At 70.9% G+C, this 57671-nt stretch carries 48 protein-coding genes (2 of these 48 only partly in view); 30 read left to right on the plus strand and 18 right to left on the minus strand.

Features of this window, described 5'->3' with window-relative positions:
* From GA0111570_RS06405 to GA0111570_RS06445, 8 genes are all read left to right on the plus strand, one after another.
* On the plus strand, positions 1-368 hold the 3' end of the coding sequence (locus GA0111570_RS06405) for an MFS transporter (protein WP_092608015.1). 949 nt of this gene lie to the left of the window's left edge; 368 of the gene's 1317 nt are visible here — the last part of the coding sequence; its start codon lies off the left edge, out of view; its stop codon occupies positions 366-368.
* An 84-nt stretch (positions 369-452) separates the two neighbouring features.
* On the plus strand, positions 453-1637 hold the full coding sequence (rhaI, locus tag GA0111570_RS06410) for an L-rhamnose isomerase (protein ID WP_092608017.1): 1185 nt from the start codon (positions 453-455) through the stop codon (positions 1635-1637).
* Between the two features lie 108 nt (positions 1638-1745).
* Entirely contained in the window at positions 1746-3251 is a 1506-nt protein-coding gene (locus GA0111570_RS06415; protein ID WP_092608020.1) for a rhamnulokinase, read from the plus strand.
* Positions 3248-4141, plus strand: a complete 894-nt coding sequence (locus GA0111570_RS06420; RefSeq protein WP_245703040.1) for a class II aldolase/adducin family protein — start codon at positions 3248-3250, stop codon at positions 4139-4141. Before GA0111570_RS06415 ends, GA0111570_RS06420 begins: the two co-directional genes overlap by 4 nt.
* Positions 4142-4302: 161 nt before the next feature.
* Positions 4303-5337, plus strand: coding sequence for a LacI family DNA-binding transcriptional regulator (locus GA0111570_RS06425; protein ID WP_092608023.1), 1035 nt, complete (start codon positions 4303-4305; stop codon positions 5335-5337).
* A 71-nt stretch (positions 5338-5408) separates the two neighbouring features.
* Complete coding sequence (locus tag GA0111570_RS06430; protein ID WP_092608026.1) at positions 5409-6443, plus strand: lactonase family protein; 1035 nt, start codon at positions 5409-5411, stop codon at positions 6441-6443.
* 309 nt (positions 6444-6752) lie between these two features.
* Positions 6753-9953, plus strand: coding sequence for a DEAD/DEAH box helicase (locus tag GA0111570_RS06440; RefSeq protein WP_092608029.1), 3201 nt, complete (start codon positions 6753-6755; stop codon positions 9951-9953).
* Between the two features lie 41 nt (positions 9954-9994).
* Positions 9995-10501 (plus strand): hypothetical protein, encoded by a 507-nt coding sequence (locus GA0111570_RS06445; RefSeq protein ID WP_092608032.1) that lies wholly within the window; start codon positions 9995-9997, stop codon positions 10499-10501.
* Between the two features lie 145 nt (positions 10502-10646).
* Here the strand turns inward: GA0111570_RS06445 and GA0111570_RS06450 are convergent, their stop codons facing one another.
* From GA0111570_RS06450 to GA0111570_RS06465, 5 genes are all read right to left on the minus strand, one after another.
* A complete protein-coding gene (locus GA0111570_RS06450; RefSeq protein WP_092608035.1) occupies positions 10647-10985 on the minus strand; it encodes a hypothetical protein in 339 nt (112 codons plus the stop codon).
* A gap of 134 nt (positions 10986-11119) precedes the next feature.
* On the minus strand, positions 11120-11323 hold the full coding sequence (locus GA0111570_RS17300; RefSeq protein WP_139283163.1) for a hypothetical protein: 204 nt from the start codon (positions 11321-11323) through the stop codon (positions 11120-11122).
* A 59-nt stretch (positions 11324-11382) separates the two neighbouring features.
* Entirely contained in the window at positions 11383-11865 is a 483-nt protein-coding gene (locus tag GA0111570_RS06455) for a hypothetical protein (RefSeq protein ID WP_092608038.1), read from the minus strand.
* Positions 11862-14348, minus strand: coding sequence for a molybdopterin oxidoreductase family protein (locus tag GA0111570_RS06460; protein WP_092608041.1), 2487 nt, complete (start codon positions 14346-14348; stop codon positions 11862-11864). The genes GA0111570_RS06455 and GA0111570_RS06460 overlap by 4 nt, the downstream gene beginning before the upstream one ends.
* A 153-nt stretch (positions 14349-14501) precedes the next feature.
* Positions 14502-14927, minus strand: coding sequence for an SPW repeat domain-containing protein (locus GA0111570_RS06465; RefSeq protein ID WP_139283164.1), 426 nt, complete (start codon positions 14925-14927; stop codon positions 14502-14504).
* A 218-nt stretch (positions 14928-15145) separates the two neighbouring features.
* Between GA0111570_RS06465 and GA0111570_RS06470 the strand changes: the two genes are divergently transcribed.
* From GA0111570_RS06470 to GA0111570_RS06500, 7 genes are all read left to right on the plus strand, one after another.
* Complete coding sequence (locus GA0111570_RS06470; protein ID WP_092608047.1) at positions 15146-15526, plus strand: thioredoxin family protein; 381 nt, start codon at positions 15146-15148, stop codon at positions 15524-15526.
* Positions 15523-15960 (plus strand): rhodanese-like domain-containing protein, encoded by a 438-nt coding sequence (locus tag GA0111570_RS06475; protein WP_092608050.1) that lies wholly within the window; start codon positions 15523-15525, stop codon positions 15958-15960. The genes GA0111570_RS06470 and GA0111570_RS06475 overlap by 4 nt, the downstream gene beginning before the upstream one ends.
* A 344-nt stretch (positions 15961-16304) precedes the next feature.
* Positions 16305-19415: a DUF6603 domain-containing protein gene (locus GA0111570_RS06480; RefSeq protein ID WP_092608055.1), complete on the plus strand. Its 3111-nt coding sequence runs from the start codon at positions 16305-16307 to the stop codon at positions 19413-19415.
* Between the two features lie 4 nt (positions 19416-19419).
* Positions 19420-23058, plus strand: coding sequence for a hypothetical protein (locus tag GA0111570_RS06485; protein ID WP_092608058.1), 3639 nt, complete (start codon positions 19420-19422; stop codon positions 23056-23058).
* Positions 23059-23061: 3 nt separating this feature from the next.
* Positions 23062-27600, plus strand: a complete 4539-nt coding sequence (locus tag GA0111570_RS06490; protein ID WP_092608061.1) for a hypothetical protein — start codon at positions 23062-23064, stop codon at positions 27598-27600.
* On the plus strand, positions 27600-29423 hold the full coding sequence (locus GA0111570_RS06495) for a hypothetical protein (protein ID WP_092608064.1): 1824 nt from the start codon (positions 27600-27602) through the stop codon (positions 29421-29423). Before GA0111570_RS06490 ends, GA0111570_RS06495 begins: the two co-directional genes overlap by 1 nt.
* Before the next feature lie 65 nt (positions 29424-29488).
* Complete coding sequence (locus GA0111570_RS06500; protein WP_092608067.1) at positions 29489-31099, plus strand: phytoene desaturase family protein; 1611 nt, start codon at positions 29489-29491, stop codon at positions 31097-31099.
* A 36-nt stretch (positions 31100-31135) separates the two neighbouring features.
* On the opposite strand, the gene GA0111570_RS06505 is transcribed toward GA0111570_RS06500, so the two are convergent.
* Together GA0111570_RS06505 and GA0111570_RS06510 are read right to left on the minus strand one after the other, a co-directional pair.
* Positions 31136-31720, minus strand: a complete 585-nt coding sequence (locus GA0111570_RS06505; protein WP_092608070.1) for a TetR/AcrR family transcriptional regulator — start codon at positions 31718-31720, stop codon at positions 31136-31138.
* 204 nt (positions 31721-31924) lie between these two features.
* A complete protein-coding gene (locus GA0111570_RS06510) occupies positions 31925-32311 on the minus strand; it encodes an SPW repeat domain-containing protein (RefSeq protein WP_092608082.1) in 387 nt (128 codons plus the stop codon).
* Positions 32312-32558: 247 nt separating this feature from the next.
* Between GA0111570_RS06510 and GA0111570_RS06515 the strand changes: the two genes are divergently transcribed.
* From GA0111570_RS06515 to rbsD, 6 genes are all read left to right on the plus strand, one after another.
* A complete protein-coding gene (locus tag GA0111570_RS06515) occupies positions 32559-33587 on the plus strand; it encodes a LacI family DNA-binding transcriptional regulator (protein ID WP_092608085.1) in 1029 nt (342 codons plus the stop codon).
* A gap of 39 nt (positions 33588-33626) precedes the next feature.
* Positions 33627-35204, plus strand: a complete 1578-nt coding sequence (locus tag GA0111570_RS06520; RefSeq protein ID WP_092608088.1) for a sugar ABC transporter ATP-binding protein — start codon at positions 33627-33629, stop codon at positions 35202-35204.
* Positions 35201-36178, plus strand: a complete 978-nt coding sequence (locus GA0111570_RS06525) for an ABC transporter permease (RefSeq protein ID WP_092608091.1) — start codon at positions 35201-35203, stop codon at positions 36176-36178. Before GA0111570_RS06520 ends, GA0111570_RS06525 begins: the two co-directional genes overlap by 4 nt.
* A gap of 111 nt (positions 36179-36289) precedes the next feature.
* The gene (locus GA0111570_RS06530) at positions 36290-37249 is read left to right on the plus strand and encodes a D-ribose ABC transporter substrate-binding protein (protein WP_092608094.1); all 960 of its coding nucleotides are present in this window, start codon (positions 36290-36292) and stop codon (positions 37247-37249) included.
* Complete coding sequence (locus GA0111570_RS06535) at positions 37246-38175, plus strand: ribokinase (RefSeq protein WP_217634049.1); 930 nt, start codon at positions 37246-37248, stop codon at positions 38173-38175. Before GA0111570_RS06530 ends, GA0111570_RS06535 begins: the two co-directional genes overlap by 4 nt.
* A gap of 107 nt (positions 38176-38282) precedes the next feature.
* On the plus strand, positions 38283-38678 hold the full coding sequence (rbsD, locus tag GA0111570_RS06540) for a D-ribose pyranase (protein ID WP_092608097.1): 396 nt from the start codon (positions 38283-38285) through the stop codon (positions 38676-38678).
* A 30-nt stretch (positions 38679-38708) separates the two neighbouring features.
* On the opposite strand, the gene GA0111570_RS06545 is transcribed toward rbsD, so the two are convergent.
* Positions 38709-39347, minus strand: coding sequence for a response regulator (locus tag GA0111570_RS06545; protein ID WP_092608100.1), 639 nt, complete (start codon positions 39345-39347; stop codon positions 38709-38711).
* Positions 39299-40573, minus strand: a complete 1275-nt coding sequence (locus GA0111570_RS17305; RefSeq protein WP_175557356.1) for a sensor histidine kinase — start codon at positions 40571-40573, stop codon at positions 39299-39301. The genes GA0111570_RS06545 and GA0111570_RS17305 overlap by 49 nt, the downstream gene beginning before the upstream one ends.
* 124 nt (positions 40574-40697) lie before the next feature.
* On the opposite strand from GA0111570_RS17305, the gene GA0111570_RS06555 reads away from it, so the two are divergent.
* The gene (locus GA0111570_RS06555) at positions 40698-41780 is read left to right on the plus strand and encodes an acyl-CoA desaturase (protein WP_175557357.1); all 1083 of its coding nucleotides are present in this window, start codon (positions 40698-40700) and stop codon (positions 41778-41780) included.
* A 160-nt stretch (positions 41781-41940) separates the two neighbouring features.
* Here GA0111570_RS06555 and GA0111570_RS06560 read toward each other — a convergent pair whose 3' ends face one another.
* Both GA0111570_RS06560 and GA0111570_RS06565 read right to left on the minus strand, forming a co-directional pair.
* The gene (locus tag GA0111570_RS06560; protein ID WP_092608105.1) at positions 41941-42456 is read right to left on the minus strand and encodes a type II 3-dehydroquinate dehydratase; all 516 of its coding nucleotides are present in this window, start codon (positions 42454-42456) and stop codon (positions 41941-41943) included.
* On the minus strand, positions 42453-43034 hold the full coding sequence (locus tag GA0111570_RS06565; protein ID WP_175557358.1) for a type II 3-dehydroquinate dehydratase: 582 nt from the start codon (positions 43032-43034) through the stop codon (positions 42453-42455). Before GA0111570_RS06565 ends, GA0111570_RS06560 begins: the two co-directional genes overlap by 4 nt.
* A gap of 242 nt (positions 43035-43276) precedes the next feature.
* Here GA0111570_RS06565 and GA0111570_RS06570 point away from each other — a divergent pair, with 242 nt between their 5' ends.
* Both GA0111570_RS06570 and GA0111570_RS06575 read left to right on the plus strand, forming a co-directional pair.
* A complete protein-coding gene (locus GA0111570_RS06570; RefSeq protein WP_217634050.1) occupies positions 43277-45214 on the plus strand; it encodes a glycoside hydrolase family 15 protein in 1938 nt (645 codons plus the stop codon).
* 72 nt (positions 45215-45286) lie between these two features.
* Positions 45287-46126 carry an alpha/beta fold hydrolase gene (locus GA0111570_RS06575; RefSeq protein WP_092608114.1) on the plus strand — a complete coding sequence of 280 codons (840 nt, stop codon included), beginning with the start codon at positions 45287-45289 and terminating at the stop codon, positions 46124-46126.
* Positions 46127-46224: 98 nt separating this feature from the next.
* On the opposite strand, the gene GA0111570_RS06580 is transcribed toward GA0111570_RS06575, so the two are convergent.
* A complete protein-coding gene (locus GA0111570_RS06580) occupies positions 46225-46677 on the minus strand; it encodes a hotdog fold thioesterase (protein ID WP_092608117.1) in 453 nt (150 codons plus the stop codon).
* Positions 46678-46811: 134 nt separating this feature from the next.
* Between GA0111570_RS06580 and GA0111570_RS06585 the strand changes: the two genes are divergently transcribed.
* Complete coding sequence (locus tag GA0111570_RS06585) at positions 46812-47324, plus strand: hypothetical protein (RefSeq protein ID WP_175557359.1); 513 nt, start codon at positions 46812-46814, stop codon at positions 47322-47324.
* A 30-nt stretch (positions 47325-47354) separates the two neighbouring features.
* Here GA0111570_RS06585 and GA0111570_RS06590 read toward each other — a convergent pair whose 3' ends face one another.
* Positions 47355-47828 carry a GNAT family N-acetyltransferase gene (locus tag GA0111570_RS06590; protein WP_175557360.1) on the minus strand — a complete coding sequence of 158 codons (474 nt, stop codon included), beginning with the start codon at positions 47826-47828 and terminating at the stop codon, positions 47355-47357.
* A gap of 147 nt (positions 47829-47975) precedes the next feature.
* Here GA0111570_RS06590 and GA0111570_RS06595 point away from each other — a divergent pair, with 147 nt between their 5' ends.
* Positions 47976-48272, plus strand: a complete 297-nt coding sequence (locus tag GA0111570_RS06595; protein WP_092608123.1) for a hypothetical protein — start codon at positions 47976-47978, stop codon at positions 48270-48272.
* A 10-nt stretch (positions 48273-48282) separates the two neighbouring features.
* Here the strand turns inward: GA0111570_RS06595 and GA0111570_RS06600 are convergent, their stop codons facing one another.
* The 5 genes from GA0111570_RS06600 to GA0111570_RS06620 form a co-directional block, all read right to left on the minus strand.
* A complete protein-coding gene (locus GA0111570_RS06600; protein ID WP_175557361.1) occupies positions 48283-49509 on the minus strand; it encodes a multidrug effflux MFS transporter in 1227 nt (408 codons plus the stop codon).
* Positions 49506-50813, minus strand: a complete 1308-nt coding sequence (locus tag GA0111570_RS06605; RefSeq protein WP_092608129.1) for a TRAP transporter large permease — start codon at positions 50811-50813, stop codon at positions 49506-49508. The genes GA0111570_RS06600 and GA0111570_RS06605 overlap by 4 nt, the downstream gene beginning before the upstream one ends.
* Position 50814: 1 nt before the next feature.
* Positions 50815-51438 carry a TRAP transporter small permease gene (locus tag GA0111570_RS06610; RefSeq protein WP_139283166.1) on the minus strand — a complete coding sequence of 208 codons (624 nt, stop codon included), beginning with the start codon at positions 51436-51438 and terminating at the stop codon, positions 50815-50817.
* Between the two features lies 1 nt (position 51439).
* Positions 51440-52510 carry a TRAP transporter substrate-binding protein DctP gene (dctP, locus tag GA0111570_RS06615; RefSeq protein WP_092608135.1) on the minus strand — a complete coding sequence of 357 codons (1071 nt, stop codon included), beginning with the start codon at positions 52508-52510 and terminating at the stop codon, positions 51440-51442.
* A gap of 185 nt (positions 52511-52695) precedes the next feature.
* Positions 52696-54165 carry a PAS domain-containing sensor histidine kinase gene (locus GA0111570_RS06620; protein WP_175557362.1) on the minus strand — a complete coding sequence of 490 codons (1470 nt, stop codon included), beginning with the start codon at positions 54163-54165 and terminating at the stop codon, positions 52696-52698.
* Between the two features lie 162 nt (positions 54166-54327).
* Here GA0111570_RS06620 and GA0111570_RS06625 point away from each other — a divergent pair, with 162 nt between their 5' ends.
* The 4 genes in view from GA0111570_RS06625 to GA0111570_RS06640 are tightly spaced (at most 38 nt apart) and all read left to right on the plus strand, a layout consistent with a single transcriptional unit that may run on beyond the window.
* Positions 54328-55491, plus strand: a complete 1164-nt coding sequence (locus GA0111570_RS06625; protein WP_092608138.1) for an acyl-CoA dehydrogenase family protein — start codon at positions 54328-54330, stop codon at positions 55489-55491.
* Positions 55492-55529: 38 nt separating this feature from the next.
* Complete coding sequence (locus GA0111570_RS06630; protein WP_092608141.1) at positions 55530-55898, plus strand: hypothetical protein; 369 nt, start codon at positions 55530-55532, stop codon at positions 55896-55898.
* 3 nt (positions 55899-55901) lie between these two features.
* Positions 55902-56408, plus strand: coding sequence for a nuclear transport factor 2 family protein (locus tag GA0111570_RS06635; protein WP_092608144.1), 507 nt, complete (start codon positions 55902-55904; stop codon positions 56406-56408).
* 31 nt (positions 56409-56439) lie between these two features.
* Positions 56440-57671: the 5' portion of an aromatic ring-hydroxylating oxygenase subunit alpha gene (locus tag GA0111570_RS06640; RefSeq protein ID WP_092608147.1), read on the plus strand. Its footprint extends 49 nt past the window's final position; 1232 of the gene's 1281 nt are visible here — the first part of the coding sequence; it begins with the start codon at positions 56440-56442; the stop codon falls past the right edge of the window.

Here is a 57671-nt window from a genome sequence, read left to right on the forward strand (position 1 = left end):
TGATCGCCTTCGCGATCCTGTGGGGCGCATCCTCCGGCTTGGGGGCCCAGGCTTTCTACGCGGTGTGGACTTCCGAGCTCTTCGCCACCCAGTACCGCGCCGGCGCGCAGGGCGTCCTGTTCTTCGCCGTCCGATTCATCACCGGCCTGCTGAGCTACGCGTTCCCGACCATCCTGGCCACCCGCGGGGTCCCCTTCGTCGGCAAGTTGCTCATCGTCTTCCTCAGCGCTGCCCTGCTGATCGGTGGGATCTGGGCGCCGCGGACCCAGGGCAAGACCCTCAGCGAGATCGAGCTCGACCGCTACGGCATCGACCTGGACGGCGAGGGACCCGACGCCCCGAGCCTTGCCCCCTCCACCACCTACTGAGCCCCCAGCTCTCCCCCACACACCGAGCACCTGCTCGACCCAGCCATACCGAGCATCTGCTCGACACCCGAAAGGTCTCATCCGATGTCCACCCCCACCCTCTCCTCCCTCACCCATGAGGCCCGCCGCCTCCTCGAGCACCAGAACATCGAGCTCCCCTCCTGGGCGTTCGGCAACTCCGGCACCCGCTTCAAGGTCTTCACCACCCCCGGCACCCCCCGCAACGCGTACGAGAAGCTGGAGGACGCCGCCCAGGTCCACAAGTTCACCGGCGCCGCCGGCAAGGTCTCCCTGCACATCCCCTGGGACGAGGTCGAGGACTACTCCGACCTCCGCCGCCACGCTGAGAACCTCGGCATCGAGATCGGCGCGATCAACTCCAACGTCTTCCAGGACGACGACTACAAGTTCGGCTCGCTCTGCAACCCCGACCCGAAGATCCGGACCAAGGCCGTCGACACGCACAAGCGCTGCATCGACGTGATGTCCGCGACCGGGTCGACCGACCTGAAGATCTGGCTCGCCGACGGCACGAACTACCCCGGCCAGGACTCCATCCGCGAGCGCCAGGACCGCCTCGCCGAGTCGCTGCGAAGGATCTACGACGCGCTCGGCCCCGACCAGCGGCTGATTCTGGAGTACAAGTTCTTCGAGCCGGCGACGTACCACACCGACGTCCCGGACTGGGGCACCAGCCTGCTGCACTGCCTCGACCTCGGCGAGAAGGCCTCCGTCGTCCTCGACACCGGCCACCACGCGCCCGGCACCAACATCGAGTTCATCGTCGCCCAGTTGCTGCGCGTCGGCCGGCTCGGCGCCTTCGACTTCAACTCCCGCTTCTACGCCGACGACGACCTGATCGTGGGAGCGGCCGATCCGTTCCAGCTCTTCCGGATCATGAACGAGATCGTCGCCGGCGGTGCCCTCGACCCGGAGTCCGGGGTGGCCTTCGTCCTCGACCAGTGCCACAACCTCGAGGCCAAGATCCCCGGCGAGATCCGCTCGATCACCAACGTCCAGGAGGCCACCGCCAAGGCCCTGCTGATCGACCGCCTGGCGCTCGCCGAGGCCCAGCGCAGCTGCGACGTGCTGTCTGCCAACGCGATCCTGATGGACGCCTACAACACCGACGTACGCCCCCTGCTCGCCGAACTGCGCGAGAGCAAGGGCTTGGCGGCCGACCCGATGGCCGCCTTCCTGGCCTCCGGCCACCTCGAGCAGATCGTCGCCGAGCGGGTCGGCGGCCAGCAGGCCAGCTGGGCCGCCTGACCATCCACGACCAGGGTGCGGGGTCTGCGCCATCGGACCGGGCCCCGCATCCCTACCCACCGCACGAACATCCCCCGCACGAACATCCCCAGCACGAAGGAGTGTGAGATGACCACCGTCGCCGCCGTCGACCTGGGCGCCACCAGCGGGCGCGTCCTCGCCGGGACCCTGGCGAACGACACCCTGCACGTCGAAGAGGTCAACCGGTTCCCCAACGGGGCCATCAGCACCCGCAACCGCCGCGGAGCTGACCTGCAGTGGGACGTGCTGGCCCTGTGGCAGCACGTCCAGGACGGACTGCGGGCCGCCGGACGAAGCGGCCCGGTCGAGGCCGTCGGCATCGACACCTGGGGTGTCGACTACGGACTGCTCGACCCGGAGGGTCGGTTGCTCGCCAACCCGGCCAGCTACCGCTCGGAACGTACGAACGGCCTCCCCGAACGCTTCTTCCGCCACCTCCCGGCCGCCGACCTGTACGCGATCAACGGCCTGCAGGTGCAGCAGTTCAACACGATCTTCCAGCTCCTCGCCGACCGCGACGCGTTCCTTCACCACCCGGCCGCCGCCTCGCTGGCCGACCGGCTGCTGCTGGTCCCCGACCTGCTCGGCTACTGGCTGACCGGCCGCGAGGTCGCCGAGATCACCAACGCCTCCACCACCGGGCTGCTGGACGTCGGGACGCGGCGCTGGTCCACGACCCTGCTGGACCTGGTCCGTGACCGTTGCGGGCTGGACCTGGCCGGGCTGCTGCCGGAACTGGTGGAGCCGGGCACCGTCCTGGGTACGATCGAGGTCCCCCAGCTGGAGCTGTGCACCTCCGCCGGCGCCCCGACCCCGCTGGTCAGCGTCGGAAGCCACGACACCGCCTCCGCGGTGCTGGCGACTCCGGCCGTCGACGAGCACTTCGCCTTCATCTCCTGCGGCACCTGGTCCCTGGTCGGCGTCGAACTCGACGCCCCGGTCCGCACGCCCGAGAGCCTGGCCGCGAACTTCACCAACGAACTGGGGGTCGACGGGACCGTCCGCTACCTCAAGAACGTGATGGGGCTGTGGGTGATGACCGAGTGCCTCAACCACTGGCGGTACGAGGGCCTGCCCGACCTCGGCTGGGACCAGCTGCTGGCTGAGGCCGCCGCCGCACCGGCCCTGCGAAGTCTGGTCGACATGAACGATCCCCGGCTACTCGCCCCGGGCGACATGCCGCGCCGCCTCGCTCACCTGTGCCGGGAGGCCGGCGAACCGGAGCCCCGTACGCGGGGTGAGTTCCTGCGCTGCATCATCGACTCCCTGGCGCTCGCCTACCGGCGCGCCGTGGAGGATGCGTGCCGGCTCTCAGGGCACGAGGTCCGGACCGTACACATGGTCGGCGGCGGCAGCCAGAACGCGCTGCTCTGCCAGCTCACCGCCGACGCGACCGGGCTGCCGGTCGACGCGGGCCCCGTGGAGGGCACCGGGATCGGCAACCTGATGGTCCAGCTCCGCGCCATCGGCGCCGCCCCCCAGGACCTCCCCGGACTGCGCCGGATCATCCGCGCCTCCTTCCCGACCACTCGCTACCTGCCCTGCAGCGGCCCGTCCTGGGACGCCGCCGAGGCACGGGTGCCCCGCCCATGACCACAGCCGAATCCCCCAAGACCGACCTCACCACCACCCCACACGAACAGGACCCCGACATGACCACCATCACCCTGACCAAGCCCGCCACCGTGGAGGAGATCCTCACCAGCATGGGAGCGGCCGGGCTGCGGATCGACCACCTGGGCGCCTGCGAGGCCGGCGCCGGCAACATCTCGGTCTGCACCGACGCCACCCTCGACCTCACCGCCCACTTCCCGCACACCGAGGAGATCGACCTCCCGTGGGTGGTGCCGAGCCTGGGCGGACGTACGGTCTTCGTCACCGGCTCCGGCTGCCGGCTACGTGACGTCGCGGCCGCGCCCACCGCGAACGTCGCCGCCGTCAGCATCCACGAGGGCGGCCGCACCGGCACCCTGCACTTCGCCGACGACCGCGCGTACGCCCGGCCCACCTCGGAGTTCAACAGCCACCTCGCCGTCCACGAGGACCAGGTCGTCCGGCGCGGTGTCACCTACCAGGCAGTGGTCCACGCCCAGCCGCCGTACCTGGTCAGCCTGTCCCACGTACGCGACATCCGGACCACCCGCGACTTCAACCGCGCCATCCTGCGCTGGGAGCCCGAGACCATCGTGCAGCTGCCCGACGGCATCGGCGTCCTGGACTTCATGGTCCCCGGCAGCCAGGAGCTGATGGAGAACAACGTCGCCGGACTGCGCGAGCACCAGATCGTGCTCTGGTCCAAGCACGGCATCATGGTCCGCTCCGACGACTCGCCGCTCGCCGCGATCGACAAGGTCGAGTACGCCGAGGCCGGTGCGATGTACGAGTACCGCAACCTCGCTGCCGGCGGGGTCGGCGAGGGCCTCAGCGACGAGGAACTGCACCGCGTCGTGGTCGCCTTCGAGGTCCCCACCACGCTGTTCTGAAAACCGCTGCCCTGGGCTGCCTGCTCCGAACCACGCTGCCCTGGCGAACCAGCAGCGGCGGCGGGTCCCCTGACGTCGTACGGGCTAAGCTCGAACAAGCCCGATACGTGCGTCCGGGGGCCCGCGACGCCTGTCCAGAGAGTCCAGAGCGGAGGTCACGCGTGAGCGCTCGCCCCACCATCCGGGACGTCGCCCGTGCCGCCGGCGTCTCCGTGGGCACCGTGTCGAACGCCCTCAACCGCCCGGACGTCGTCTCCGCCGACACGCTCGGCCGGATCGAGCAGGCCATCGAGGACCTGGGCTTCGTCCGCAATGCCAGTGCGAGCCAGTTGCGAACCGGATCCTCCCCCACCGTCGGCGTGGTCGTCACCGAGATCTCGAACCCCTTCTTCGTCGAGGCCTCCACCGCCATGGAGCGGCGCATCCGCGACGAGAAGTGCCTGATGATGCTCGCCAGCAGCCACGGCAACGCGGCCACCGAGGCCCGGCTGCTGCGGCACTTCCAGGAGCAGAACGTCCGAGGGGTGCTCCTCACCCCCTCCGACGACGACCTGTCGGCGGCCGAGACGCTGGTCGCCGCCGGGATCCCGGTGGTGCTGTTCGACGTCCACGGCACCTCGGAGAAGGTGTCCTCGGTCGCCGCCGATGACGTCAGTGGCGCGGATGCGGCCGTGGGCCATCTCCTCGACCTCGGCCACCGGCGGATCGCCTTCCTCGACGGCCCGATCGAGGTCCACCAGGCGCGCGACCGCCTGGCCGGGGCACGACTGGCGTACGAACGACGTGGCCTGTCGCCTGAGGAAGCGGGCCTGCGGGTGGTGCACCTCCCACAGTTCGACGCCGAGGCGGGTGCCGCCGGTACGGCGCGCCTGCTGCGCTCCGAGGACGAGCCCTGCACGGCGATCTTCTGCGCCAACGACCTGATGGCCCTCGGCGTCTACCGGGTGCTGCGCCAGCACGACATCAGCGTGCCCGAGCAGATGTCGGTCGTCGGCTACGACGACATCACCCTCGCCGCCCAGTTGAGCGTGCCGCTGACCACCGTGCGCCAGCCGATGGTGCGGATCGGCTTCACCGCGGCCGACCTGCTGTTCCGCCACGAGGAGCGCGCCGCGCACCTGCTGTTCAAGCCGGAGTTGATCATCCGGGACAGCACCGCGGCCCCGGTCGCCGGGCGCACCCCGAAGGACCGCTGAACGTCGGTCGTACGCGCTGGAGCGGGATCGCCCTCCTCCCAAACGTCAGGACCCCGGGCTAGGCTCGGCCCATGAGTCACGGCGCGCTTGTCCTTGTCACCAATCCCGGTGAGTCAGCTATCGCCACCTACGGTCTCGAGGGCGCGACCCTGGAGCCCCTCGCCGTCACCGGGGGGCTTCCCGGTACCGGCACGTTCGCCATCGACGAGCAGCGCGACCTCGTGTATGCCGGGGTGAAGGGCGAGCCAGCAGGCATCCAGACGCTGGCGCTCGATCGGGCCTCCGGCGTGCTCACGCCGCTGAGCCGGCTCGACGTGGAGTCGTCCATGACCTACCTCGCCCTGGCGGCGCGCGGACGCCTGCTGCTGGGTGCCTCGTACGGAGGCGGCTTCGGCGCGGTCTGGCCGGTCGACGAGACGGGGCGCCTCGGCGACCCGGTCGCGCGGATCGCGTTCCCCAACCTGCACTGCGTCGTGGCGACCGACCGGCACGCGTACTTCGTGTCCCTTGGCGCCGACCTGATCGCGCAGTACGCCCTGGCGGACGACGGCACGCTGACCCCGCTCGACCCACCGACCGTCGCCGCGCCGGCCGGCTCGGGGCCACGCCACCTCGTGCTCTCACCGGACGGCAGCAACGCCTACCTGCTCACCGAGTTCTCCGGCGAGGCGATCCACTTCACCCGCGATGTGGCATCGGGCGTCCTCACCCGTGCGGAGTCGGTCCCCGGCTACGACACCACCCGCGGACTCGGCCACAGCGTCTTCGGCGCCGATCCCCTCGAGCACCACTACATCTGGGGCGCCGACCTGCACCTCACGCCGGACGGCCGTCGGCTGGTGTGCTCCGAGCGGACGGAATCAACCCTCACCACCCTCGACGTGGCCGGAGACGGCACACTCCTCGACCAACTGGCCGTCAACGAGACCGAGCGCCAGCCGCGGGGCTTCGCCCTCTCCGCCGATGGAGGGCTCGTCATCGCCGTAGGTGAGAGGTCCACCCGCATCGCCCTGTCGCGCCTCGAGGAGGACGGGTCGCTCACACCACTGACCTCGTCATCGACGGGCACAGGCGCGAACTGGGTGCGGGTGATCCCGCGGGATTGATCCCCTGACGCGGGACCCCAGCCCGCGTCGAGGTGCACCACGACTACTTCCGGCCCGAGGTCCCGCCCGGCTCTCCCCGGAGTTCTCGTACGACACCAGCTGCCGCATGGGGCACGGCTGCCACACGGTGGACCAAGTGATCTCCTACTTCGGGAACGCCGATCGCATCCACTTCGCCGTACGGCAACTGCTGTGGACCTCAAGCACTTCTACCTTCCCGGGATCCTGCTCACCGCCTGACGTGGCCTCGTCGTGCGCGTCACCGGCACCCGGCTGGCGCTGTCAGTCCCCCGACGTACAGTCGACACCATGGTCAGGCGGCTGTATCCGGCGTGGGTAGCGGAGCTGGGCGACGCGACGCTGGTGAAACGGTTCGGCGCGGCGACGGTGGATCGCGCCCGCGGCTACGCCCGCCAGGACCGGATCGAGGAGTGGCAGCTCGATCCCCAGGGGATCGATATCGCTGCGACGGTGCTGGGCAGCGGGGGCCGGTACTACCGATGCTGGGTCGGGGTGGTGGACCCCGACCGCCCGGACGTGATCGTGGCCCAGTGCTCCTGCCCCGTCGGGATCGACTGCAAGCACGCGGTCGCCACCCTGCTGCACGTACGCGACCAGCTCGCCCTGCAGAGCCGACCGGCCTGGCAGCAGGTGTTCGACGCCGTCGTCGAGCAGGGCCGCCAGCGCGCCGACGGACCCCGGACGCCACTCGCCCTGGAGGTGATCTGGAAGGCCCCAACCCTTGCCGTCCGGCCGCTGAAGCGCGGCGCGTCCGGCCGATGGGTGAAGACCGGGGCGGCCTGGGCCGACCTCCGCAACTCCTTCTCCCGGACGTTCGACGAGGACCAGCGCCGGGCCCTGCTGACGCTGGAGGACGTCGCCACCGGCGGCTGGAACTCGTACGTCCACGCCCAGCAGCGGCTGATCATGAACGAGCTCCCACCGGACGCGTGGCGCCACCTGCGCTACGCCCGCGAGGCCGGCGTGGCGTTCGTGTCCGGTGACGGAGGGCCCGTCCGGCTCCTGGACCGACCGGCGGTCCTCTCCCTCGACGTCCATGCGGCCAAAGGTGGCGGTGTGGTGGCCGAGGCCGTGGTCCGGGCCGGCGAATCGGTCCTCCCCTCCCCCGTACCCGTCGGTGTGCCGGCGCACGGCGTGGTGGCCGAGACCCCCGAGGGCCTCCTGATCGGGCCGTTCGAGGCGCCCCTGACCGAGGCCCAGCGCCGCCTCCTGGTCCAGCATCGGCAGCTGAAGGTCCCGGCCAGGGACATGGCCGGCTTCACCGCCACCACGTACGTGGCACTGCAGTCCGTGATGACGGTCCGGCCGGACGAGGACCTCGACCTGCCCACCCTGTCCGGGCCGACCCTGCTGCTGACCGTACGGCCCGAGGAGGCGACCCGCCTCGTGCTGACCTGGGGCTGGCGCTACAGCCACGGCTCGCGCACGGTCGAGGCGGGCCTCGCACCCTCCCCCGATGACCCGCCGCGGGACCGGACCGCCGAGGCCGACCTGGTCGCCACCCTGCCCCGGGGGCCATGGTCGCCGCCGGTGCACCCGGCCGACCCGTCCACCGGCGATGAAGGGACCATCGTGCTGACGGGGCGGGACGCGATCGGGTTCGCCAGCGAGGTGCTGCCGCTGCTGCAGGCCCGGGACGATGTCGAGGTGGTGGTCGAGGGCACCCTGCTCGACTACCGGCAGGCCGACGACGAGCCGGACATCCGGATGCGCGTGACCGACCCGGAGGGCCCGACCGACTGGTTCGACCTGGCCGTCGAGGTCCGGGTCGACGGGCAGCAGGTGCCCTTCCACGACCTGTTCCGGGCCCTCAACCTCGGCGAGGACCACCTCGTCCTGGCCGACGGGGTGTGGTTCCGGCTCGACCGGCCGGAGTTCGACCGGCTGCGGGCGCTGATCGACGAGGCCCGGATGCTGCAGGAGCCCGGCCGTCGCCGCGAGGGCCTGGCCCTGCGTCCCGAACACGCCGGCCTCTGGGAGGATCTGGTCGCCCTCGGCGTGGTCCAGGAGCAGTCCGCCGCCTGGGCCGAGGCCACCCGGGCCCTGCTCGACATGACCTCGTTGCCGGCCGCGCCGGTCCCGGACGGTCTGGACGCGACCCTGCGGAGCTACCAGGAGACCGGCTTCCGCTGGCTCGCCTTCCTGTGGCGGGCCCGGCTCGGCGGCATCCTGGCCGACGACATGGGCCTGGGCAAGACCGTCCAGGCGCTGGCGGCGATCCAGTCCATCCGCGAGGCGGGCGACCTGGACGCCCCGGCGCTGGTGGTCGCACCGACCAGCGTCCTGGGGACCTGGGCCGCCGAGGCCGCCCGGTTCGCGCCCGGCCTGCGCGTACGGGTCCTGGGGGAGACGATCAAGCGCCGCTGCACCACCGTCGCCGCCGAGGCGGCCGACGCCGACCTGGTCATCACCTCGTACGCGGTCGTGCGGCTGGACCGGGACAGCTTCACCGAGGTCGGGTGGTCCGCCGTCCTGCTGGATGAGGCGCACACCGTCAAGAACCCCCGCTCCCACACGTACGCCGCCATCCGCGCACTGCGGGCCCGGGCCAAGTTCGCGCTGACCGGCACCCCGCTGGAGAACAACCTGATGGACCTGTGGGCGCTGCTGTCGATCGTCGCGCCCGGCCTGTTCGCGGACCCGAAGGTGTTCACCGAGCTCTATCGCCGGCCGATCGAGGCGGGTGACGGCGAGACCCTGGCGCGGCTGCAGCGCCGGATCCGCCCGGTGATGCTGCGACGGACGAAGGAGAAGGTCGCCGCCGAGCTCCCGGCCAAGCAGGAACAGGTCATCCACGTCGACCTGACCCCGGCACATCGGCGGATCTACGACCGCCAGCTCGCCCGCGAGCGGCAGAAGGTGCTGCAACTGGTCGAGGACGTCGACAAGAACCGCTTCATGATCCTGCGCTCGCTCACGATCCTGCGCCAGCTCGCCCTCGCTCCCGCCCTGGTCGACCCGGACCACAAGGACACCGCGTCCAGCAAGATCGACGTGCTGGTCGAGATGCTGACCGAACTGGCCTCCGAGGGCCACCGCGCCCTGGTGTTCAGCCAGTTCACGACGTTCCTCGGCATGGTCCGGGACCGGCTCGCGGCCGAACAGATCGGCACCTCCTACCTGGACGGCAGCACCCGCGACCGGGCCGGGGTGATCGACTCGTTCCGGACCGGCGACGACCCGGTGTTCCTGATCAGCCTGAAGGCCGGTGGCTTCGGGCTGACGCTCACCGAGGCGGACTACGTCTTCATCCTGGACCCCTGGTGGAACCCTGCAGCCGAGATCCAGGCCGTGGACCGTACGCACCGGATCGGGCAGGACAAGCCCGTGAACGTCTACCGGCTCGTCGCCGACAACACCATCGAGGACAAGGTCGTCGCCCTCCAGGACGGCAAGCGCGACCTGTTCGACCGGGTCGTCGACGGTCAGGGCGACTTCGCCGCACCCCTCACCGGGGAGGACATCCGGGGGCTGCTGGACCTCGCGTAGCGCGAGCTCCGTGTCGACCTCACGCGTGGCAGACTCCGCGCATGGCACAAGGGGGATTCCGGTCAGCCCTGGTCGACCACCGACGCTGGTGGATCTACGTCCTGGCCGGATCCTTGTTCGGCGTCGTCGATTTCTACTTCCAGCACATCCAGTGGCCGACGGCCTTCCTGCAGATCGCCCTCATCTTCGGAATCTGGCTCGTGCCGCTTGCTCCGGTCGCGCTCCACGAGGCGAGACTGTCGCGTGCGCTGGGGCGGCCGGCCCTGGCCGGCGTCCTGACGTGGAGCGCGGCCATAGTCGCGTACTACGTCTATCTGTTCCTGCAACTCGTGTTGATCATGCATCCGACGAGACCGGAGATGCACATCAGCAGCCTGGGGAAGGACCCGTACTTCCTCGACAACGTCGCCAGCGTCCTGGTCCGCGACGTCCTTCTCTACGGAATAGTCCCGTGGATCGGGGTGGCGATCATCGGTGGTGGGATTCTTGGCCGCCTGGTCGCCGTCTCGTATCACCGAACGCGACGGAGGGTCAGGCTCCAGTCCTGACGCTCCTCCCCTGCACCTCCATTTCTTGATCCTGTACCGCAGACAGTTCAGGATCAAGAAGTCGAGCCGCGCGCCCGGGGCCAACTGACACAACGGCGGCGGCCCCCGCGGATCGCGAAGGGCCGCCGCCCGGACTACCCGCGGCTCAGTAGCCGCCGCGCAGCCCGTACATCAGGCCGCCGCCCAGCGTGAACATGAGGATCACCATGATGGCCAGCAGCACCAGCCCGATGATCAGGTAGATCGCCGAGACCCGGGCCAGGAAGCCGATCGCCCGGTCGGTCCGCTCACTGAAGATCAGGCGGTTCGGTACCAGGCCCGGCTCGGCGTACGACATCGCCATGGGCTGGGGGTCGTAGTACGGGGTGCCGGCGACTGGCGGGGTCTGCCCGGTCGGGGTCTGCTCGGGCGGGGTCTGCCCGGTCGGGGTCTGCCCGGGCGGGGTCTGCTCGGGCGGGGTCTGCTCGCGGGGCGTCTCGGTCATGCTGGTTCCCTTCACGGTTCGGTGGTCGTCAAGGGAACGAGGCGTACGAACACCGTGCACGCCGATCCCCCAGCGGCCAACCTAGCCAGTCGCCGGGCCAGTTCGGGGACCGCAGGCCCTGCCGGTCGGCCCGCTCAGACCGGCGCCACCTGCAACGGCACCGTGCTCTCGCCCTCGCTGAACGTGATCCGCAGCACCAGCCCGGTCACCGCGGTGATGATCGCCGCGATCGCGGTCAGGATGCCGGGCAACGTGGTCCACCAACTGGCCTGCTTCTCGTCGCCGCCCATGTCGATCCCCCGGTGACACGTACGTGGCGCGTCCTCGCGATGCGTCACCTGACAACAGGGTGCACCACGCCGACCGAGGAGGAAAGGTCGTGGCCCGGCCCCACCCCTCAGCTGATCAGGATCTGGGTGGAGGACTCCTTGATCATCGAGTTGGCCCAGCGCGACTGCCGCAGCGTCTCCGGGTGACAGCGCTCGGTGACCGCGAGCAGGTCCTGGTGCCTGATCCCCTGGGCGGCCTGCCCGATCATCTCCCAGTCCGCCGACACGCCGGTCGCCTGCATCAGGATGTGCCGCAGGTCCCGCAGCAACAACAGGCCGGCCGACGCGTCCCGCCCCAGCATCTGCCCGCCCTTCTCCCGGATCTTCTCCATCAGCGTGAGCTCGGAGGCGACATCCGGGTCCAGGTGCTCGCCGTAGTTCCCTGCGATCCGGGCGATCTCGACCACGTGCTTGCGGGACCAGGCAGCCAGGTCGTTGGCCACGTAGAAGATCTCGTGGTCGGCCTTGTGCCGCTCGCCTGCCTGCATCAGGTCGTGCGTCAGGTCGGTCTCCGACCGGTGCAGTTCGCGCAGTGCCAGCCCGATCTTCATCGCTCCTCCTCCGTGCCACGTACGCCAGCCAGGTCGCCTTCGCCGGTCGGACCACGCGTGTCGGCCAGGTCCCCAGGTACGTCCTCGTCCACCTGTGCGCTCGGCAACCCCCGGGTCCGTACGCCGATGTCGCCGACCGGGGCCGACGCGGTCGTCGTGGGTGCCGGCGAGGGCCGGACGGAGCCGTCGATCCGCTGTACCCGGGCGGCCGCGGTCTTGAAGATCGGCTGCTTGGAGGCGGGGTCCCAGTCGGTCAGGGTCAGCTCGTTGGCCGCCCGCCCGGGCCCGCCGGGCTCCGGCTCGTGGCCGCCGCCGGTGTCCCAGTACCCGTAGTGGAAGGGCAGGAACACCACCCCGCGCCGGATCTCGGTGATCCGCGCCTGGCCCCGGACCGACCCCCGCGGGGTGGTGACCTCCACCAGGTCGCCCTCGCTGATCCCGAGCCAGTCCGCGTCGTGCACCGAGACCTCGACCCAGACCTCGGGCGCGGCGGCCTCCAGCTCCGGGGCCCGCCCGGTCTTCGTGCGGGTGTGGAACTGGTAGAGCGTACGGCCGGTGATCAGCTGCAGCGGGTACTGGTGGCTGGGCATCTCGTGCGGAGGCAGGTAGCCGGCGGCCTTCAGCACCGCCTTGCCGTCGGGGTTCATCGCCTTGTACTCGGTCGCCTCCACCGGCGCGCCGGTGACCAGGTCACGGCCGTAGCTCTCGCAGTAGTCGGGCCTGCTCCAGAAGGCCCCGTCGACGTAGATCCGCTCACTGCCCTCGGGATTCTCCTCGTTGCAGGGCCACTGGATCCCGGTGCCCTGGCGCAGCTTGTCGTACGTGAGGCCGGTGTAGTCGCAGGGCCGTCCCCGGGTGCACTCCTTCCACGCCTCGAACGCGGACTCCGGGTCGTGCCACTTCACCAGCGGCTGGCCGTCCTTGTCGCGCAGGTCGGGCCGGGCCTCCCCCGGCGGCTCGACCGCCTTCTCCGACAGGTGCACGGTCCGGTCGACGTTGGTGAACGTGCCGGTCTTCTCCCCCCAGGTCGCGGCGGGCAGCACCACGTCGGCCAGCTGGGCGGTCTCGGACAGGAAGATGTCCTGCACCACCAGGAACAGCCGGTCCTGCGAGAGGAGCGAGCGGATCCGTGCCAGCTCGGGCAGCGAGACCGCCGGGTTGGTGCCGCTGACCCACAGCAGCCGGATCGAGCCCTCCTCCACGTACCGGATGATCTTCATCGCGTGGGTCGGCGGGGAGTAGTGCGGGATCCGGGAGGGCTCGATGTTCCAGACCCGGGCCAGGTCGGCGATGTGCTCCTTGTTGGACCAGTTGCGGAACGCCGGCAGGTCGCCGTCGCCGCCGCACTCGCGGGTGTTCTGCGCGGTCGGCTGGCCGTTCATCTGCAGGATCCCGCAGCCGGGCCTGCCGAGCATGCCCCGGATGATGTGGATGTTGTTCACCTGCACCGCGGCCGCCGTGGCCTGGTGGGACTGGTAGAAGCCCTGCAGCACCGTGGACAGCAGCCGCTGCGCCCCGCCGATCACCCGGGCGGCCTCGCGGATCTGCTCGGCCGGCACGTCACAGATCTCGGCGGCGACCTCCGGCGGGTAGTCCTGCACCCGCTTCGCCAGCTCGTCGAACCCGACCGAGTGGGCGTCGATGTACTCGTGGTCGACCTGGTCGTTGGCGATGATCTCGTGCAACAACGCGTTCATCAGCGCCACGTTGGTGCCCGGACGGGGCGCCAGGTGGACGGTCGCGTGCCGGGCGACCTGGGTCGGCCGCGGGTCGACGCAGACCACTTGGGGCGGGTTCGGCCCGGCCAGCCGGTCCAGCATCCGCATCCAGAGCACCGACTGGGTCTCGGCCACGTTGTGCCCGTACAGGGCGATCACGTCGGCATGGTCGATGTCGGTGTACGAGCCGGGCTGGCCGTCGGAGCCGAAGGACTCCTTCAGGGCCTCGGCCGCGGTGGCGGTGCAGAGCCGGGTGTTGCCGTCGACGTGGTTGGTGCCCAGCCCGCCGTGCGCGACCAGCCCGAGCGTGTAGTACTCCTCGGCGAACAGCTGGCCCGAGGTGTAGAAGCCGATCGCGCTGGCGCCCTGCTCGTCCAGCAGTTCCCGCGTGCGCGCCACGATCCGGTCCATGGCGGTGTCCCAGTCGGTCTCGACCAGTTCGTCGCCCTCGCGGACCAGCGGCCGGGTCAGCCGGTCGGCCGAGGCGTTGGCCTGCCAGCCGTAGAGGTCCTTGACCCCCAGCCTGCCGTGGTTGACCCGGTCGGTGGCGCGGCCGCGTACGCCGACGATCCGCTCGTCCTTGACGGCGATGTCCAGGGCGTCACCGTTGGAGTGCAGGATCGACGCCGTCTGCACCCACCTGTCCACGTCCTCGGCCGCGACGCCCTGGGCCAGGTGGGTGTCCACCCGCACCGGCCAGGGCTGTCCAGCGGCGTACGGGGTCCTGGTCCCCCAGGGCTCGGCGATCCGGTCCTTGCTCGTCATCGAGTGCCTCCGGCCAACGCTCAGCGGGTCCTGTCCGGACCCGACCGAAGTCGACTTTACGGAGGCCGCAAGGGCACGGCAAGGGTGTGGTGGGCCGGAAATCGGACCCCCCGTCGCGGGCCTCAGGTCCGGACCGCCACCCCACAGCGAGCCTCAGCTCGCGGCGTGCCGGGCCCGGGCGCCCGTCCTGCGCAGGGTGGTCCTGCGCGTGCTCCTCCGCGTGGTGGACATCTGGACCAGCGCCATCACGATGACCACGAGCCCGACCGCCCAGGCCGTCAGGGCCAGCGCATTGGCCCCGGCGAAGCCGAAGATCCACGGGGTGGCCAGGATGACGACCCCGGCGAGCACCACCAGTTCCTCGGCGAACCGCGACACCTTCTCCCACAGGTCCGACCAGGCGGCGAGGAGAACGAGGGCCAGGCCGAACGGAACGATCCAGATCGACCGATCCGAGGGGCTCCACAACGGGGTCAGGGCCAGGGCGAAGCCGGCCACGATGGTGATCCAATCCTCCCAGTGGCGGCGGGCGATCCTCCCGGCCACGGGGTGCCGTACGAGCGGCTGACGAGTACTCATGACAACCCTCTTACTGCTGATCCGGGGCCGTCGGAGACGTCGCGACGCGCCCCGATCCGCCCTTCAAGGATACCGCCGGACACCTCCCGCCACCGGTCGTACGCCGGCAGGACATCCCCCGTACGACCCGTCCGTGCCACGGCCCGCAACGCCCGGCGTGATACCCCTGGGGGTATGGGCTACGATGGAGGCCGGAACTTTCCCCTGGAAGGATGAACATGGCGACAATGCAGCTGACCGCAGAGAACTTCAACGAGACGGTGCTCGCCGACGGCATCACGTTCGTCGACTTCTGGGCCGCCTGGTGCGGTCCGTGCCGAGCCTTCGCCCCGACCTTCGAGAAGGCGTCGGTGGCGCACCCCGACATCCGCTTCGGCAAGGTGGACACCGAGGCCGAGATGGAACTGGCTGGCGCCGCGCAGATCACCTCGATCCCCACGCTGATGGCGTTCCGGGACGGGATCCTGGTCTTCCGTGAGGCCGGCGCCCTGCCCGCCAAGGCGTTCGACGAGCTGATCGCCGCGGTCGAGGCCCTCGACATGGACGACATCCGGGCCCAGATCGCAGCCGAAGAGACCGCAGCGGCCCAGCAGGCATGAGCGCGGCCGCAACGAAGGTCGCGACCGACCCGCGCCCCCTCACCGGCCGGGCCTGGGCGGTCGTGGTCACGCTGCTGCTCGGCGTGCTGACCCTGGCCGGATGCGCGGGCGGCAACAGCGTCACCACCGCCACCCCGACGCAGTGGATCAGCGCCAGCTCCAAGCCCGGCGTGGTCGTGGTCGACGTACGCACCCCGCAGGAGTACGCCGCGGGCCACGTCAAGGACGCGATCAACGTCGACGTGGAGTCCCCCGACTTCGCGACCCGGATCGCCGGCCTGGACAAGGCCACCAGCTACGCCGTCTACTGCCAGAGCGGGCGCCGCTCCGCCCTGGCCACCAAGGCCATGCAGGATGCGGGATTCACCAGCATCACCAACCTCAAGGGCGGCATCGGCGACCTGGCTGCGGCCGGCGCCCCGATCGTGTCCTAGCAGGCCCCGCACCGATCCCACCGGCCAGGACCAACGGTCCAGGTCCAACAAGCTCGACCACACAGGCTGCGTGCACCCCTCGAGGGCGCACGCAGCCTGTTCTCGTACGCCCCGAGGTCACGAACCGGCGACTCCACCTCCTCCCTGAGTCCCCACCCGTCGACCTCTGGACGCTCGTCCAATCCCGTGAGTATGATCTGGATCACCCCCCGCCTCGAGCACAACCGCGGTTCTGACCTGTCCCCGGGTCCAGGCTCGCACCCACGATGCAGTTCGTCGTCCTCCGGCGACCCTCGGGCCGCCTGTTACCCACGCGCGGTACTTCCTGAGGCAGGACCTGGTCCATGACCGATATCGCCACGGGCTTCGTGCAGGCCATCGAAGCCTTCCTGACCACCCAACTGGGCAAGCAGGCCAGCACGACCTGGCACGACACCGGCCCCTTCCTCGGAGCGGTCGTCACCTTCGATGCGCCGGAGCGCAAGACCACCTTCGACAAGCTGAAGGCCGACGTCGAGGCGATGAAGCCGGAGGTCAAGGCGATCGCCGACAAGATCAAGGAACAGACCACCCTGATCGGCAAGCTGGTGGGCGATGCGACCGCCGACGTCAAGGCGGACGACTTCAACTTCGACGTCGCGGCCCGGGTCGCGGTCCGGCTCGGGATGGTGCTGTCCGCAGCGGACGAGGCGTACAACATCATCGCCACCGAGCTGGCCAAGGACACCAACGGCGTGGTGGACGAGGCGGTGCGGACCAAACTCATGGGCCTGTGGTCCCCCTGGGCGCAGCCCTTCAAGGACATGGGCGCCGGTGGCGCCAACCTGCTCAACAAGTTCGGCAAGCTGTTCGGCATCGACGACCTGGTCGGGGAACTCGGGAAGGTCCTCACCCTCGAGCACCCCGACGCGGGCAAGCCCGGCGCGTGGCTGCTCACCGCCACCTTCACCAAGTCGGGCACCGTCACGCTCGGCGCGTTGACCCTGGACCAGCTCTCCTTCCAGGCCTTCCTCCAGTTCAGCGACCGCGAGATCGCCAACCCCACCGACGAGGAGAAGAAGACCCTCGTCCACCGCGGCGACAAGTGGTACCTGGGCGACGTGGCGATCCTCGGCCTGCGGATCCGTACGATCATGCAGCCGGGCCTGACCAGCACGCCGATGCTGAAGCAGATCATGCCGGGATCCCCCGACCCGAAGTCGCAGACCATCACGGCGGTCTCCCTCGACACCGGCCAGGGCTTCTACATCGGCGACGGGCGGGCCAACGAGCGGGCCGTGCTGCCGGTGCGGTTCTCGTTCCCGGGCGTTGAGCTGCGCGAGATGGCCTTCGGTCTCGTACGCAACCCGGCCCGCGAGGTCACCGCCTTCGAACTGACCACCTCGATCGCGGCCAACATCGGGGACGTCGTCGGCCTGCAGGTCGTCGGCGCCGGCTTCGTGGTGACCCCCGACGGCGTCGTCGAGCAGCAGGCGATGTTCAACCTGCCCGTCTCCCTGCGCTGGCCCGACGCCGTCGGCCTGCGGATCAAGGCCGGACCGGTCACCGGTGGCGGCTTCATCCAGCGCGTCGAACGTACGTACCAGGTCAACGGCCAGCCGGTGAAGCGGATCGAGTTCGGCGGCGTCATCCAGCTCAAGATCATCAAGCTGGGCCTCGACGCGATCGTCATCTTCTCCCCCGACCCGTTCTCCCTGGTGCTGGTGATCGGCATCCACTTCCCGGTGGCGATCGACGTCGGCTTCGGCTTCACCCTGAACGGCATCGGCGGCATCCTGGCGATCAACCGGACCGTCGACATCGCCGCCCTCCAGGCCGGCCTGAAGGAACACATCATCGACCGGATGCTGTTCCCCGACGACCCGATCAAGGAGGCGCCGACCCTGCTGGACAAGGTCGCGCACGTCTTCCCGATCCGGGACGGCGGCTTCGTCATCGGCCCGATCGCGGAGCTCGGCTGGGGCTCGCAGGCGAAGTTCGTCACCCTCAAGCTCGGCATCGTGCTCGCGCTGCCCGATCCCTCGGTCGTGATCCTCGGGTCGCTGCGGATCCGGGTGGCCGAGGAGAAGGCGCCGATCACCGACATCAAGGCGGACCTGTTCATCGCGATCACGTCGGACTACCTGCTGATGTTCGCCAGCATGCGCGACTCCCAGATCGCCGGCTTCTCGATCAGCGGTGACCTCGGCCTCTACATCCAGTGGGGCGGGGGTGGGGCGTTCGAGCTGTCCGTGGGCGGCTTCCACCCCGAGTACGAGAAGCTGACCGGCGGCAAGCCCAGGCTCGGCGCGATGGAGCGGGTGACGATCGACCTCTCCCCCGGCCAGCACGACAAGAACGGCAAGGGCACCGGCCCGGTCACCTTCGTCGTCAAGGCCTACTTCGCGGTCACCGCGGGCGCAGTGATGCTCGGCGTCGAGGGGCGGTTCGCCGCCGACTTCGGCATCGCGGGCGCCAAGGCCTGGGTCGTGCTCGACATGATCTTCATCTGGTCGCCGCGGTTCGCCTTCAAGGTGTCGATCGAGGTCGGGGCCGAGGTCGACCTGTTCGGCCACACCTTCGCCTCGATCACCCTGCGCGGGGCGCTCAGCGGCACCCAGCCGTGGTCCCTGTCCGGCCACATCAAGGTCGACGTCTGGTTCCTGCCGACCTTCGACAAGGACCTGGGCCCGATCACCTGGGGCGACGACCCGCCGGCCCTCGACTCGAAGAAGGACGCGCTGCAGATCGCCCTGACGGCGCTCGAGCCGCCCGACGCCTGGCGGGTGACACTGCCCGAGCACGCCGCCCAGCTGGTCACCCTGGCCGCGGTGGACGTCGGGAAGGACAGGATCGCCCACCCCCTCGCCGGCATCGAGATGGTGCAGAGCCAGGTACCGCTGAACGTGAAGATCTCCCACATCGGCTCCTCCCCGGTCGCGGCGGACATGGTGATGCTCGGCACGCCGAGCTCCACCGCCGTCGTCGCGGCCATCAGCGAACTGCGGACCGCCTTCGCCCCCGGCCAGTACTTCGACCTCGACGGGGAGCAGTTGCTGGCGCGCTCCGGCTTCGAGGACCTGGTGGGGGGCTGCCGGATCGCCGCGGCGACGACCCCCAAGGTGGGAGCCGACCAGAGGGGCGAGGTGCGCTACCACACCTACATCCGTCGGCACGACGACCCGAAGGCCCTCGACCTGCAGGACGAGATGCGCTTCGCGGCCGTGGCCACCCACCACGCCGCCGCCACCAACGTCGGGCGGGCCACGATGCGCACCACCAACCCGTACGACACCGGCGTCCGGCCACCCGAGCCACGCGCCACGATCGCCGAGAAGGGCACCTCGCAGGTCAGTGACGCGCTGACCGGCACGACGCTGCTCGGTGCGATGAGCCAGAGCGAGGCCGCTGCCGTCGTCGGCGCCGTCAACGCGGCAGGCCTGTCCGCCACGACCCGTACCACCCTGAAGGGATGAACCGATGGCCAGCATCGAGGACGCGGCAGCGCAGGTCCACCGGCCGCTCGAGACGACCGCCACCGCCAGCAGGGTGGTGAAGGACGCCTTCCGGCTGGCGATCGCCCCGGAGGACGAGTACGTCGAGAGCGAGGTCGTGCTGGAGTCGATGGACTTCGCGACGTACGCGGTCGGCGGGCTGGCTGCCGTCGCCGAGCCCCCGGCGGCCGGGCAGGTGCGCTCGACCAGCCACATCGAGGTCCCGCTCACCGACAGCGCCGGGGGCTCCGGCTCCGCGGGGATGACCGCCGTGCTGTACGGGCCCGGCGACGTCCGCGGCATCGAGGAGGCCCAGATCGTCCGGCGCTACCCTGCGCCCGGCGCGCTGACCGCCGAGGAGACGGTGCTGGCCCACATCGAGTTCGACCGGCCCGAGCTGCCCTGGGCCTTCAGCGCCGCCCCGCCCGGCCCCACGCTGCGCCCCTGGCTCACCCTGGTCGTCGTCGAGAGCTCCTCCGTCAGCTGGGAGCCGACCACCGGGGCCGGACTGCGGGTGATGAGCGTGCCGCTGGCCCAGCTGCCGCCACTGGGCCAGGTCCAGCTGTGGGCGCACGCCCAGACCTCCGTCGGCACCGGCGCGGCGGTCGACCTGTCGATCCGGCTGTCGCCCGCGTACGCCCCGGTCAACCTGTCCCGCCTGGTCTCCCCCCGCGTGCTGCGGCAGGACACCGACTACATCGCCGCCGTCGTCCCCACCACCGAGGTCGGGGTTAGGGCGGGCCTCGGGCTGACCGGCGGCCTGCTCAAGGACGCCTGGACCACCACCTCCGATGACCCGGTGCGCCTGCCCGTCTACGACAGCTGGGAGTTCCGGACCGGCCCGGACGGGGACTTCCAGAGCCTGGCGCTGCGCCTGGACGGCATCGTGGCGCCCTACCCGGTCGGGCGCCGGTTCATCGACGCGTCCGAGCCCGGCGCCCCGCTGCGAGCCCTCGCGGCCGACGAACCCGGCGGGAAGCAGGTTGTACGCTGCGCGCTCTACTCCCCGAACCCGCCGGATCCCGACCAGCCCGCCGGCCTCGACGACGCCGCGTGGCCGTCGGCGATGGTCGACGAGCTGCACCACCAACTCGACCTGCCGGCCACCATCGAGGGCGCCGAGGAGTCGCACGACGGCATCCCGGACCTGCCGATCCTTGGCCCACGGCTCTACGCGAAGATGCACCGGGGCAGCACGATGGTCACCGGCAGCGACTGGTTCGCCGGACTCAACCTCTCCCCGGTCCACCGGATCGTGGCGGGCCTCGGCACCCGCGTGGTCCAACGCGACCAGGAACAACTCATGCAGGCTGCCTGGGCCCAGCTCGGCGAGGTCGACAAGGCCAACCGGGCCATCCACCTCGCCCAGTTCGCGGAGGTGCTCGCCACCCGTCTGCACAGCCGGCTCTCCGACCTCGAGCCCGGCCGACTGCTCCAGCTCACCGCCCCGATGGCTGAACGCCTCACGGTCTCCGCTGACCGCACGCTCGCAGCTGACATCGCCGAGAGCGCCACACCGGTGACGGCCGTGTCGGGCGCCTTCCGCCGGGCGACCCGACCGGACAGCCCGGCGCTGCGCCGGACCAGCACTGCCGTCCGCGCGAGGGCCGGGCTGCTGGTCGGCGGTGCGGACGCTATGCGGGACTTCACCCGTACGTACGCCGACCCCCAGGGCATCACCGCGCTGTCGAAGGACGTCATCGCCGGCCTGGACCAGGGCGCCGTGGCGAAGGCACTCACCATCGACGCGGGCGGGGTCACCGACCTGCTCCAGCGCTCGAGCGCGACTGTCGACGTCGGGGTCGCTGGCTTCCTCACCCGTCCCGACCGGTGGTCCGCCCCCGATGCGACGTACGATCCGGGCCGCCAGGTCGCCGGCCAGTGGGCCGACCAGCTGCTGCAGAAGGCCGCGGACCCGGCGGTGCAGCGCGTACGTGACCAACGGGTCGGGCCGCTGGTCGCCGAGTTGTCGCGGTCGGAACCCGTCACCGCGGCGCCGGACCTCTCCAAGGCGCTCACCTCGGCGGCCGTCACGCTCAACAACGAACTGCTGTCGACCGTCCACCTCCCCGACGTGCACCCGGTCGAGCCGCAGCCCGGACCCGGCGGCCACGTCGGACCTGGCGGCCATGTCGGCCCAGGCGGCGGGATCGGCCACGGCGGAATCGGTGGCATCGGCGGCATCGGCGGAGTGGCCGGAGGCATCGGCGGAGTGGCCGGAGGCATCGGCCATGGAGGGATCGGCGCAGTCGGCGGAATCGCCCACGGCATCGGCGGCGTGGCCGGCGGGATCGGGGGTGTGGCCGGTGGCGGGATCGGACGCGCCGGCATCGACCGGATCCCTCCCGGTCTGGCCGGGCGCGTCGCCGGTCCGGTGGGACCGGCCGTCAACGATCCCGTGGCGCGTGGTCTGGCCGGCCGCCGCTTCGCCGCCCCGGCGGACGCCGCGGTCGAGGGTGTGGCCGCGCAGCCCTTGCGGGCCGGACGGGTCCCGGTGGGCGAACTCGCCCTGAACCTCAGCCTGCCGGACGTCTCGACGCTCCAGCGGATCACCCCGGCGCTGGACGCGGCCCAGCGCGATGCCGGGATCAAGGCCTTCGCGGACCTGCCCCACGTGTCCGTCACCCCGGTGCTCGACCGGGTCGACAAACTGCCCGTGGACACCCTGCGCGAGCACCTGGCCTCGCTGGTCGACCAGGCCTCGGTCCTGTCCCTGCCGATCACTCCCCGACGCCCCACCCTGACCGTCGACACCGTAGGCCTGAAGGCCACGATCGACCCGAGCCACACCGTACGCAGCGCCCTAGCGGGACGACTCACGCTCGCCCCCGACCTGCTGGACCGGTGGCGCGGTCGGGCGACCCTCGCCCCGATCATGGCCGCCCCGCACTTCGACCGCCCGATGTACGAGGCGCTCCGCGACCTGGGCGACGACTGGCTCGTCCCCGGCCTGGGGCTGGTGGGGCGGGACGACTTCGTCACGGTGCTGGAGGCGAATGCGACGTTCATGGAGGCGTTCTTCGTCGGCCTGTCCGACGAGATGGGCCGGGAACTGCTGTGGCGCGGCTACCCGACCGACCAGCGCGGCACCTACTTCCGCCGGTTCTGGGTGCGGGACCGGGACGAGCTCACCAGCCCGATCCACCTGTTCTCGCACCAGGACCTGGGCCGGCACGTGGGCGTGGGCGGCTCCGCACCGGGGGCATCACCGCGGGCGGTCATCGTGGTGAAGAGCGAACTCGTCCGCCGCTTCCCCGACCTGATCATCGAAGCGGTCCAGGACCAGGGCCCCGCCGGCGACACCGACCCGACCTTCGAGACCGATGCCTCCCCACAGATCACCGCGGCCCAACTCTTCGCGGTCCACCCCTCCGACGACGTCGCCCTGGTGGGCATCGACCTTCCCATCGACGAGTTGCGCGACCCGGCGCGCCGCTGGTGGATCGTGATCGCCGAGCATCCGAGCGCCACCCGCTTCGACCGGCCCGAGGACAACCAACTCTCCCCCGACACCCGGTTCCTGTCGGTGGCGGTGACGGACGCCGCCGCCTTCGCGCACGACCGCCTGCACGCCCCCACCAGGGTCGCCTTCCCGGCCACCGACCTCATCGTCACGAAAGGCTGACCGATGCCCCTCGACATCCCGCAGGAGTTGGCCGCCGTACGGGCCCGCGCCGCCGAGTTCGATGCGCGCCGGGAGCAGCTGATCGCGTCCCCCGTCGCGGGCCGCCGCCGCGACCTCAATTCCCTCGACCAGCGCCTGGGGGACCTCATCGGCGCCCTGGCGCTCGACCCGTGCGACGCCTCCCCGCAGGTCCCGCTGGTGCTGCTGCCGGTCCGGGTCGAGTGCAAGCTGCGGCCCGGCACCCGCCGGCTCCGCATCCGGATCACTCCCGACGAGGTGCACGTCGACAGCCTCGTACGGTCCCTCACCACGAACGAGACCGAAGCCGGCCAGGCGTACTGGAGGGCGATCTGGGCCGACCGGGCCTCGGTGACCGCGTGGCCCGACCTGGTCGAGGCGACCGGTGGACGCCGGGCGGCGTGGGTCGCGCACGCGACCTCCCCCGGCAGCCTCGACGTCGCCACTGCCGATGCCCTGGTGTTCCCCGGCACGCCCGCCGAGGTGGCGCACGGCACCGTCGCGCGCTGCCTGCCGGACCGCTTCGTCGTCCGCGTGTTCCCGGCCGGCGGCGCGCCGATCACCGCGTCGGGTGCCCCCGTCGCGCGCGACCTCGCCCTCTCCCCCATCGCCTTCGAGGCCGGCGACGACCTGTCCGCCGTCGGTGACCTGACCGTGCCCCTCGGCACCGAATGGACGGTCTCCTTCGACGAGGCGGTCAAGGTCGGTCTCGGCGTCGAGGTCGACCTGCCGGCCGGGACGACGGCCATCGACCGGATCGTCGTGGTCGGCACCCGCAACTCCGTCGCAGAGGACCGCAACGCGGACGACCTGGCCCAGCTCCTGGAGAGCCACCGCTTCACCGACGGCCTGTCCCTGCTGCCGGTCGGGACCCCCACGAACAATGCCGATGCCGACCGGTCCCCGTACCGGCCACACGACCCGATCAGTGCCCCGCCGGTCACCCCGGCCGCCCCCTCCTCGGGCACCGTGGGCGTCGGGCAGGCCCTGGGCCTCGACCCCACCGCGCTGGAGCCCCTGGTCGAGGAGGCCGGCGGGCCCTCCACCCTCGAGGAGACCCAGCGCGCCGCCAACACGGCCCTGTGGTTCGTCACCTGGGAGTCGGCGCTGCGCCCGCTCGCGGACGCCGGGGTCCCCGGCGTCACCCCCGCGACGATCGAGGCGGCCCGCCGGGTGCACCGCGACGACGTCCGCGGCGCCGGCCACGCCCCGGCCGTACGCATCGGCGCCCAGCCGTACGGGCTGCTGCCGGTCACCGACCTCCAGGCCTGGCAACCCCGCGACGGCGACCTCACCGCGACCCTCGTCCCTGTCGTCCGGAACGCCCTCGCCCGGTGGCTGCGGGCCTCGGACGGTCTGCCGCACGTCCGCGCCCAGGACGACGTGAGCGACGACCAACTCCTGGAGATGCTCGGCACCGCACCGTTCGCGACCGGGATCCGGGCCCGGCCCGCGGTCGACGGCACCCTGCTCCGGACGTACGGGGCGGCGGCCGGCCTGGCAGCCGAGAAGATCGACGCGGACATCAACCTGAAGAAGGCAATCCTGGCCCAGTACTCCGTGGCCGCCGCACGGCTGGTGGTGCCGCCCTCCCTGCACGACAGCACCCGCCTACTCGCGCTGCCCCTGGTCTCCGACCGCGACGCGGCGGTCGTCGCCGACATCCTGGCCGGCAACCCCCCGCAGGTCGACAGCATCCTCCAGGCACTGCTCGACCTCGCCTGGTCCGCCACCAAGGACGCCGGACCGCGCACCGCCCCCGCCGCGTACGTGTCCCCGTTGCTCCAGCTGATCGGGGCGGGGCCCGACGTGGCGCACCTGGTGGAGATCGCCCAGGCGGAGGACGCCGCAGCCACGGATCCGGGCAGCTTCTTCGCCGCGGCCGACCGGGTGCGGGCGGTCAGGCACTTCGCGGACCAGCCGACAGGTCCGGTCGCCCTCGAGGCGATCGAGCCGGTCGCCGAGTCACGTACGTCGCTGGCCCAGGTCGCCCTCGACCTGGGCGACACGCCCGAGGCGCGGTGGATAGGCCAGAACGCCATCGCCGGACTGCTGGACTGGTGGGCGGTGCGCGCCGAGGTCCGCCAGGCGATGACGGCCCTGGCCGCCGCCCCGCTGGAGGAGCGGCGGACGGCGGTCGCCCAGGCCCTCGACATCGCCTCGCACCGGGTCGATGCCTGGGCCACCGGCATCGCCCATGCCCGGCAACGGCAGCTCGCCGCGGCGACCCCGACCGGGATGACGCTGGGCGCGTTCGGCTACCTGGAGGGCATCACCCTCGGCCAGGGCGGCGGGGAACCAGCCGGCTGGCTACAGGCGCCGAGCACCTCGCACGCCGTGGCGGCCGGGATGCTCGCCAGCGCCCACCGCTCGCAGATCGGTGCGCGCCCCGGCACCTCCCCGTTCGCGATCGACCTGTCCAGCCGCCGGGGTGCCGCCCTGCGCGGGGTGCTCGAGGGGATCAACGCCGGCCAGTCGATCGGGGCCCTGATCGGCTACCAGGTCGAACGCGGGCTCACCGGATCGGCCGCCCGCTTCCAGCTCACCCTGCGCGAACTGGCGCCGCTGCACACCGACGACCTCAACAACGAGATCGCCGAGGCGGACCGGACCAGCCGGATCGCCGCCGCTGACGTCGTCGACGGGGTGGCCCTGCTGCGGATGTTCCCCGTCGAGGGGTTGGCGGGCAACGCAGCCGCCCGGGACCGGATCGGCGCGGCCCCGCAGAACGCGTACATCCAGCCCGGTACGTGGGCGGCCATGACGCCCGAGGAGTGGAACACCATCGTCGCCGCCCTGACCAGCGCCGCAGACACCCTCGACGCGGTCTCCGACGCCCTGCTCAGCGAGTCGGTGCTGCAGTACGCCACCGGCAACGACGCCCGCGCCTCCACGGCGATGGACGCGATGTCGACCGGTGCCGCGGTCGACCCCGACCTCGGCATCCTCGGCGTACGCCAGGCCGGGGCGGTGCTCAACCAGGCGATGATCGCCGTCATCCCCAAGGACGGCGCCGGCTGGTCCACCACCCGGCCCCGGGCCGTCGCCGAGCCCCGGCTGGAGGCCTGGGCCGCGCACCGGCTCGGTTCACCGGCCGACATCGTCGTGGCGGAGGTGAACGGGACGCGGCACACGCTCGACGAGGCGGGCATCGCCGCCCTCGACCTCGTCTTCGCCCACGACGTGCCCGCGCTGGGGCGCGAGCTGCGGCGGTTGGTCCCGGCCCTCGGCGACACACCGCTGGCCGAGACCCGCTCCGAGGGGTGGCCGGCCGGGGCCCAGCCCCTGCTCTCCGTCGCCGCACTGGCCGGCACCTTGCGTACGATCGCCGCCGGCTCCTCACCGGTCCTGCCACCGGCGCTGGTGGAGAACGGGGCCCCGCCCGAGCGGAGCATCGACACGGCCGAGATCATCGACCGTGCCACCCAGCTCGCCGATGCGCTCAGCGCCGCGCTCACCCCCGGCCAGGCCGTGGTCCAGGCCTTGGACACCACCACCCTCGCGGTCGAGGAGGCCCAGGTGGCTGCGGTGCAGGACGCCGTCGCAGGGCTGGCGGCGTTCGGCGCCGACCTGACGCCGAACCCGGAGGTGCCGACCGACGTCGCCTGGGCCTGGGGTGCCTGGAACAACGCGGCAGCTGCCCTGGCGCAGGCCCGGGCCCACCTGACCCGCCTCCAGGCCGGCCCCGATGCGCCGACCACCGCACAGGTCCTCGATGCGGCGAACCGCGTCGCGGCGACCATCCTCGGGGACGACTTCCGGATGTTGCCGCTGCTCGACCCCGGCCCTGCCGACACCTTCCGCGTGGCGGTCCGTACGCCCGCCTTCCCCCAGCCCCCGGCCTCGAGGCTCAGCGCGTTCGTCCGTGACCACGCCACCGTGCTCCCCGGAGCCACCCGGCTCGCCGAGGCCCAGTTGCTGGGCGGCGCCCTGGGCCACCCGATCAGGCTGCGCGCGGTCCAGCTCACCCATCGCGAGGGCGGCGTCCCCGCCCCGGGCACCGACCGCTGGATCGCCGGACCGTTGCCCGACGACGCGCCCTGGCCCGCCGACCCCGCCACCCACCTCGTCGTGGAACTGGTCGGCGACGAGGCGGTGGTCGAGGGCAGCTTCGCCGCGCTCAACATCGAGTCGTGGACCGAGGCCCTGCCTTTCCAGCCCGGCCCGCGCGCCTTCGACCCGGCGGCCGGTGAGAACCCGCTGCGCGCCGCGCGGGCGACCACCGGCCTGGCGATCCACGCCCACCAGGCCTCGGCCCGCGCCCCCCAGGTCATCCTGTCCGCGGTCTCGCCCGACGGCCGCCGGTGGACGACCGACAGCGTGGTCGGCACGGTGCTGCGGGCCGTCCAGCTGGCCCGCGCCCGCCTCGTGACGTACGAACACGTGCCGGGCGAAGCCGGCATCCTGCCCGCGATCACCGTCGCGAGCCCCTGGTTGCAGCCGCGCAAGGGCTTCGACTTCTCCCGCTTCGCCGATGTGGAGATCGCGATCCGTGACCTCCCGTTCATCACGGAGGCACACTGATGGCCACCTTCGAGCCCCGCCAGATCACCGTCTCGGCCGCGAACGATCGCGTCGCCGGCCTCGTCGCCCTGCTGCCGATCGCCGAGCCGCCGGCGAAGGTCCGGCTGGAACCCGACTCCATCACCGGGGACCCCGCGCCCGGTAGCGAGGCCCGGATCGCGGATCCCGCCTGGATGCTCGGGCGCCAGTGGCAGTTCGGCGAACTCCTCGGCGAGGACGCCGGCCAGGCCGTCTCCGTACGTGTCGAGTCGCGCGCGCTGCCGGTCACCGGCTGGGTGCCGCTCGACGAGGCACACGCCGAGCTGGCCGGCGACATCCCCTGGCGGCCCTGGCACGAGGGGGCCCTGCTCGAGGAACTGGTGCAGGACGTGCCCGCACTGGCCTTCGGGGGAGGGCTGCGGCAGCGCGCGGAGGCCGGCGGCCAACTGGTGGAGATGCTCGTCGACGCCGGGGAGACCGGCCTCGCCCAGGGACTCGCTGCCCGCTACCCGCTCGGACTGCCGCCCGACCCCTTCTCCCCCGAGGAACCGGTGCCGGGCGAGACTGCGGAGCAGCGCGCCGCCCGGCTGGCCGCCGTCGAGGCGCGCGACCGCCTCGACCCGTCCGCGAAACGGCTGATGCGGGTGCTCGGCGGTGCGGTCCCCGACGGTGGCCGGATCGCAGAGGACACCGCGGCCGGTGACCCCGCGTGGATCGGGGAGGCCGTCGACGCGAACAGCACCCGGAAGGTGCTCGCCGCCTGGCGGGAATGGCTGCTCGGCGCGCCGGAGAGCGGCGGCGGATGGTCGACCGAACGGCTCGAGTACCGGTTCGCGATCCGCTTCGGTGACGACGCGAACACCGTCGTCACCCGTGGCACGCACTTCGGCTCGGCCCAGGTGCGCTGGAGCGACCTGGAGTGGGTGAAGGACGTCGGGGGCGCGCTGCCCGCGGGAGCACCGAGCGGAACCCCTGTCGACACCGTCGCGACGATGCTGGCCACGCCACTTCGCTACCCCGGCATGCCCGCGGACCGCTACTGGCAGCTCGAGGACGGCGCCGTCGACCTGGGGGCCATCGAGGCGCAGGTCGAGGACCTCGCCCGGATCTGCCTGGCCGAGTACGCGATGACCTCGGGTGACGACTGGCTCGGGGTGCCGGTCGATGGGCTGCTCGGCGCGATCAACAGCGTGCGGAACGTACGACTGACCGACGACTTCGGCGACACCACCGACCTCACCGAACTGGCCGATCCCGGCTTCAGCATGTTCCAGGTGTCCACCGGGACCGGGGACAGGCTGCCGGGCATCGTGCTGCCACCCGTCGCGGCCGGGATGATCACCGGACCGGCGCACGAGGAGGTGCTGTTCCTGCGCGACGAGATGGCGAACATGGCCTGGGCGATCGAGCAGACCGTCCAGGGTCGCAGCGGTGACCCCCGCTCCCGCTCGGCCGAACCGGCCCCGCCACCCGACCCGTGGCCCGCCCACCTCGACCCCGACGAGCGGGTCTACCGGCTGCAGACCCCGATCCCGGCCCACTGGATCCCGCTCGTCCCGATCGCGCCGGTGCCGGGCCAGGTGTCCCTGCGCAAGGGTGCCCTGCTGCGGGACGACGTCCCGGTCGAGCCGGTCGGGGTGACCCTGCGCCCCACGCCCCTCACCTTCCCGGGCGAGGAACTGCCCCGCGAGGGTGTCCACCTGCGCGCCGTCCCCGTGCTGGCCCGGCGGCCCGACGGACGGTACGTGAAGTGGTCGGCCTACCGGGTCCGTACGGGCCGGGGCGAGGCCTCCAGCCGACTGGCCTGGGACGCCGCCCTCTCGATCCGTTCCGCGCAGCCCTGACCGGCCTCCGTCGGCGTTCACCTGGCGTGCCTGTTGGTGCTGGTCGCCCCACCTAGGATCGGCCCATGGGCGGGCGAAGCGTTGATGCGGTCGTGGTCGGGGCGGGCCACCACGGCCTGGTGGCGGCCGCGCTCCTGGCCGATGCGGGCTGGGACATCGCGGTCCACGAGGGCCGTGACCGCGCCGGCGGAGCGGTCGCCTCCCGGACGATCGACGGTTTCGTGGTCGACGAGTTCTCCTCCTACCATCCCCTGGGCAAGGCCTCGCCGGTCCTGCAGTCACTGGACCTGGAGCAGTACGGGCTGGCGTGGGTGGACCACCGGCCCGCGGTGGTACACGTCGCGGACGCCGAGGACGCCGAGGGCTCCTCCATCCGGGCCACCGCCGAGGACACTGCGAGGGCGCTGGACGAGGACCATCCTGGTGACGGCGACGCGTGGCTGAAGCTGTTCGCCGGCTGGCTCCGGGTGAAGGAGCCGCTGCTGGACGCCCTCCTGCAGGGCTGGCCCCCTGTCCGGGCAGGCGTGCGACTGGCCTCCAGGCTCGGCGCCCCGGAGTTCCTGGACTTCGCGCGGTTCGCCTTGCTGCCGTCACACCAGCTGGGCCGGGAATGGTTCGGCGGCCGGCGGGCCCAGGACCTGCTGGCCGGGAATGCCGTCCATGCCGATGTCTCCCCGTTGGCTCCGGTGAGCGGGCTGATGGGCTTCCTGATGGCCATGCTCGCGCAGGACGTCGGCTTCGCCGCCCCCCGGGGCGGCGCGGGTGCCCTGGCGCAGGCCGTGGCGTCCCGGGCCGAGCACGCAGGTGCCCTCGTCGAACTCGGCTCCCCGGTGGCCGGGATCACCGTCAGCGGTGGCCGCGCCACCGGTGTGCGGCTCGCGGACGGGACCACGGTCAGGGCCCGACGTGCCGTGATCGCCGACGTCTCCGCGCCGGCCCTGTACCGGGACCTGCTGCCCCGGGACGCGGTCCCTGCCGGCGTCCTGGCGCGGATGGATCGCTTCACCTGGGATCCGCCGACGCTGAAGCTCAACCTGCTGCTGGCTGGCCCGATGCCGTGGCGGGCGTCCCGGGCCCGGGAGGCCGCGGTCGTGCACGCCGGTCTCTCCCATGCGGAGCTGGTGCGCTGGCATGCCGACATCGCCACCGGCAAGGTACCCGAACGGGCGTTCTGCCTGGTCGGGCAGACGACCACGACCGACCCGACACGGTCGCCGGCCGGCACCGAATCGCTCTGGGCCTACACGCACCTGCCGCTGGTCGACGTCGGCAGCGGCGGCCAGGCCACCGAGGAGTCGCTCGGCACCGTCGAGGCGATGTTCGACGACCTCGCCCCCGGGTGGCGGGACCTGGAGCAGGGGCGGTGGCTGCAGACCCCGGCCACCCTGCAGGAGGCCGACCCCAACCTGCTCCACGGCGCGGTGGGAGCGGGCACGTCCCAGCTGTTCCAGCAGGGTCCGTGGCGCCCGATCACCGGCCTGGGTGGGCCGTTCACCCACCTGGACGGGCTCTACCTGGCCTCGGCGGCGACCCATCCGGGCGGCGGCGTGCACGGCGGGGCGGGCTTCAACGCCGCGAGGGCCGCCCTGTGGGGCGCCAACCGGTGGGCCCGTCCGCTCGGGAGGGCCACGACGCGGGCCCAATTGCTGCTCCAGCGTCCGTTGCCGCGGTTCTGAGCCCAGTGGTGGGTCGGCCCGTACCGGCCCCGAGGCCTAGGAACCGGCGTCGACCGCGATCAGCGGCCAGATCAGGTCGATCACCTGGGTCACCCAGTCGTCGGGGACCTCCTCGCGCAACGTTGCACTCGCGATCAGGCCGCCGAACAACAACTCCACCAGCAGCCGAGGATCGACGCCGTCCCGGAAGTGCCCCGCCTCCACCCCCGTCCGGATCTGCTCCTCGACGAGCCTCAGGTGGGGTCGTACGATCCGCTCGGCGGCCTCGCGGAGGAAGGGGTCAGCGCTGGCGAGCAGGGTCCCCACCGAGGCCAGTCCGACCTGCTCCTCGAAGACGTCGCGGATCTCCCCGATGATCGCGATGGCATCGTCCTTCGGACTGCCCCCCGGAGGGATCGGGACCGGGCTGCCGAACTGCTCGAGCACGCCCTTCATCAGGTCGAGGCGGTCGGCGTAGCGGCGGTAGATCGTCGTCTTCGCCACCCCGGAGCGCTGGCTGACCGCGTCGATGGTGACCGCGGGCACCCCGTCGGAGAGGGCGATGGCCAAGGTGGCCTCCGCGATCTTCGCGTCCGTGGTCGCGCGGCGCCGTTGCGCACGCGTGAGGACCTCCTGCTGCATCTCGTTGCTCCTCTCGTACGCTGGGGGGCTCGTTCGGCGTTCGGTTCGTTCTGCTCGTTCGGCCCCGTGAAGCGGCCCGGCCCCTGGACGGTACCGAGGACCGGTGGAGGACGTACGAGGGGCCGGCCCCCTCGGGGGTCGACCCCTGTGTCGACCGGCCGCGATGGGCCGGCCCTGTGGCGGCACGGTCAGGTCGTGCGCCGATCAGGTCATTCGCCGCTCGGAGGTGGGTCCGCGCCGTACGATCAGCGCGATGATCGCCATGACCACCGTCACGGCGCCCACGATCCACGCCGTCCAGTCCACCCGCATCATCCCCGTGAAGCCTCCCAGCCACGGCGAGATGAAGGTGACGACCCCGACGATGCCGACGGCGATCTCCGCGATCAGCGAGGTGTCCTGGGCCTCTGACCACACGCCGGCGAGGATGACCAACACGCCCAACGGTACGAACCAGACCGCCGGTGCCCCAGTGGTCCAGAGGACGGAAAGAGCCAGGTAGAGACCGGCCAGCACGCTGACCCAGTCCTCCCACCGGCGTGATACCGCCATACCTCCGTGGAGACGTGCCGCTGACTGATGCATGCTCATGACGACTCCTTCCAGCTCTCCTGCTCGTCACTGCCTGCTGTGTGCACCTCCTTCGTGCACTACGAAAAGCGTAGCGCTACGGATGTCGTAGCGGACGGAGGCCGGGACACGGTTCGGCCACGATTCGGTGAAGCTCCGGCCACGGAACCCGAGACCCCATTGACACGCCCACCCCACCGTCCTACGCTCATGGAAACGTTTCCATGCAAACGTTTCCACACTCGAGGACGAGGTAGGGGCAGGCACCATGGCAACCAGGCACGCCGTCACGATCCGCGAGGTCGCGCAGCGTGCCGGTGTCTCCGTGGCCACGACCTCCCGGGTCCTCTCCGGCGCCGGACGGACGTCCCCGAGCTCCGAACAGGCCGTCCGCAAGGCGGCCGCCGACCTCGGCTTCCGCGTCAATGCCCAGGCCCGCGCGCTGCGTGCGCAGAAGACGAACACCATCGGGTTGCTGATCTCCGACGTACGCAACCCTTTCTTCGGGGAGTTGGCCCATGCGATCGAACAGTCAGCCCTGCACGCCCAGTACGCGACGCTGCTCGGCAACGCCAACGAGGACCTGGCCCAGCAGGACCGCTACGTCCAGACGCTGCGCACACTGCGGGTCGACGGGATCATCCTCGCCCCGCAGGACGGCGGCAGTTCGGCGGTGCAGGACCTGATCGCGGACGGCATCCCGACGGTCTTCGTCGATCGCACGGTCGCCGGTATCGACATCCCCTCGGTGAGTTCCGATCCCAGCGTCGGCATCCGCCAGGCCGTCGCACACCTGTCGGCCTGCGGCGGCCGGCGGATCGGCTACATCGCCGGCCCCCAGTCCACCTCCACCGGCCAGGAACGCCTCGCCTGCTACCGCGACGCCGCTGCGCGGGCAGGGTTCGACAGGTCCGAGGAACTGATCCATGTCGGCGACTTCCAGCAGGCCTCCGGCGAGGAGGGTGCCCACCGGCTGCTCACCATGGGCGTGGACGCACTCTTCGCCTCGGACTCCCCGATGGCGATGGGAGCCCTCGTCGCCTGCCGCGAACGCGGCCTGCGTCCCGGCGTGGACGTCGACCTGGTCGGCTTCGACGACATCGCCCTGTTCCGCTACACCGACCCGCCCCTCACCGCGGTCAGCCAGGACATCGCCGGCCTCGGCTCGACAGCCTTCGCACTACTGGAGGAGGTGATCGGCGGTGGCAGCCCGGCCTCGGTCCGCCTCCCGACCGCATTGGTCGTACGCCGCTCCACCCGCCTCCCGGCGCCGTCCGGCCCACCGGCCGGCCACTGACCCACCACCCGCCCGACCACATCACAAGGAGGTGATGGCATGTCTGACCCCACCCCGGTCCTCAGCCTCGACGGCGTGTCCAAGCGCTTCGGGCCCGTCACTGTCGTCGACCACGTCTCGGTCAACCTGTATCCCGGCAAGGTGACCGCCCTGCTCGGCGAGAACGGCGCCGGCAAGTCGACGGTGATCAAGATGATGTGCGGTGTCTACCAGCCCGACGGCGGCCGGATCCTGGTCGACGGCAAGGAGACCGTCATCCCCGACACCCGCACCGCCGAAGCCCACGGCATCGCCACCATCCACCAGGAACTCAACCTGGCGCCCAACATGAGCGTCGCGGAGAACGTGATGCTGGGACGTACGCCGTCCGCGTTCGGCCTCGTCCGCCGCGGCGAACTCCGCCGGCGGGCCAAGCAGGCCCTCGACCGGATTGGCCTCGACGTGGATCTGGACCGGCCGGTCGGCACGCTGGGCGTGGCCCGGCAGCAGCTGGTGGAGATCGCCAAGGCCCTGGCGGTCGACGCCCGGATCCTCATCCTCGACGAGCCGACCGCCGCCCTGACCGGGCGGGAGATCCGCCAGCTGTTCGACGTGGTCGAGGAACTGCGGGCCAAGGGAGTGGCGATGGCATTCATCTCCCACCACCTCGAGGAGATCGCCGAGATCGGCGACACCGTCACGGTGCTGCGCGACGGCAGGTTCGTCGGGGAGGTGCCCGCCACCACGGAGCAGGACGAACTGATCCGGATGATGGTCGGCCGCGACATCGAGGACCAGTTCCCGCGCCACCGCTCCGACCCCGGGGAGGTACTGCTCAAGGTCGACGGACTCACCGCGGAGGGCCGGTTCCGCGACGTCAGCTTCGAGGTGCGCGCCGGCGAGGTCCTCGGCATGGCCGGCCTGGTCGGAGCCGGACGCACCGAGGTCGTCCGCGCCATCGCCGGCGCCGACGACTACGAGGCCGGCACGGTCGAGCTCCTGGGCCGCCGGCTGCCGAAGCACCGCGTCACCCAGGCCATCGCCCGGGGCATCGGCCACGTCCCCGAGGACCGCAAGGCCGAGGGTCTCGTGCTCGGCGGCACGGTCGAGGAGAACCTCGGGTACGCCACCTTGTGGTCCACCGGGCACGCCGGCCTCGCCGACCGCCGCGGCCAGCGCCGCCGCGCCGACGAGGTGAGCAAGCGACTGCGCGTACGCCTCGCCTCCCTCGACCAGCCGGTCCGCGACCTGTCGGGCGGCAACCAGCAGAAGGTCGTCTTCGGCCGCTGGGTGCAGGCGCACTCCCGAGTCCTGCTCCTCGACGAACCCACCCGCGGCGTCGACGTCGGCGCCAAGGTGGAGATCTACGAACTGATCAACCAGGTCACCGACAACGGCGGCGCCGTGGTGATGGTCTCCAGCGAATTGCCCGAGGTGCTCGGGATGAGCGACCGGATCCTCGTGATGAGCCGCGGCCGGGTCGCCGGTGAGTTGCCGGCCGAGGGAGCCACCCAGGATCGGGTGATGGCCCTGGCCGTCAGTGCCGTCGAACCGGGACGGGCCACCGACCTGCCCCAGGAGGGCATCATCACCGCGTCCGGCGACGACCCGGCGCCCCCAGACAGGAAGGCATCATGAGCACCGCCACAGCCACCCCCGCCACCCGTACGTCCCCCGGCCGACGGCTCGGGCAGTTCGCCCTGAACAACGGCGCACTGGTCGGCCTGCTGGTCCTGTGCCTGGCCCTGTTCATCGCCACGCCGCGCTTCCTCACCATCCCGAACATCATCAACATCGGCATCCAGGCCGCGGTGGTCGCCATCCTCGCCTTCGGCATGACCTTCGTCATCGTCACCGCGGGTATCGACCTGTCCGTCGGATCGGTGGCCGCCCTGGGCGCGATGGTGTCGGCGTTCATGTTCTCCGACATCGGGCTGCCCGGCTGGCTCACCCTGCTGATCGGCCTGCTGGTCGGCCTGGCCGCCGGCGCGGTCTCGGGCCTGGGCATCGCGTACGGCAAGCTGCCGGCCTTCATCGGCACCCTGGCGATGATGTCGGTCGCGCGCGGCCTCACCCTGGTCGTCTCCGACGGCACCCCGCTCAAGACCGCGCCGTCGGTCAACGCGATGGGCGGCGACCTGGCGTTCCTGCCGGTGCCGATCCTGATGATGGCGCTGGCCGGCGTCGTCTGCTGGTTCGTCCTGAACCGTACGATCCTGGGCCGCTCGATGTACGCGATCGGCGGCAACACCGAGGCAGCCAGGCTCTCCGGCCTGCCGGTCCGCAAGGTGCTGGTCGCGGTCTACGCCCTCTCCGGCCTGTTCGCCGGGCTGGCCGGCATGGTGCTCGCCGGGCGGCTCAGTTCCGCCCAGCCCCAGGCCGGCGTGTCGTACGAGCTGGACGCCATCGCGGCCTGCGTGATCGGCGGCGCCTCGCTCGCCGGCGGGTCGGGCCGGGCCTCCGGCACCCTGATCGGCGCGATCCTGCTCGCCGTCATCCGCAACGGCCTCAACATCCTCAACGTCTCCTCGTTCTGGCAGCAGGTCGTCATCGGCCTGGTCATCGCGCTCGCGGTGGGCTTCGACGTCTTCCGCGCCAAGAAGACCCACTGACCGGTCCTCCCGTACGACCCCCCTCACACCACCCACCCGCCACACGACAGCAGCATCCTCACGACAACCCCGGGGTCGACCGACCCCGGCACCACCTGAAGGGAAACAACGATGTTCACCTCATGGAAGAAGGCCCTCGCGGCCGGAGCAGTGCTCGCCATCAGCCTCGGCGGCACCGCTGCCTGCAACCGCGGCACCGACACCGCTCCCGGAGGCGGCAGCTCCGCCTCGACCGGCAAGGTCGTGATGGCCCTGTCCACCCAGACGAACCCCTTCTTCGTGCAGCTGCGGGACGGCGCCCAGGCCAAGGCCAAGGAACTCAACGTCCAGCTCGACATCCAGGACGCCTCCGACGACCCGGCCACCCAGGTCAACCAGCTGAACAACGCCCAGACCTCGGGCGCGAAGGTGGTCATCGTCAACCCGACCGACTCCGACGCCGTCACCCCGGCGGTCAAGGCGCTGAACGACGCGAAGATCCCGGTGATCGCGGTCGACCGTGGCGTCAACAATGCGCAGGTCGCCTCGTTCATCGCCTCCGACAACGTCGCCGGTGGCAAGCAGGCCGCCGACGCGCTGGCCAAGGCGATCGGGGAGACGGGCAACGTGATCGTCCTGCAGGGCATCCCCGGCTCGTCGGCCTCACGTGACCGCGGCAACGGCTTCGAGCAGGGCATCAAGGCCTACCCGAACATCAAGGTCGTCGCCAAGCAGACCGCCGGCTTCGACCGCGCCAAGGCCCTCGACGTCGCCACCAACCTGGTGCAGGCCAACCCGAACGTGAAGGCGATCTTCGCCGAGAACGACGAGATGGCCCTCGGTGCGATCGAGGCGCTCGGCTCCAAGGCCGGCACCAGCGTCCAGGTGGTCGGCTTCGACGGCACCGCGGACGGCCTGACCGCGATCGAGAAGGGCACGATGAAGGCCTCCATCGCCCAGCAGCCCGACAAGCTGGGGGCACTGGCAGTCGAGCAGGCCAAGACCATCCTCGACGGCGGCCAGCCGAAGGCGACCATCCCGGTCGAGGTCGTGACCGTGACCAAGGACAACCTCTCGCAGTTCAAGAAGTGACCGTGTCCCCCGCCACGATCACCGTGGTCGGCTCGATCAACGCCGACCTGATGATCACCGTCGACCGCCATCCGCTGCCCGGTGAAACCGTGCCGGGCAGCGGGGGCACCATCTCCCCCGGCGGCAAGGGCGCCAACCAGGCCGTCGCCGCCGCGCTCCTCGGCGCCGACGTCCGGATGGTCGGGGCCGTGGGCGAGGACGCGTACGCCGAACCGGCCACCACCTACCTGCGCCGCGTCGGGGTCGACCTGGCCCACGTGCACGCGGTGGAGGGCCCGACCGGGCTCGCGGTGGTGACCGTGGACGCGCACGGGGAGAACGCGATCATCGTCATCGCCGGAGCCAACGCCGCGGTCGACGCCGCCGCGGTCGAGGCCGCCCGCGAGGTGATCGCCTCGTCCGCGGTGGTGGTCCTGCAGGGCGAGATCCCTCGCGACGGCATCGAGGCCGCCGCCCGGTCCGCGCGTGGCCGCCTGGTGGTCAACCTCGCCCCTGCCGTTGCGGTCGACCCGGAGGTGCTGCGCCGGGCCGACCCGCTGGTGGTCAACGAGCACGAGGCCACGTACGCGTACGCCCTGCTGGCGCCGGGGGCCGAGTCGCCCGACCCTCGCGATGCCGCCGGCCAGGATGCCCTGGTCGAGGCCATCCACGCGGCGGGCGTGGCCTCGGTCGTGATGACCGTCGGGGCGGACGGTGCCGTGCTCACCGACGGCTCTGGGCTGCGCCGGGTGCCCTCGCCCCGGGTGGAGGTCGTCGACTCCACCGGTGCCGGGGACGCGTTCGTCGGCGCCCTGGCGACAGGGCTCGCCGCCGGGCTCGACCTCGACGACGCCGCCGCCCACGCGGCCCGCGTCGGGGCGTACGCCTGCACCGGCCCCGGGGCCCAACCGTCCTATCCCACCGAACTGGACCAGCTGCCGAGCTGATCCCCCGGACCCGGCGGCGTGCACACGTCATTCCCCCCATGCGGTGCACGCCGTCGGCCCCACCCCTCGCCCCCGTCCTCGCCGGAACCGAACCGCGAAGGAGAACCATGAAGAAGCACGGCCTGCTCAATCCGGACCTGAACCGGGCGGTGGCCCGGCTGGGGCACACCGATCTGGTGGTGGTCGCCGACTGCGGCCTGCCCGTCCCCGCCCAGGTCCCGGTGATCGACCTGGCCCTGGTGTTCGGCATCCCGCGATTCACCGAGGTGCTCGACGCCCTGCTCGCCGAGATCGTGGTGGAGGCCGGTACGGCCGCCGAGGAGGTCCGCGGCACTGAGGCGGACGGCTGGCTCACCTCCCGCCTGCTGCCCCTCGACGCGCCCTTGGCCTACATCCCGCACGTGGAGCTGAAGCACCGCGTGGCGGGCGCCGCGTTCGTGGTGCGTACCGGCGAGACCACGCCGTACGCCAACGTGCTGCTGAGGTGCGGCGTCCCGTTCTGATGGGTGTGGCGCGATCTCCACCCAGTCGGCTCAGCGCTGCAGGTAGGCCAGCACCGCCAGCACCCGGCGGTTGTCGTCGTCGGAGGCCGGCAGGTCGAGCTTCGCGAAGATGTTGGCGATGTGCTTGCCGACCGCCTTCTCGGTGATCGACATGGCGTCCCCGATCGCCGCGTTCGAGCGGCCGTGGGCCATGTGCTCCAGCACCTCGCGCTCGCGCGGGGTGAGGGCGGCGAGCCGGGCACCGCGGCGACGCAGTAGCTGGTTGACCACCTCGGGGTCCATCACGGTGCCGCCGGCGGCGACCTGGCGTACGGAGCTGATGAACTGCTGGACATTGGTCACCCGGTCCTTGAGCAGGTAGCCGACGGCCCCCTCCTCCGAGGCGAGGAGCTCGCGGGCGTAGAGCTGCTCGACGTACTGGCTGAGCACCAGGATCGGCAGCCCGGGGCGCCGGCGGCGGGCCTGCACGGCAGCCCGCAGCCCCTCGTCTGTCCCTGTCGGGGGCAGACGGACGTCCAGGATGGCCACGTCGATGTCGGGTCTCTCGAGGGCCCGCACCAGTGAGGGCTCGTCGGCGACCGCCTCGACCACCTCGATGTCGTGGGCCTCGAGCAGCTGGATCAGTCCGGCTCGGAGGATGGCGTGGTCCTCGGCGACAAGGGCTCGCACGGCACCTCCATGGTCACGATGGTGGGTCCACCGGGTGGACTGGTCACCGTCAGTGTCCCATCGAAGGCGGCCAGGCGCCGTTGCATGCCGCTGAGACCGCTGCCGCCGTCCACCTTCGCACCGCCCCGTCCCTCGTCACGTACGACTCCGTGCAGGATGCCCGGTTCCAGTTCCAGCAGGATCTCCCCGCGATCGGCGCCCGAGTGCTTGACGATGTTGGCGAGCGCCTCGGAGATGACGAAGTACGCGCACGCCTCCACCGGTGCGGGCAGGCGAACGGACTCGTCGCCGCCGAAGCCGGAGGTGCGCACCTCGAGGTCGAGCGGCAGGTCGAGCGCCAGCGAGCGGACCGCCCCGACCAGGCCGCGGTCTGCCAGCACCGGGGGATGGATCCCGTGCACCAGCCGGCGCAGGTCCTGCAGCGTGTCGGTCACGGACCGCTGGGCCTCGGCCAGCATCTGGCGCGCCCGGTCGGGCTTCGAGGCGACCAGCTCCTCGGCCAGCCCGATGGTCATCCCCAGGCTGACCAGCCGGACCTGGACCCCGTCGTGCAGGTCGCGCTCGATCCGGCGGATCTCCTGGGCCGCCGAGTCGACGCTGTCGGCCCGGCTGGTGGTCAGCGCGGCGACCCGGCTACTGAGCACCGCCGTCCTCGACGGCCCCAGCATGGCGTCGACCATCGCTGCCCAGGTCCGGACCAGGTGGGGGGTGGCGTACCACCACGCCACCAGCAGTCCTACGGCCATGACCAGGCCGGCCAGCGCCAGCTCCCACCAGGCCGCATCATCGGTGGAGGCTGGCAGGGGGAGTGACAGCGGCAGCAGGTCGGCGAACGGGAGGGCGAGGGCGGCCGCGGCGAGGGCGAGGAAGACCAGCGGGAGCGCGGTCAGCGCCAACCCTGCGGTGGCGTTCACCCCGGCCCACAACAGGTCGCGCCAGGTCGCCTCGTCGGTCAGCAGCCCGCGGACGACGACGAAGAAGCCGCGGTGCTGGTCCTCCGTCCGGTACGGGCGCGGCACCGGCCGACCGAGCACCAGGCCGGCGCCGTAGCGGTAGGCATTGGCGAGCCGGCGGCCGACCCAGGTGGAGCCGATCAGCAGCGGGATGCCCACCCACAGGACGGTGAGCGGCAGGCTGAGCAGGGCTACCACCGCAGGGACCAGGCAGACCACCGAGAGCAGCGCGGCGACCAGTGCCACCAGGGTCAATTGCCATCGCCACTTCACCCCTCCATCATCGCCCGCCGCCACGAACCCTGTCGTGACGCAGGGCGGTAGGGGTGCTAACACCCCTACCGATCCGGGTCCTGGCACCAGTGTGCGGAGCGGCGCCGGAGGGAAGACTCGAAGTATGACGACATACCTGGAAGCAGCGGCCGATCCCCTGGCTGCCCCCGCAGCGGCTCCGAACGGGGTGCGGCGGGCCGGGCAGAGTACTTTCCGGCCGCTGATCAAGCGGATCAAGGCCCGTGGCCTGATGGGCGGGGCGACCCGCTTCTACGTGGTCACCGGCATCGCCATCGTGGCGGCCACCGCCGCGATCGTGGCGAGCATGGTGCTGCTGGCGGGCAGCTGGTGGGCGCTGCTGCTGGCCCCGCTGCTGGCCCTGGTCTGGGGACAGGTCAGCTTCGTCGCCCACGACGCCGGCCACAAGCAGTTGCCCGGCCCGCGCTCCCTGAGCAACCGCGTGGGACTGCTCGCGGCCAACGTCCTGCTCGGCGTCAGCTTCGGGTACTGGAACGACAAGCACGACCGCCACCACGCCAACCCGAACCACGAGGGTCTGGACCCCGACGTGGCCGAGGGCATCATCACCTGGTCGGAGGCCCAGCACGCCAAGAAGACCGGCCTCGGCCTGTGGATGTCCCGCCACCAGGCCGGCCTGTTCTTCCCGCTGCTCACGTTCCAGGGCTGGCTGCTCCAGTTCGAGGGCATCATGTGGCTGGCCCGCCGACCCCGCGGCACGCGGCTGGTCGAGGGCCTGCTACTGGCCTTGCACTGGTCGCTGACCCTGGGCCTGCTGCTGTGGCTGTTCTCACCGCTGCAGGCGCTCGTCTTCCTCGCGATCCACTCGGGTATCTGGGGCTTCATGCTCGCCTCGGTCTTCGCACCGAACCACAAGGGCATGGAGATGCTCGAGGTGAACGAGCAGGAGAAGCTGGACCACCTGCAGAAGCAGGTGCCGACCTCCCGCAACATCATCGGCTCGCCCGTGGTCGACTTCTTCATGGGTGGTCTGAACTACCAGGTCGAGCACCACCTCTTCCCCTCGATGCCGCGTTCCCACCTGAAGTACGCCCAGCCGATCGTGGAGGAGTACTGCCACGAGATCGACCTGCCGTACGTCAAGGTCGGCTTCGTCCGGTCCTACCGCCAGATCCTGGACTACCTGCACGCGGTCGGCACCGGCCAGCAGCCGGCGCGACTCGTCTGAGTCTCTGCGGCCCCGGGGCCGCACCCGGCAGCTGGTTCCGGACAGTCGTCCGACGCCGAACGGGCCGCTCCCACCAGGAGCGGCCCGTTCGGCACGTGCCCGGGTGCTCAGCACCGCACGTACGTGTGTGCGTACGGCCGGCTCCCCCGGTGCGCCACCCTCAGGCCGAAGCGGGTTCCTGCTGCGCGTCGATGACGTTGAGCAGGCCGATCAGGGAGGTCAGGTAGGAGTACTGCCGCAGGCCCATCGTCAGGCTGAGGGCGGTGCCGGTGAGGCCCGACTCGACCCGTACGTGGGGCTGCGCGTGCGCGAAGTGCGTGACGGTGTTGGCGAAGTGCGTCTCGGCGTTCGGCTTCCCGGTCATCTCGAGGGCGTGGCGTACGGGCTCGGCGTAGATCTGCCAACCGGCGGGATTGACGATCCAGCCGTCGACGACGTCGGCGTTCGCGTGGATGAACTCCAGGATCTCGCCGTCGTGGTTGCTCACCAGCAGGACGAGTTCGGCGCCGAGTCCGTCGGCCCATTCCCGGAGCTGCGCGTTGAAGTCGTCCCGGCCGATCGTGCCGTACTTCTTCGCATTGCGCTTGCCGAGCTGGCTCATGTTGGGCCCGTCGATCACGCCGATCGTACGGATCGCGCGGGAGGCCCGGAAGCTGCCGAGCGGGAGGTTCCTCACCGGCCCGCCCCCTCGGCCGGCTCGGCGTGCCCGGCCCCTTCGGTGTGCCCGGCCGCGTCGGCCCCTTCGGTCTCCTCGACAGGATCGGCCTCCGAGAACCCGTCCAGGTACGAGACCAGCCCCACGAGCGCAGCCACGTAGCCATGCTCGCCGAAGCCCGCCACCACGCCCTGGGCAGAGCTGGTCAGCCTCGACTCGAGCCGGATGTGGGGAGAGACCGAGGCGTAGTACTGGACCGGGTTGAACAGGTGCACCTCGACGTACGGCGTGCCGTTCTCCTCCAGCGCGTGCCGCAGCCCCTCGCCGTAGGTGGTCAGGCCCCCCGGATTGACCAGCAGGCCGTCCAGGCCCGGCCCCTCGGCGTGGATCCACTCCAGGATCCGGCCCTCGTAGTTGGAGACCGTGTGGAGGATCTCGACGCCCAGCCGGTCCCCGGTCGCAGCGACCAGGTCGCGGAGCTCGTCCCAGCTCTGGAGGTTGTGGTGCCGGGCACCCTTCTCTCGCCCGATGAACGACATGTTCGGGCCGTCGATGACGCCGATGCGCCAGCGCTTCCCGTCATTGGATGTCCGAACCACGCGTTCGCTCCTCATTGAGTCACCACGATGTAGGGCCGACTATCGATATCGAGAATCGGCTGGGAGCGGAGAATCGTCATCGATTCGCCCGCCCTGAGAACAGGCTGTGACCCAGGGCACAGGTCGTCAACCCGATTTCCCCACTCCGGAACGCCTCCGGACCGCCGAACAACCGCGGGAAGGACCAAATTCTCAGGGCGGCACACCACCCCGCTCCGCCCCCGGCTGCTTCAATGAAGGGCATGACGGATCAGCCTGCTGACTCCACGTCCACCCCGCTGGAGGACTACGCACTCCTGTCGGACCTGCACACCGGCCCGCTGGTCTCCCGCGACGGCAGCATCGACTGGCTGTGCTTCCCCCGCTTCGACTCACCCTCGGTCTTTGCCGCGCTGCTGGGTGGCCCCGAGGACGGGCGGTGGAAGGTCTCGGCCGTCGACGGGGAGGTGGTCGCCCGGCGCTACCTGCCGCGTACGTTCGTGCTGGAGACGGTGTGGCGGACACCTACCGGCACCATGGTGGTCACCGACTTCCTGCCCTCCAGCGACCGACAGGCAGACGTGGTGCGGCGGGTGACCTGCACGAAAGGCCACGTCGAGGTCGAGCACGACCTGCGGATCCGCTTCGACTACGCGCGGTCCATGCCCTGGACCCGGCGGGTGGACCTGCGCGGCACCGCCAAGGAGGGGCTGCTGTCGGTGGCCGGCCCGAACGCCCTGCTACTGGCCGGGCCGCTGCTGCACCCGCACGCCGACCAACAGGTCGAGCCCCAGGAGGGGATGGAGGATCGCCACGACGCCTCCCCCAAGGGGCATCCCGACGACTACCAGGGCGCCGTCTCCGACCGGCTGACAGGCATCTTCCCCCTCGCGGAGGGCGAGACCCTGGACTGGGTGCTGACCTGGCACCCCTCCCACCGGTACCCCCCGGTGCCGGTCGAGCACGCCCACGCCTTGGAGAAGACCATCGCCTGGTGGCGCGAATGGTCGGCCGAGGTGGAGGTGCACAGCCGCCACGACGACCTGGTGCTGCGCTCGCTGATGGTGCTGCGCGCCCTCACCCACGAGGCGACCGGCGGCATCGTCGCCGCGGCGACCACCTCCCTGCCCGAGGACTTCGGCGGCGTCCGCAACTGGGACTATCGCTTCACCTGGCTGCGGGACGCGGCGCTGACCATCGAGACCCTGATCCGGCACGACTTCACCGAGGGCGCGCTGCACTGGCGCGACTGGCTGCTGCGGGCCGTCGCCGGTGACCCGGACGACCTGCAGATCATGTACGGGGTGGCCGGGGAGCGCGAACTACCCGAGTTCGAACTGCCGCACCTGTCCGGCTACGAGGGCTCCCGGCCGGTCCGGACCGGCAACGGCGCGGCCAAGCAGTACCAGGCCGACGTCGTCGGGGAGGTGATGCTGGCACTGGCCGCCCTGCGGGACGCCGGCATCGACGAGGACGAGTACTCCTGGGGCCTGCAGAAGAACCTGCTGCGCTTCGTGGAGAGGAACTGGGACCGCAAGGACCACGGCATCTGGGAGATGCGCGGGGAGCCGGCCTTCTTCGTGCATGGCCGGGCGATGATGTGGGCCGCGCTCAACGAGGGCATCCGCGCTGTGGAGGAGCACGGGCTGGACGGGCGGGTCGACCGCTGGCGGGACCTGCGCGAACGGCTGGGCGAGGAGATCCTGCAGCACGGCTACAACGAGGAACTCGGCAGCTTCACCCAGACGTACGGGACCACCGAGGTCGACGCCTCACTGCTGCAACTGACGCACACCGGCTTCGTGACGTACGACGACCCGCGGATGCTCGGCACGGTGGCGCGGATCGAGCAGGACCTGATGGACGACTCGGGGCTGCTGCGCCGCTACCGCACCGAGTCCGGGCTGGACGGGCTGCCGGGCGGGGAGTACCCGTTCCTGATCTGCTCGTTCTGGCTGGTGGAGCAGTACGCGCGCAGCGGCCGGCTCGAGGAGGCCCGTACGCTGCTGGACCGGCTGACCGGGTTCGCCACCGACCTGGGGCTCTACAGCGAGGAGTACAACGCCGGCGCCGGCCGGCTGGCCGGCAACTTCCCGCAGGCGTTCAGCCACCTCGGCTTCATCCACGCGGTGGACGCCGTCGAGGAGGCGAGCGGCAAGCAGCGGCTGTCCGAGCGCGACCGGCGGCCCAGCCACGGGTGAGTCGCCCGGCGGCCTGCGAGGACGTCGCCCCGAGCACTGGCGGGTCGGTGGCCCCGGGTGCACTCTGGTGCCATGGGCACCCGGTCCGAGCACACCTCCGAGCATCGCCGCGTCTGCATCCAGGGCGGCGAGCTCGACACCCTCCTCACCGGGGAGGGCGAACCCGTCCTTGTCATCCCCACCGCCGTCAACCCGTACGAGCTCGCGCCGCTCGCCCGCCTGCTGGCCGACACCGAGCGGTACCGGGTCGTGCAGTACCGCCGCCGTGGCTCGGGCGGCAGTAGCCACGTCCAGCTCGGCGGGACGATCGCCGAGGAGGCGGCGGATGCGGCAGCGATCCTGCGGGAGCTGGGGATGGGGCGTGCCCACGTCGTCGGGGCCTCCTACAGCAGCGCGATCGCCCTGGAACTGGCCGAGGCCCGCCCCGACCTGGTGCACACCCTGACCGTGTACGAACCTCCGCCGACCTACACCCCGAACGCCGCGGAGTTCCGCAGCCGGAACGCCGACCTGCTCGAGCAGGAACAGGCGATCGGCGCGGTCGAGACACTCCACGCCTTCGAGCGCGCCCTGGACGGACCCGAGTGGCGTACGGAGATCGAACGCCTGGTCCCGGGCTCGGTGGCGGCGATCGACGCGGAGGCCGACCTGTTCTTCGCCCACGACATCCCCGCGCTGCTGGCGTGGGAGTTCGATGCCGACCGGGCCGGCCGGATCCCGTGCCCGGTCCTGTGCCTGCGCGGCACCACCAGCGGTCCGTGGTTCCAGCAGTCCACCGGCCTGCTGGCCCAATGGCTCCCGGAGGCCCGAACCGTCGTCATCGAGGGTGCGGACCATTCGGCCTGCCTGAACCGCGCCGCCGACGTGGCGGCAGCGATCCTGGACTTCATGACCGAGCACCCGATCGGCTGACCGGCTGGTCCTGCCGCCCAGTAGCCCCCGCAGATCCACCGCCCCTAGATCCAACGCCCGTAGATCCAACGACCGCAGATCCAACCCGGCCGACGCCGCTACGCTCCCGCGCTCCGGTACTGCGTCGGCACGTCCAGCACCGCCATCGTGCAGCGGCTCACGCAGACCAGCTTGCCGGCCTCGTTGGTGATCCGGATGTCCCAGATCTGGGTGGTCCGGCCCAGGTTCAGCGGCGTCGCCACCCCCTCCAGCATCCCCGGCAGTCCGGGGCGCACGTGGTTGGCATTGACCTCCAGACCCACCGCGTACTGCTTGGTCTGGTCCACGACGTACGTCGCGGCCCAACTGGCCAGCGTCTCGGCGAACAGCACCGACGCCCCACCGTGCAGGACACCCGCCGGCTGGACCGTACGCTCGTCGACACGCATCCGGCCGCGCAGCGAGTCGTCGGTGCACGAGATGATCTCGATGCCCAGGTGCTCCACCGCGGAACCGCGGCTGCGCGCGTTGACCTCGGCCACGTCGGGCGGACCGTCGAACCAGATGCTCATGGGCGCCAAGGTAACCCACCGACCAGGCGTTCCGCCGCGTCCCCCGACCCTGGATACCCCTGCGGGTATCAAGTACGGTAGGCGCTGGGCAACCACCGACGAAGGGACCACCGATGGCGATGAAGGGATCACCGATGCCGACGACCGAAGCGGCCGAGCAGCCGGGCACCGTCACCCTCACGGCCGCGCCGACCAGCGCCTGGACCACCCTGCGCGACTGGCCCGCCCGCCGGTGGTGGGCCGCGGCACTCGCCGCGGTCGGCACCGTCCTGGTGGTCGGCCTGCCGACCGTCCTGATCCCGAACTCGATCTTCGGCCGCGCGGTCCCGGTGACCTGGTGGGCCTGGCCGGTGCTGGTCGTCACCGCGCTCCTGGCCGGCCTGGTCAGCGCCACGTACGTCCGCAGCACCTCCACGACCGACAAGGGATCGACCAGCGGCCTGGCCGGCGGGGTGCTCAGCTACCTGGCGGTGGGCTGCCCGGTGTGCAACAAGATCGCCCTGCTGGCGTTCGGGTACTCCGGGGCACTGCAGTGGTTCGCCCCGGCACAGCCGGTCCTCGCCGTGCTGGGCATCGCCCTGCTGGCGTACGCCCTGCACCGCCGGCTGCGCGGCGAGATCGCGTGCGCGGTGCCGGTCAGGCGCTGACCCGGAGGCACCGCCCCGGCGATCGACCGGTCACAGGAGCCTGCGCATCGCCGGGAAGAGGTCGTCGGCGCTCCGGTCGAACCCCAGCCGCTGGTAGATGGCCACGGCGCCGGGGGTGGCATCGAGCCGCGCACTCTGGGCTCCCCGCTGCCGACACCAGACGAGGGCGGCCTCCATCAGGGCCCGGCCCAGACCCTGGCCACGACGCGACTCGTCGACGCACATGTCGGCCACGTACGCATGCCGCGGCCCCCACTCGGGGCCGGGGACGTGGTGGGTGATCCCCGCGCTGATGCAGCCGGCGAGGCGGCCGTCCTCGCCGTCGCTGACGAAGAACGTGTAGTCGGGATGTTCCAGCATGTCGCGGATCCCCGCGGCTGCCCGGTCCGGCCACTCGGGATGCCCGTCGAGATCCACCTCGATCGGGTACGAGGAGGTCATGATCAGCGCCTTCAGTCGTACGATCTCCGGCACGTCCGCGTCCGTCGCCACTCTCACCTGCACGTACGCAATCTAGTCCGGCGACCAACGGCGGAGGCGAGGCCGACCGGACGAGGGGAGGCCGGACCGGCCATGCAGGGTGGGCCCGGCCATGCAGGTGCCGGTCGCGCGCCCCTTCCCTGCGCCGACCACCGCGGTTAGGCTCCTGCCATGTCCACTCCGCTGTCAGGTGACTCCGTCCGGGACCGGCTCGATGCCGCGGTCCCGCAGGCGATGCGGGAGAACGACGAGGCTGCGGTCGAAGCCGGCCAAGCAGCTCTCGGCGCCATCGAAAGTGCCGCCGGCTCCGCCCAGGGAGAGCTGACCGAGGGCGACATGCTGGCCATAGTGCTGGCCGAGGCCGTCGCGCGCGAGGGTCAGGCCCGGGAGAGGCGGGACGCCGGCGAGTCCGCCGAGGCGGACCGGCTGGTCGCCCAGGCTTCCTACCTGCGAGAATTCACCGCTTGAGGGCGACGCCTCAGCGGCCCCTGTCCTCCTGCAGGTAGCCCCTGAGGCGAGGCCGGACCAGCAGGAACAGTGCCAGGCCGAGGCCTGTCGTCACGGTAAGCATGACCACCGACGGCACCGGCGTGGAGCCCAGCAGCAGGCCGACCAGCGGCGTCGCCAGGCCGCCGACACCGAACCGGGCGGCGCCAAGCATCGCCGATGCGGTGCCCGAAGCCGCCCCCTGGTGGTGCAGGGCCATCGCAGCGGAGTTGGCCTGCTGTGCGGGAAGGCCGCCGACGATCCCCACCAAGGGAAGGACGTAGCCCCACCAGCCGCCCCACCCGTTGCTCACCACCACGAGCATGACCAAGACACTGACCACGGCGGTGGCCAGTATGAGGGTCTGGGTGGTGATGATGCCGAAACGCGCCAGCAGCAACGGGTTCACCTGCGACATCGCAACGATGGAGAGGGCCACCCCACCGAACACCAGCCCGAAAGACTGCGCGGACATCCCGTACATGTTCTGCAGCACGAACGGCGAGGCCGACACGTACGTGAAGATCGAAGCAGAGGCGAGGCCCACCACCGCGATCATCATCAGGAAGACCGGGTCGCGGAACAGCGAGCCGTACGCCCGCAGCGCCGTGGCCATCCCCAGCACGTGGCGCCGCTGCGGGGGCAGGGTCTCTGGCAGCCACAGCGCGGTGAGCACCAGCATCACCACACCGATCACCGCCAGCGCCAAGAAGACACCGCGCCAGGAGGTGACCGCGAGCATGAAGCCGCCCACGGTCGGCGCAATCACCGGCGTCAGGCCCATGACCAACGCCATCCGCGAGTAGAGCACCGCTGCCCGGCGTCCGACGAACAGGTCGCGGACGACGGCCGTCGCCGCGATCATGCCGGCGGTGCCGGCCAGGCCCTGGACCAACCGGAAGGCGATTAGGAAGCTGACGTTCGGGGCGATCGCGCAGAGCAGGGACGCGACGATGTGCAGGGTGACGCCGACCAGCACCGGCCGCCGGCGTCCGAGGGCGTCCGAGAGCGGTCCGGTGACGATCTGTCCCAGGCCCAGGCCGATGAGGGAACCGGCGAGCGTGGCCTGGACCTGGGACTCCGTGGCCGCCAGGTCCCGGGCCATGGCCGGGAAGGCGGGTAGGTACGTGTCGGTGCTCAGCGCCGCGGTGGCGCTGAGCAGTCCCAGCACGAGGACCAGCCGGGCGTACCTGCCGCCTGCGGGGGTCGGGATGCTCACCCCGCCATCAGCCGTGGCAGCACCAGGACCAGCGACGGGAAGATCGCACAGATCAGGATGACCGTGGAGTCCGAGGTGACCCACGGCAGCACTGACTTGTACAGCGTGGGCAGGGTGAGGTGGGGCGCCACGCCCTTCATCACGAACAGGCTCATGCCGAACGGCGGGGTGGTCTGGGCGATCTGCAGGTTGATCAGCAGCAGCATGCTGAACCACACCGGGTCCCAGCCGAACTGCGCCACCAGGGGCATGAACAGCGGGGCGGTCACCATCATGATCGACACCTGGTCGATCAGCGCGCCGAGCACGAGCAGGATCAGCATCAGCACCAGGAGCAGGACCGGTCCGCTGGTGATGTTCGCGGTGACCGCCTTGACCAGGCCGCGGGTGGCACCGGTGGTGCTCATCAACTGGCTGTACAGGTTGGACCCCAGCACGATGATGAAGATGACCGTCGAGGTTCGCAGGGTGCCGACCGCGGAGTCCCAGATGATCCTCAACGTCATCCGTCGCATGGCCAGCCCCAACACCAGGGTCGCCATGGCTCCGACGGCGGCCGACTCGGTCGGCGTGGCGATGCCGAAGAAGATCAGGCCCAGCACGATCGCGATGATGATGCCCGGCCCCAGGGCATGGCGTACGCCGGACCTCACGATCTCGGCGAACCCTCGCTTCGGCGGCGTCTCCTCCTCGGGTACGCCCTTGCGCTTCAGCGTGACCACGATCATGTAGCCGACGGACATCATCAGGCCGGGGATGATGCCGGCGATCAGCAGCGGCCCGATCGGCACCTCGGCGATGCCACCCCAGAGGATGGCCAACGCGCTGGGAGGCAGGATCATGGCGAGTCCGCCCGAGGCCATGATGGAACCGACCGCCAGCCGCTGGTCGTAGCCCTTCTCCTCCATCTCCGGCAGCAGCGTGCGACCGAAGAGTGCCGTGTTGGCCAGGGTGGAACCGGACAGCAGGCCGAACATGGCGCCGCCGCCCACGGCGACCATCGCGAGCCGGCCGGGCATCCGGTTGAGGACCAGGGCGATCTCGCCGAGGGCCTCCTGGGCGACCTTGGTGCGGAACAGCAGCTCACCCATCAGGATGAACAGCGGAATGGCTGTGAAGGTGAAGCTGGTGACCGAGCTGCTGATGCTCAGCACCACTTGGTTGAGCGCCGCGTTGAACGACCCGAAGGTCACCAGCGCTCCGAGGACGCCGATGCCGAGCATGGCGTAGGCCACGGGGACGCGCGCGAAGAGCAGGATCAGCAGGGCGATGAGGAATGCGGCGAGGAAGACGTACCAGTCCATGTCAGCGTTCCCTTCCTCTGTCGGGCACGCCCCGCAGGTCGTGCCAGAGCTTGCGAATGGTCGCGGCCGCCACGACGGCGAAGCCGAGGGCGATCATCCCGGTGAGCCAGAAGCGGCCCAGGCCGAGCTCGCCGCCCATCGTCGTGCCCCGTTCCAGGTCGCGCTGGAACAGAAGCACCGCGCCGTACACGATGACGAGGACGACCGCGAGCTGGATCAGGTCGCTGATGATGTTCAGGACCTTGAGCACGGCACTGGAGGCGAACATGTCGACGATCTCGAGTCGGACGTTCTCGTCGCGATAGGTCAGGCTCGGTGCGCCCAGCAGGGTGAGCACCAGGACGGCCACGCCGGCCAGTTCGAGCAGGCCGGTGACACCCCGCCCGGCCGCCCGGACGATGACGCCATAGGTCACGCCGAACATCAGGGCCAGTGCCACGGCGCCGCCGGCCCACTCGACCAGGCGGACCGGCAGCCAGGCCGGTCGGGTGAGGGCCTCGTGCTCCTCGGGGGTCTCGACGGCGTGCAGGTCGTGGGTGGAGTCCGGGGCCTCGACCTCCGGGACCGGGGGCACCGCCTCGTCGGGACGGCGGTGCCCCCTCGTGTTGTCAGGGTCTCGGGTCACGTCAGGCCTTCGGCTGGATCACGGCACTGCCGGGCACGACGCTGACGAGGTCCTTGCTTCCGTAGGTCTCCTCGTACTTGGCACGGATCTGCTCGGCCTCGGGCGAGGCTGCCGCGATCCGCTTCCAGTCGAGGGCGTCGAAGGACGTCCGGTAGGCGGCGTCCATGACCTTCTTCTCGTCCGCGCCCTGGAAGTGGATCTGCTTCATGCCCGCGTCCTGCCAGGCCTTGGTCTCCTTGGCCGCCAGCTCCTGGTAGTGCTTGACCACCTCGGGCTCCACGTCCTTCATCGTCTGGGTGATGGCGTCCTGCGTCTCCTTGTCCAGGGAGTCCCACTTGTCGAGGTTGATCACCGTGCTGGCGACCGAGTCGTAGAAGCGCGGCTCGACGTAGTAGCCCAGGTGCTCCTGCCAGCCGAGGCTGACCACACCGGTCGAGGTGAAGGTGGCACCGTCGATCACGCCACGCTCCAGGGCGGAGTACACCTCGCCCGCCGGCATGTCGACCGGGGTACCGCCCAAGGCCTTCACCGGGCCGGAGGCGTCGGGGGACGTCCGCAGGTTCAGGCCGGTCAGGTCAGGCTTGTCGATCTTGTCCTTCAACAGGATGACCTGCGGCACGCCGGCGTAGGTCCTGCCGGCCAGGTGCAGGCCCTGCTTCTCGTGGATCTTGGCGTAGATGTCGAAGACGCCGTCATCCCGCTCCTCGGTCGGCGAGAACGGGGTGAACCGGGCCAGTTCGACCGCCGGGACCTGGGATGCGTAGTAGCCGCTCGGGAGGCTCGCCCCGTCGTACGCGCCCGACTGGACGCCCTCGACCATCAGGTTCGGGGCCATGACCTCGGGGCCGCCCTTGTAGTCGATCTTGACCCACGGAGCGGTCTGGGCGAGCTTGTCGCGGAACATCCAGAAGCCGTCGCTGATCGGGTGGTCCTCGGGGTTCCCGGTGATGAAGGACAGCGTCACGGGTGCGTGCTCGCCGTTTGCGGTGGTCGAGGTACCGGACTGGCCGCAGGCGGCCAGGGCCACGGAGGTGAGGGCGGCTATCACTGCCGCGCCGATTCGCTTCTTCACGCCACAACTCCTTTGTCGGTGGGACGAGAGCGCCTCAGGACCGCGGAAGAGTACGCGTCGGCCGAGGCTTCCCCGTCCGTAGGGGAAGGCTCTCGACGACGAGCCTAGGGAGGGCGCGGAGGACCGGACATGCGGAAAACCTTTACCTGCCACATCGGGAAACAAAAACCTCGATGTGGCGCAGCTCACAGACCCTGCGCCGCCAGGGGCAGGCGCATGGTGAGGACGGTGCCGGTCGGCCGGTTGGGGCGGATGACAATCTCACCGTTGTGCCGGCTGATGATCCGTTCGGACAGGATCAGCCCGATCCCCGAGCCGTCCTTCTTGTCGGAGAAGGCACTCTCGAGCAGCCGCTCGCCCTGCACGCGGTCCAGGCCGCGCCCCCAGTCGTGGACCGAGCAGGTCGCGTAGCCGTCCTCGGCGCCGGTGGTGATCCGGATCCGCCGGTCCGGCGTGCCCGAGGCGACGGCCTCGTCGATCGCGTTGAAGCAGAAGTTCAGGATGACCTGGCCCAGCAGCACGTGGTCGCCAGTGACGGGCAGCGGGTCGCCGACCGGTTCGCTCTCCACCCGCACGTTCCGCTCCGCGGCCCGCAGCCGGACGAAGTAGAGGCTGTCGGTGACGATCGCGTTCAGCTCGCGCAGTTCCGCGTTGCTCTCGATCCGCTGCACGTACCGCTTGACGCTGGAGACGATCGAGGAGGACCGGGCGAGTTCCTTGCGCGCACGCTCGAGCCCGTACCGGATGTCCTGGTCGGTGAGCGTGCCGGTCTCCAACCGGGACTGGATGCCGGAGAGGAAATTGGTCGCCGCCGCCAGCGGCTGGCCCAGCTCGTGCGCGATGATCATCGCCATGTCGCCCATGGCGTGGTAGCGCGACAGGTACTGCAGGTTCGCCTCCTGGTAGGCGTTCTGCTGCTCGAGCTCCACCTTCGAGGTGATGTCGCGGACGACCAGGATCCGCGAGTCGATGCCGTCGTGCACCACGTTCTCGATCTGGCCCCGCAGCCACGTGGGCGACTCCCCGCCACGCACGCACATGCGCAGCTCGATCGGGTCGGCCATGTTGCCCAGTCGGTCTGCCACCGCGCCCAGCGGCGGGGTGATCTCGGCGAACTCGGCCGGCGACCGGCCGATCATGGCGAGCGCCGGCCGGCGGAATAGCCGGGCGGCGAACGCGGAGATGTCCTGGATCTGGTTCTGGTCGTTCAGCAGCAGCACCCCGGCGGAGGCGTACGTCATGATCCGCTGCAGGTACCCGGTCGTCCGCTTCAGGTCCTCCTCGAGCTCGACCTCCTCGTCGATCGGCCGGAACTCCACCACCACGACCGGGCCGTCGTCGAACTGCACCAGGGTGGCGGTCGCATCGGTGAGGAATTCGTGGCCGGACTTGGCGCGGTACTTCCAGCGCCGGTGGCTCTGCCCGTTGGTGACGGCCTCCTGCAGCCACGCCACGCCGAGCACGCGGCGGTACTGCTTCTCCCGGCCGCTCATGTGGTGGGCCTTGAGCGGGCGGAGCTCCTCGACCGTGAAACCGAACATGCGGCAGGCGGCCGGGTTGGCCCACAGGATGTTCTTGGAGGCCGCCTCGTGGACGAGCAGCCCGGCCCTGGTGTTCATGGCCATCTGCTCGTAGTCCCTACCGGTGGGGAACATGCTCGCCTCCGCTCCTCGACAGGCCAGTGTGCTCCGGCGACGGGGCAGGACTCAATAGGTGAATCCTTCAGCGGCAGCCGAGGAAGTACGCATGGTGCCGCAACCGGCCCACTCCCTAGCTTGGTGCCAGATCAACCACCCGAACCAGAGACGGAGACGCGCATGTTGTCGGTCAACCGGGTTGTCGCCGAGCCAGAGGGGCCGGCCCGCGAGAAGGCCTTCCAGACCGCACTCGACGTGCTGGTGGACCGTCGCGACGAGTTCAACGCCCAGGGCTACGTCCCGCGCGACTACATCGACCTGCTGAAGCGTGCCGGCATCTACCGGGCCTCGACGCCGCGCCGGTTCGGCGGAGACGCGCTGGACCCGTCGACCTTCATGAAGAAGATCGAGCAGATCTCCACCGTGGATCCGGCCACCGGCTGGGTCGCCAGCTTCGGGTCCTCGCTGGTCTACCTGGCGGCCCTGCCACCGGACACCCAGCGCGACCTGTACGCCGAGGGGCCGGACCTGACGTACGCCGGCGGGTTGTTCCCGATGCAGGAGGCCACGGCGGTCGACGGCGGCTACCGGGTCAGCGGGGTCTGGCAGTTCACCTCCGGTTGCATGGGCGCCGACCTCATCGGCGTCGGGCTCGCGGGTGGGCCGGAGACCAAGGGTCGTCCGCTGACCGCGCTGGTGCGTCCGGAGCAGGCCGAGATCGTGCCGAACTGGGACGTCGCCGGCATGCGGGCCACCGGCTCGCACAACGTGCGGCTCGACGACGTCTTCGTGCCCCAGGAGTGGACCTTCGTCCGCGGCGGCACGCCCACGGTGGACGAGCCGCTGTACCGCTACCCGGGCCTGGCGTACGCCGCGCAGGTGCTGGCGGTGACCGCGCTGGGCGCGGCCCGCGGCGCGCTCGACTACACCCTCGGGGTCTCCGCCGGCCGGACCAGCATCACCGGTGGGGCCAAGAAGGGCCAGCGGCCCAGCTACAAGTCCGGGCTCGCCCTGGCCGAGGCGAAGCTTCGCTCGGCCCGTGCGTTCTTCTACGAGACCACCGACGAGGTCTTCGCCCTGGCCGAGGCCGGCGACGAGATCCCCACCGAGAAGGTCGCCCTGGTCCGCCTGGCCGCGAGCCATGCCGCCCACGTGGGCCGGGAGGTTGCGCTGGAGGCCTTCGACCTGTGCGGCACCGGGGCAATCTTCCGCAGCCACCCGATGCAGCGTTACCTGCAGGACGCCCTGGTGCCCGCCCAGCACGCCTTCCTGCAGACCGCGACGTACGAGGCCGCCGGCGCGGTGCTGCTGGGCCTGGAGCCCGACGTCCCCAGCTTCCCCTGACCTGACACCACCCCTGACACCCCACGAGAGGATCGGCCATGAGCGAACCGCTGCGCGTGCTCTTCTGCATCGGCATCAACCAGAACTTCTTCGACCTGCCGAAGGACCGGATCGGCATGGTCTGGACCGCCTTCGCCGGCATGCTCGCCGAGATGGAGGACATGGACGGCGTCGACGTGCTCGGCAACATGGACGACGACGCGCACATGGTCGGGCCCTCGGCAGGCTGGCCGTGGACCTGCTACGTGCTCGCCGACGTTCGGGACCAGGCGACCGTCAAGGCCGCCTGCAACCTGTTCCGTACGACCATGGTCGGCGACGAGGGCCACGCGCTGTGGCGCTACGCGACCATCGAGGCCCGGATCGGCCGCGCGCTGACGATCCGCCCGGACGTCAAGGTCGACTGACCGATGGCCACCCTCGAGACCCGCCTGGCCCGGCTGGAGGCCAAGGAGGCCGCCGACGCGTGCCTGGTCCGCTACCTGGACCTGTGCGACGTGCCCGGCCCCCTGGCGGATCTCGACCAGATCGGTGCCCTGTTCACCGAGGACGCGGTCTGGGAGGGCATCGGCCCCGAGTACGAGGGGAAGTTCGGCCGGGCGGAGGGACGGGCCGCCGTCCAGGACCTCGTCGGCGGCTACCTGCCACCCGTCGACCACTTCATCCGCAACGCGCACCTGGCCACCAGTGGCCAGGTGCGCGTCGAGGGCGACGAGGCGACCGGCCAGTGGCTCATGCAGCAGTTGTCGCTCCATCGCGACGGCGGCGCGGAGCTGCTCTGCGCCCGGATCAGCGTCGACTTCGCCCTGGCCCGGGTCCGGCACCAACCGCCGACCGCCCTCATCCGCCACTTCCGCACCCAGCGGCTCTTCGCCGCACCGCTCGACACCGCCGCCCTGGGCCACCTGCTCAGCTGACCCCCTGCCCCGAACCCCGAGGAGCGACACCATGACCACCATCGACGACCGGGCACCCGGCTCGTACGCGGACCTCGCCGAGGGCGACCGCGTCGCCGGACAGCTCTACACCGACCCCGCCATCTTCGACGAGGAGATGGAGAAGATCTTCTACCGCACCTGGGTGTGGGTCGCGCACGAGAGCGAGATCCCCGATGCCGGCTCGTTCAAGACCACGTACGTGGGCCGGCAACCGGTCATCGTTACCCGGGACCGGCGCGGCACCATCAACACGATGCTCAACCGCTGCCGGCACCGCGGCGCCACCGTCTGTGACCAGTCGAAGGGCAAGGCGAACGGCTTCACCTGCCCCTACCACAACTGGTCGTACGCACTGGACGGCAAGCTGCGCGGCATCCCGTACCCCGAGGGCTACGAGGGCGTGGTGGAGAAGGCCGACTTCCCCCTGCAGAAGCTGCGCACCGAGTCGTTCATGGGCATGGTCTGGGCGACGTTCAACCAGGACGCCGAGCCGCTGGAGGACTTCCTCGGCGATGCGAAGACCTGGATCGAGCGGTTCTTCAAGCAGACCAACGGCTACCCGGCCAAGGTCACCGGCATCCACAAGTTCCGGTTCCGTGGCAACTGGAAGATCCAGTTGGAGAACACCACCGACGGCTACCACTTCCCGATGGTGCACAAGTCCTGGATGGCCTCGGTCGACGCGGAGACCGCCGACATGATGTCGTTCATGAACGACGACACGGCCGTCTCCCACGACCTCGGCAACGGGCACAGCGTGATGATCATGGCCCCGGGGAACGCCGACCTCGACATCGACGACGGCGCCCCGCTCCAGGAGCGCTTCAGCGACCTGGTCAAGGAACTGGAGGACTCCGGGGAGTACACCACCGAGCAGATCCGCCGCCTCATCCGGTCGATGCACGGCTCCGGCTTCAACCTGAACACGTTCCCGAACGTCTCGTTCTCCCTGTCCTTCTTCCGGGTGCTGATCCCGATCTCCGTCGACGAGACCGAGATCTGGCACATGGCGCTGGGGATGGACGGCGGCCCGGAGAGCCTCAACCGCGAGCGCCTGCGCATCCACGAGCACTTCCAGGGCCCGTTCGGCTTCGGCAGCCCCGACGACGCCGAGGGCTGGGAGCGCGTCCAGCTCGGCGCGGCCGCCGACCCGCAGATGCCCATCCTGGTCAACCGCGGCCTGAACCGGGAGACCACCAGCGAGGAGGGCTGGCCCACCTCGCACTGCACCGACGAGACCGG

It is taken from the genome of Raineyella antarctica (genome assembly GCF_900092135.1).
Classification (GTDB): Bacteria; Actinomycetota; Actinomycetes; order Propionibacteriales; family Propionibacteriaceae; genus Raineyella; species Raineyella antarctica.

What these genes read in the sequence shown, in the direction of transcription:
- rhaI (WP_092608017.1), top strand. Translation starts at nt 453, where the DNA reads ATGTCCACCCCCACCCTCTCCTCCCTCACCCATGAGGCCCGCCGCCTC.
- GA0111570_RS06415 (WP_092608020.1), top strand. Translation starts at nt 1,746, where the DNA reads ATGACCACCGTCGCCGCCGTCGACCTGGGCGCCACCAGCGGGCGCGTC.
- GA0111570_RS06420 (WP_245703040.1), top strand. Translation starts at nt 3,248, where the DNA reads ATGACCACAGCCGAATCCCCCAAGACCGACCTCACCACCACCCCACAC.
- GA0111570_RS06430 (WP_092608026.1), top strand. Translation starts at nt 5,409, where the DNA reads ATGAGTCACGGCGCGCTTGTCCTTGTCACCAATCCCGGTGAGTCAGCT.
- GA0111570_RS06440 (WP_092608029.1), top strand. Translation starts at nt 6,753, where the DNA reads ATGGTCAGGCGGCTGTATCCGGCGTGGGTAGCGGAGCTGGGCGACGCG.
- GA0111570_RS06445 (WP_092608032.1), top strand. Translation starts at nt 9,995, where the DNA reads ATGGCACAAGGGGGATTCCGGTCAGCCCTGGTCGACCACCGACGCTGG.
- GA0111570_RS06450 (WP_092608035.1), bottom strand. Translation starts at nt 10,985, where the DNA reads ATGACCGAGACGCCCCGCGAGCAGACCCCGCCCGAGCAGACCCCGCCC.
- GA0111570_RS06455 (WP_092608038.1), bottom strand. Translation starts at nt 11,865, where the DNA reads ATGAAGATCGGGCTGGCACTGCGCGAACTGCACCGGTCGGAGACCGAC.
- GA0111570_RS06460 (WP_092608041.1), bottom strand. Translation starts at nt 14,348, where the DNA reads ATGACGAGCAAGGACCGGATCGCCGAGCCCTGGGGGACCAGGACCCCG.
- GA0111570_RS06465 (WP_139283164.1), bottom strand. Translation starts at nt 14,927, where the DNA reads ATGAGTACTCGTCAGCCGCTCGTACGGCACCCCGTGGCCGGGAGGATC.
- GA0111570_RS06470 (WP_092608047.1), top strand. Translation starts at nt 15,146, where the DNA reads ATGGCGACAATGCAGCTGACCGCAGAGAACTTCAACGAGACGGTGCTC.
- GA0111570_RS06475 (WP_092608050.1), top strand. Translation starts at nt 15,523, where the DNA reads ATGAGCGCGGCCGCAACGAAGGTCGCGACCGACCCGCGCCCCCTCACC.
- GA0111570_RS06480 (WP_092608055.1), top strand. Translation starts at nt 16,305, where the DNA reads ATGACCGATATCGCCACGGGCTTCGTGCAGGCCATCGAAGCCTTCCTG.
- GA0111570_RS06485 (WP_092608058.1), top strand. Translation starts at nt 19,420, where the DNA reads ATGGCCAGCATCGAGGACGCGGCAGCGCAGGTCCACCGGCCGCTCGAG.
- GA0111570_RS06490 (WP_092608061.1), top strand. Translation starts at nt 23,062, where the DNA reads ATGCCCCTCGACATCCCGCAGGAGTTGGCCGCCGTACGGGCCCGCGCC.
- GA0111570_RS06495 (WP_092608064.1), top strand. Translation starts at nt 27,600, where the DNA reads ATGGCCACCTTCGAGCCCCGCCAGATCACCGTCTCGGCCGCGAACGAT.
- GA0111570_RS06500 (WP_092608067.1), top strand. Translation starts at nt 29,489, where the DNA reads ATGGGCGGGCGAAGCGTTGATGCGGTCGTGGTCGGGGCGGGCCACCAC.
- GA0111570_RS06505 (WP_092608070.1), bottom strand. Translation starts at nt 31,720, where the DNA reads ATGCAGCAGGAGGTCCTCACGCGTGCGCAACGGCGCCGCGCGACCACG.
- GA0111570_RS06510 (WP_092608082.1), bottom strand. Translation starts at nt 32,311, where the DNA reads ATGAGCATGCATCAGTCAGCGGCACGTCTCCACGGAGGTATGGCGGTA.
- GA0111570_RS06515 (WP_092608085.1), top strand. Translation starts at nt 32,559, where the DNA reads ATGGCAACCAGGCACGCCGTCACGATCCGCGAGGTCGCGCAGCGTGCC.
- GA0111570_RS06520 (WP_092608088.1), top strand. Translation starts at nt 33,627, where the DNA reads ATGTCTGACCCCACCCCGGTCCTCAGCCTCGACGGCGTGTCCAAGCGC.
- GA0111570_RS06525 (WP_092608091.1), top strand. Translation starts at nt 35,201, where the DNA reads ATGAGCACCGCCACAGCCACCCCCGCCACCCGTACGTCCCCCGGCCGA.
- GA0111570_RS06530 (WP_092608094.1), top strand. Translation starts at nt 36,290, where the DNA reads ATGTTCACCTCATGGAAGAAGGCCCTCGCGGCCGGAGCAGTGCTCGCC.
- rbsD (WP_092608097.1), top strand. Translation starts at nt 38,283, where the DNA reads ATGAAGAAGCACGGCCTGCTCAATCCGGACCTGAACCGGGCGGTGGCC.
- GA0111570_RS06555 (WP_175557357.1), top strand. Translation starts at nt 40,698, where the DNA reads ATGACGACATACCTGGAAGCAGCGGCCGATCCCCTGGCTGCCCCCGCA.
- GA0111570_RS06570 (WP_217634050.1), top strand. Translation starts at nt 43,277, where the DNA reads ATGACGGATCAGCCTGCTGACTCCACGTCCACCCCGCTGGAGGACTAC.
- GA0111570_RS06575 (WP_092608114.1), top strand. Translation starts at nt 45,287, where the DNA reads ATGGGCACCCGGTCCGAGCACACCTCCGAGCATCGCCGCGTCTGCATC.
- GA0111570_RS06580 (WP_092608117.1), bottom strand. Translation starts at nt 46,677, where the DNA reads ATGAGCATCTGGTTCGACGGTCCGCCCGACGTGGCCGAGGTCAACGCG.
- GA0111570_RS06585 (WP_175557359.1), top strand. Translation starts at nt 46,812, where the DNA reads ATGCCGACGACCGAAGCGGCCGAGCAGCCGGGCACCGTCACCCTCACG.
- GA0111570_RS06595 (WP_092608123.1), top strand. Translation starts at nt 47,976, where the DNA reads ATGTCCACTCCGCTGTCAGGTGACTCCGTCCGGGACCGGCTCGATGCC.
- GA0111570_RS06605 (WP_092608129.1), bottom strand. Translation starts at nt 50,813, where the DNA reads ATGGACTGGTACGTCTTCCTCGCCGCATTCCTCATCGCCCTGCTGATC.
- GA0111570_RS06620 (WP_175557362.1), bottom strand. Translation starts at nt 54,165, where the DNA reads ATGTTCCCCACCGGTAGGGACTACGAGCAGATGGCCATGAACACCAGG.
- GA0111570_RS06625 (WP_092608138.1), top strand. Translation starts at nt 54,328, where the DNA reads ATGTTGTCGGTCAACCGGGTTGTCGCCGAGCCAGAGGGGCCGGCCCGC.
- GA0111570_RS06630 (WP_092608141.1), top strand. Translation starts at nt 55,530, where the DNA reads ATGAGCGAACCGCTGCGCGTGCTCTTCTGCATCGGCATCAACCAGAAC.
- GA0111570_RS06635 (WP_092608144.1), top strand. Translation starts at nt 55,902, where the DNA reads ATGGCCACCCTCGAGACCCGCCTGGCCCGGCTGGAGGCCAAGGAGGCC.